The organism is Fibrobacter sp. UWEL, from assembly GCF_900142535.1.
Lineage (GTDB): Bacteria > Fibrobacterota > Fibrobacteria > Fibrobacterales > Fibrobacteraceae > Fibrobacter.
This window is the reverse complement of record NZ_FRBE01000014.1, coordinates 57,672-102,260: the sequence shown is the minus strand read 5'-3', so window position 1 is coordinate 102,260 and position 44,589 is coordinate 57,672. Positions and strand designations below refer to the sequence as shown.

General features: G+C 47.9%; 43 protein-coding genes and 1 tRNA gene (1 of these 44 cut by a window edge). 17 read left to right on the top strand and 27 right to left on the bottom strand.

The annotated features are described in order from the left end of the window. Window positions 1-116: 116 nt before the first annotated feature. The 8 genes from BUB59_RS15825 (at window position 117) to BUB59_RS10155 (ending at window position 3,562) form a co-directional block, all read left to right on the top strand. Window positions 117-323: a type II toxin-antitoxin system HicA family toxin gene (locus BUB59_RS15825; protein WP_073229536.1), complete on the top strand. Its 207-nt coding sequence runs from the start codon at window positions 117-119 to the stop codon at window positions 321-323. Window positions 324-332: 9 nt separating this feature from the next. After that, complete coding sequence (locus BUB59_RS10185) at window positions 333-752, top strand: type II toxin-antitoxin system HicB family antitoxin (RefSeq protein WP_073229533.1); 420 nt, start codon at window positions 333-335, stop codon at window positions 750-752. 186 nt (window positions 753-938) lie between these two features. Beyond that, a complete protein-coding gene (locus BUB59_RS10180) occupies window positions 939-1,238 on the top strand; it encodes a type II toxin-antitoxin system RelE/ParE family toxin (RefSeq protein ID WP_073229531.1) in 300 nt (99 codons plus the stop codon). Beyond that, window positions 1,231-1,578 (top strand): addiction module antidote protein, encoded by a 348-nt coding sequence (locus tag BUB59_RS10175; RefSeq protein ID WP_073229528.1) that lies wholly within the window; start codon window positions 1,231-1,233, stop codon window positions 1,576-1,578. The genes BUB59_RS10180 and BUB59_RS10175 overlap by 8 nt, the downstream gene beginning before the upstream one ends. Window positions 1,579-1,761: 183 nt before the next feature. Beyond that, entirely contained in the window at window positions 1,762-1,926 is a 165-nt protein-coding gene (locus tag BUB59_RS15820) for a DUF4160 domain-containing protein (protein WP_073229525.1), read from the top strand. Continuing rightward, window positions 1,914-2,153, top strand: a complete 240-nt coding sequence (locus BUB59_RS10165; protein ID WP_073229522.1) for a DUF2442 domain-containing protein — start codon at window positions 1,914-1,916, stop codon at window positions 2,151-2,153. The genes BUB59_RS15820 and BUB59_RS10165 overlap by 13 nt, the downstream gene beginning before the upstream one ends. A 4-nt stretch (window positions 2,154-2,157) precedes the next feature. Further along, entirely contained in the window at window positions 2,158-3,090 is a 933-nt protein-coding gene (locus BUB59_RS10160; protein WP_073229519.1) for a UDP-3-O-acyl-N-acetylglucosamine deacetylase, read from the top strand. Continuing rightward, a complete protein-coding gene (locus BUB59_RS10155; protein ID WP_073229516.1) occupies window positions 3,059-3,562 on the top strand; it encodes a 3-hydroxyacyl-ACP dehydratase FabZ family protein in 504 nt (167 codons plus the stop codon). The genes BUB59_RS10160 and BUB59_RS10155 overlap by 32 nt, the downstream gene beginning before the upstream one ends. Window positions 3,563-3,737: 175 nt before the next feature. Here BUB59_RS10155 and BUB59_RS10150 read toward each other — a convergent pair whose 3' ends face one another. Then, complete coding sequence (locus BUB59_RS10150; protein ID WP_073229513.1) at window positions 3,738-4,337, bottom strand: L-threonylcarbamoyladenylate synthase; 600 nt, start codon at window positions 4,335-4,337, stop codon at window positions 3,738-3,740. A gap of 65 nt (window positions 4,338-4,402) precedes the next feature. Here BUB59_RS10150 and BUB59_RS10145 point away from each other — a divergent pair, with 65 nt between their 5' ends. Beyond that, window positions 4,403-5,500 carry a GGDEF domain-containing protein gene (locus BUB59_RS10145; protein ID WP_073229509.1) on the top strand — a complete coding sequence of 366 codons (1,098 nt, stop codon included), beginning with the start codon at window positions 4,403-4,405 and terminating at the stop codon, window positions 5,498-5,500. A 6-nt stretch (window positions 5,501-5,506) separates the two neighbouring features. Here BUB59_RS10145 and BUB59_RS10140 read toward each other — a convergent pair whose 3' ends face one another. The 5 genes from BUB59_RS10140 to BUB59_RS10120 all read right to left on the bottom strand — a co-directional run bounded on the left by BUB59_RS10140 (window position 5,507) and on the right by BUB59_RS10120 (window position 13,370). Continuing rightward, window positions 5,507-5,935 (bottom strand): YraN family protein, encoded by a 429-nt coding sequence (locus tag BUB59_RS10140; protein WP_073229506.1) that lies wholly within the window; start codon window positions 5,933-5,935, stop codon window positions 5,507-5,509. A gap of 194 nt (window positions 5,936-6,129) precedes the next feature. Then, window positions 6,130-7,629 (bottom strand): serine/threonine-protein kinase, encoded by a 1,500-nt coding sequence (locus BUB59_RS10135; protein WP_073229503.1) that lies wholly within the window; start codon window positions 7,627-7,629, stop codon window positions 6,130-6,132. Then, complete coding sequence (locus tag BUB59_RS10130) at window positions 7,626-9,683, bottom strand: ATP-binding cassette domain-containing protein (protein WP_073229498.1); 2,058 nt, start codon at window positions 9,681-9,683, stop codon at window positions 7,626-7,628. The genes BUB59_RS10135 and BUB59_RS10130 overlap by 4 nt, the downstream gene beginning before the upstream one ends. Window positions 9,684-9,778: 95 nt before the next feature. Then, complete coding sequence (locus BUB59_RS10125; RefSeq protein WP_073229492.1) at window positions 9,779-10,972, bottom strand: pyridoxal phosphate-dependent aminotransferase; 1,194 nt, start codon at window positions 10,970-10,972, stop codon at window positions 9,779-9,781. Further along, window positions 10,953-13,370 (bottom strand): MMPL family transporter, encoded by a 2,418-nt coding sequence (locus BUB59_RS10120; RefSeq protein ID WP_073229490.1) that lies wholly within the window; start codon window positions 13,368-13,370, stop codon window positions 10,953-10,955. The genes BUB59_RS10125 and BUB59_RS10120 overlap by 20 nt, the downstream gene beginning before the upstream one ends. A gap of 61 nt (window positions 13,371-13,431) precedes the next feature. On the opposite strand from BUB59_RS10120, the gene BUB59_RS10115 reads away from it, so the two are divergent. Further along, window positions 13,432-14,892 (top strand): BamA/TamA family outer membrane protein, encoded by a 1,461-nt coding sequence (locus tag BUB59_RS10115; protein WP_073229487.1) that lies wholly within the window; start codon window positions 13,432-13,434, stop codon window positions 14,890-14,892. 195 nt (window positions 14,893-15,087) lie between these two features. On the opposite strand, the gene ruvB is transcribed toward BUB59_RS10115, so the two are convergent. From ruvB to BUB59_RS10075, 8 genes are all read right to left on the bottom strand, one after another. Then, window positions 15,088-16,134, bottom strand: coding sequence for a Holliday junction branch migration DNA helicase RuvB (ruvB, locus tag BUB59_RS10110; RefSeq protein ID WP_073229485.1), 1,047 nt, complete (start codon window positions 16,132-16,134; stop codon window positions 15,088-15,090). A gap of 29 nt (window positions 16,135-16,163) precedes the next feature. Next, window positions 16,164-16,781: a Holliday junction branch migration protein RuvA gene (gene ruvA / locus BUB59_RS10105; protein ID WP_073229482.1), complete on the bottom strand. Its 618-nt coding sequence runs from the start codon at window positions 16,779-16,781 to the stop codon at window positions 16,164-16,166. A gap of 140 nt (window positions 16,782-16,921) precedes the next feature. Then, the gene (locus BUB59_RS10100) at window positions 16,922-17,635 is read right to left on the bottom strand and encodes a fibrobacter succinogenes major paralogous domain-containing protein (RefSeq protein WP_073229479.1); all 714 of its coding nucleotides are present in this window, start codon (window positions 17,633-17,635) and stop codon (window positions 16,922-16,924) included. 11 nt (window positions 17,636-17,646) lie between these two features. Next, window positions 17,647-19,284: a hypothetical protein gene (locus tag BUB59_RS10095; RefSeq protein ID WP_143160336.1), complete on the bottom strand. Its 1,638-nt coding sequence runs from the start codon at window positions 19,282-19,284 to the stop codon at window positions 17,647-17,649. Between the two features lie 153 nt (window positions 19,285-19,437). Continuing rightward, a complete protein-coding gene (locus BUB59_RS10090; protein WP_083540276.1) occupies window positions 19,438-21,087 on the bottom strand; it encodes a LamG-like jellyroll fold domain-containing protein in 1,650 nt (549 codons plus the stop codon). A gap of 98 nt (window positions 21,088-21,185) precedes the next feature. After that, entirely contained in the window at window positions 21,186-21,986 is an 801-nt protein-coding gene (locus BUB59_RS10085; protein WP_143160335.1) for a LamG-like jellyroll fold domain-containing protein, read from the bottom strand. Window positions 21,987-22,050: 64 nt separating this feature from the next. After that, window positions 22,051-23,304: a hypothetical protein gene (locus BUB59_RS10080; RefSeq protein WP_073229469.1), complete on the bottom strand. Its 1,254-nt coding sequence runs from the start codon at window positions 23,302-23,304 to the stop codon at window positions 22,051-22,053. Window positions 23,305-23,306: 2 nt separating this feature from the next. Beyond that, complete coding sequence (locus BUB59_RS10075) at window positions 23,307-24,632, bottom strand: tetratricopeptide repeat protein (RefSeq protein WP_073229466.1); 1,326 nt, start codon at window positions 24,630-24,632, stop codon at window positions 23,307-23,309. Between the two features lie 150 nt (window positions 24,633-24,782). Here BUB59_RS10075 and BUB59_RS10070 point away from each other — a divergent pair, with 150 nt between their 5' ends. After that, on the top strand, window positions 24,783-25,595 hold the full coding sequence (locus tag BUB59_RS10070; protein ID WP_073229463.1) for a YkgJ family cysteine cluster protein: 813 nt from the start codon (window positions 24,783-24,785) through the stop codon (window positions 25,593-25,595). Further along, the gene (locus BUB59_RS10065; protein WP_073229461.1) at window positions 25,592-26,386 is read left to right on the top strand and encodes a hypothetical protein; all 795 of its coding nucleotides are present in this window, start codon (window positions 25,592-25,594) and stop codon (window positions 26,384-26,386) included. The genes BUB59_RS10070 and BUB59_RS10065 overlap by 4 nt, the downstream gene beginning before the upstream one ends. A gap of 131 nt (window positions 26,387-26,517) precedes the next feature. On the opposite strand, the gene BUB59_RS10060 is transcribed toward BUB59_RS10065, so the two are convergent. Further along, a tRNA-Asp gene (locus BUB59_RS10060) sits at window positions 26,518-26,593 on the bottom strand. 210 nt (window positions 26,594-26,803) lie between these two features. Beyond that, the gene (nifJ, locus tag BUB59_RS10055) at window positions 26,804-30,373 is read right to left on the bottom strand and encodes a pyruvate:ferredoxin (flavodoxin) oxidoreductase (RefSeq protein ID WP_073229458.1); all 3,570 of its coding nucleotides are present in this window, start codon (window positions 30,371-30,373) and stop codon (window positions 26,804-26,806) included. 359 nt (window positions 30,374-30,732) lie between these two features. Here nifJ and BUB59_RS10050 point away from each other — a divergent pair, with 359 nt between their 5' ends. Further along, window positions 30,733-33,015, top strand: a complete 2,283-nt coding sequence (locus BUB59_RS10050; RefSeq protein ID WP_143160334.1) for a DUF6055 domain-containing protein — start codon at window positions 30,733-30,735, stop codon at window positions 33,013-33,015. Window positions 33,016-33,105: 90 nt separating this feature from the next. On the opposite strand, the gene BUB59_RS10045 is transcribed toward BUB59_RS10050, so the two are convergent. From BUB59_RS10045 to BUB59_RS15715, 4 genes are all read right to left on the bottom strand, one after another. Continuing rightward, entirely contained in the window at window positions 33,106-33,879 is a 774-nt protein-coding gene (locus BUB59_RS10045) for a thioredoxin family protein (protein WP_073229452.1), read from the bottom strand. Between the two features lie 149 nt (window positions 33,880-34,028). Then, complete coding sequence (locus BUB59_RS10040; protein WP_073229450.1) at window positions 34,029-35,420, bottom strand: TrpB-like pyridoxal phosphate-dependent enzyme; 1,392 nt, start codon at window positions 35,418-35,420, stop codon at window positions 34,029-34,031. 169 nt (window positions 35,421-35,589) lie between these two features. Further along, on the bottom strand, window positions 35,590-35,883 hold the full coding sequence (locus BUB59_RS10035; RefSeq protein WP_073229447.1) for a CopG family antitoxin: 294 nt from the start codon (window positions 35,881-35,883) through the stop codon (window positions 35,590-35,592). A gap of 102 nt (window positions 35,884-35,985) precedes the next feature. Continuing rightward, window positions 35,986-36,111: a hypothetical protein gene (locus tag BUB59_RS15715; protein WP_255370641.1), complete on the bottom strand. Its 126-nt coding sequence runs from the start codon at window positions 36,109-36,111 to the stop codon at window positions 35,986-35,988. 250 nt (window positions 36,112-36,361) lie between these two features. On the opposite strand from BUB59_RS15715, the gene BUB59_RS10025 reads away from it, so the two are divergent. From BUB59_RS10025 to BUB59_RS10015, 3 genes are read left to right on the top strand one after another with little or no spacing between them, the layout of a single operon-like run. Further along, window positions 36,362-37,087, top strand: coding sequence for an energy transducer TonB family protein (locus BUB59_RS10025; protein WP_073229441.1), 726 nt, complete (start codon window positions 36,362-36,364; stop codon window positions 37,085-37,087). Between the two features lie 27 nt (window positions 37,088-37,114). Beyond that, window positions 37,115-38,254 (top strand): tRNA guanosine(34) transglycosylase Tgt, encoded by a 1,140-nt coding sequence (gene tgt, locus BUB59_RS10020; protein WP_073229439.1) that lies wholly within the window; start codon window positions 37,115-37,117, stop codon window positions 38,252-38,254. A 40-nt stretch (window positions 38,255-38,294) separates the two neighbouring features. Beyond that, window positions 38,295-38,855 (top strand): hypothetical protein, encoded by a 561-nt coding sequence (locus BUB59_RS10015; protein WP_073229436.1) that lies wholly within the window; start codon window positions 38,295-38,297, stop codon window positions 38,853-38,855. Between the two features lie 57 nt (window positions 38,856-38,912). Here BUB59_RS10015 and BUB59_RS10010 read toward each other — a convergent pair whose 3' ends face one another. From BUB59_RS10010 to BUB59_RS15215, 7 genes are all read right to left on the bottom strand, one after another. Continuing rightward, a complete protein-coding gene (locus BUB59_RS10010) occupies window positions 38,913-39,437 on the bottom strand; it encodes a GNAT family N-acetyltransferase (RefSeq protein WP_073229432.1) in 525 nt (174 codons plus the stop codon). Between the two features lie 29 nt (window positions 39,438-39,466). Next, window positions 39,467-40,048 carry a LiaF domain-containing protein gene (locus BUB59_RS10005; protein WP_073229430.1) on the bottom strand — a complete coding sequence of 194 codons (582 nt, stop codon included), beginning with the start codon at window positions 40,046-40,048 and terminating at the stop codon, window positions 39,467-39,469. A 104-nt stretch (window positions 40,049-40,152) separates the two neighbouring features. Next, a complete protein-coding gene (locus BUB59_RS10000; RefSeq protein ID WP_073229544.1) occupies window positions 40,153-40,494 on the bottom strand; it encodes a DUF3795 domain-containing protein in 342 nt (113 codons plus the stop codon). Between the two features lie 14 nt (window positions 40,495-40,508). Then, the gene (locus tag BUB59_RS09995) at window positions 40,509-40,910 is read right to left on the bottom strand and encodes a GNAT family N-acetyltransferase (RefSeq protein ID WP_073229426.1); all 402 of its coding nucleotides are present in this window, start codon (window positions 40,908-40,910) and stop codon (window positions 40,509-40,511) included. Then, entirely contained in the window at window positions 40,910-41,275 is a 366-nt protein-coding gene (locus tag BUB59_RS09990; RefSeq protein ID WP_073229423.1) for a hypothetical protein, read from the bottom strand. The genes BUB59_RS09995 and BUB59_RS09990 overlap by 1 nt, the downstream gene beginning before the upstream one ends. Before the next feature lie 76 nt (window positions 41,276-41,351). Then, complete coding sequence (locus BUB59_RS09985) at window positions 41,352-41,966, bottom strand: TetR/AcrR family transcriptional regulator (protein ID WP_073229541.1); 615 nt, start codon at window positions 41,964-41,966, stop codon at window positions 41,352-41,354. A gap of 391 nt (window positions 41,967-42,357) precedes the next feature. After that, entirely contained in the window at window positions 42,358-44,175 is a 1,818-nt protein-coding gene (locus tag BUB59_RS15215; RefSeq protein WP_073229418.1) for a glycoside hydrolase family 43 protein, read from the bottom strand. 213 nt (window positions 44,176-44,388) lie between these two features. On the opposite strand from BUB59_RS15215, the gene BUB59_RS09970 reads away from it, so the two are divergent. Next, window positions 44,389-44,589, top strand: the start of a protein-coding gene (locus BUB59_RS09970) for a glycoside hydrolase family 30 protein (protein ID WP_073229415.1). Its footprint extends 1,836 nt past the window's final position; 201 of the gene's 2,037 nt are visible here — the first part of the coding sequence; the start codon lies at window positions 44,389-44,391; its stop codon lies off the right edge, out of view.

Sequence of the window (44,589 nt, the reverse complement as noted above, 5' to 3'; positions counted from 1 at the left end):
TGTAGATGTAAAGATAGCCTACGAATGGGAATCGGAATCGAGAGATTCATCTAGCAAGGCTGCCTAAATGCTTCCACACATGTTGATGATGCCTCATTTATAATAAAATTTATTGAATGCAGAAAAAAGAAAAACTATATTCATGTATGAAGTTTAACGATATCTGTAGGTATGCTATTCAAAGAGGTTGGGTTCTAAAAAGAATCACAGGTTCTCATCATCAGTTCGTGAAGCCTGGACATAGAACCGTTCCCATCCAGAAACATTCTAAAGAGATTGTCGGGGACTATTTGAAACGAATCTTGAAACAGTTGGATCAATAGGGGCATTAAATGATTTACGCTTGTAAAATTGAAAAGGATAAGGATATGGGTTATGTTGCCAGTTTTCCGGACCTTCCCAATGTAAATGCTTTTGGGGCTTCTATAGGTGAAGCCTTGGCTATGGCAAAGGATGCCATGGATGGTGCTTTTGAATGTGATTTGGATTTGGGGTTGACCTTTGTTTATCCAAAGACTGAACCCAATGAAAAGAAGGGCTTGTATGCGGTCGAGTTGTCGCCGAAGATAGAGGTCGCTTACAAAATCTTTGAAGCACGTCGTGGTCAGACCAAGACTCAGGTTGCAAAGAAGGCTGGTATATCTCCTCAAGCTTATCAACGCTTTGAAACGCCGAAAGGATCTCCATCGGTGGAAACGCTTTATAAAATTGCTGCAGCCCTTGGAAAAAGACTGGAAATCAATTTTGTTTAAGATGTCGCCTTTTGACATTTAGACTTTTGTAGTTTTATTCTGACAGACAATGGTTGGGGTCGAAAGACCCAACAAGCCGCTTTTACTTATATCGAATCCGTTAAGGATCCTTATGGGTAATGCGGCTTTTTTGTTTGTCCAGTACTTGACAATTTGTAGCCGATTGGCTACATTAAGGAGGAACATGTGTATCAGGTAAAGAGGACCGAACAGTTCATAAAATGGATGAAAAATCTGAGGGATGTATATGCTAAATCCAGGATTAATAATCGTCTTAAACATGTTGAGTTAGGTAATCTAGGAGATTCCAAATCAGTTGGTGATGGCGTTTTTGAAATGCGGATTGATTATGGTCCTGGATATAGGCTGTACTATATGAATGTAAATGGCGAAGTGATTTTTCTTCTAATCGGAGGAGATAAATCTACGCAACAGAGAGACATTGAAAAAGCAAAGGAAATTAAGAAGGAGTTAAACAATGGGTAAGGTTAAAGTTTCGGATTTGGATGTTGCAGAATTTCTAGAAACTGAGGTAGATGTAAAACTTTTCTTGAAGGAGGCTCTTGCCGAAAACGATCCTGTTTTTTGGCAGCATTGTGTTAGCACTGCGGCAAGGTCTGCAGGCATGGCAAAGATCGCCGAAAAAGCTGGCTTGAACCGTGAGAGTCTTTATAAGGCAATGAAGGAAGGTGCGCATCCTCGTTTTGAAACGATGATGAAAATTCTGAATGCCATGGGCTTGCAGCTTGCCTTGAAGGTTGTTCCCGAAAAGAAAGTCCCTGCAAATGTGGTCGCCGAAAAACGCGCCAAGTACAAGGCGAAGTAAGTTTGTGAATTTTATCGAACGTCTTCTTTTGATATCCGCTTTTTAGAATATTTGTTCTGACAGACAATGGTTGCGGACCAACTTTCGCAACAAGCCGTGTTTTTTATATCCTCAAAAGAGAACTTTAAAACAGTTCTCGGGTTTTTAGAAATACGGCTTTTTTGTTTATAAAAAGGAGTAAAAATGCCTGAATTATGCCGTTTTCTTGGGATTGTTATACAGATGTATTTCAATGATCATGTGCCTCCACACTTCCATGCGTTGTATAATGACTTGGAAGGCGTCTTTGATTTAACTACATTGAATATGACTGAAGATAGACCCGTTGGTATAAAATGCTGCATGTAGTAAAGGCCGAATATATTGCTGATTACAGAATCAAGGTTTCGTTTAACGACGGAGTTACGGCCTTTGCTGATTTCAGGGAAACAATCCAAAAGGATGTAAGACCTATTATTCGCAATCTTTTGGATTTGAATTTATTTCGTGATTTCAAGGTGCAGGCAAATACGATTACCTGGTCCAATGGGGTTGATTTCGCTCCGGAATATATCAAATCCATTTCGATAGAATGATTTTATGACGAACGCTCAGCATTTTGAATTTGAATCTCCGTCCTTGAGCAATAAGAATGCCAAGGTAACGGTGGATGTTCTGGAAAGGGATCCTACCCACAAGCCCCGTGTGGTTTGGAGTGTGGACGGTCGCGAAGTTTACCGCACGGATCTCTGCAAGATTTTTTCTGACCTGAAGTTTGGCGCAGCACGTACGGCTATTTATTCTTACGAGGATGAGGGCCGTGCTCATGCGGTGGGGCTGAATGCTGGCGCTATTGCCAGCCCGGAACATTTGGCTCCCGTATTCTTGATGTGGCCTGGCCGCAGGTTTAACGTGAACATTATGGGTGCGGAAGTGCCTTTGATGGATGGTTCTGCGGCGCCCTTCTTCTATGGCCTGCGTCGAGCAGCGGGGGAGCCGGAAGCCCTTGTGTTTTATGATGCTCCTGTGAAGGCGGAATGGGACCTGACGGCTAAGGCTTCTGACGGTTCTGAACGGACTTTCGGTCATGTTCGTATTTGTCCTGCTGAAACTTTCGAGGTGGAATACGTTCTGGACCGCAGCAAGAGCCGCGGGGATGCTTGCGACCTGCAGTCTGCCGCCGCTGTCAGTATTTATTCGCCGGAAAACCTGTTCCAGATTTTCATGGCCCGCACCTTCATTTCTGCCGAAGAATTTGAACAGGCGAAGGCCGCTGGCATGCTGGGCGGGGTAGATGAATCCTGCGGAATGTTGCTGAATTCCCTGGACGGGGCTGCAACATCCAAGGATTTCCGTGTGGCAAATGAACCTGCCATGCATAAAATACTAGATTTAATTGGCGATATCACATTTATCTGTCCGGCTCTTCCCAGAGTCAGAATCGAAATCACAAATGGTGGGCATGTTTCCCACCGACAAATCATGGAGAGGTTAATTCCCTATGTCTCTGCTGGACTCTTTGAAAAAATCTGATAAAGAAGGCGTTCTCTACGGCGAAGATGTTTGCCACGAAGTTCTTCCCCAGAAGTTCCCCTTTGCTTTCGTTGACGAAATCCTGGAACTGAACGTTGGTGATGGCACTGCCGAAAATCCTCCTTCTCTGGTGGGCCGCATGCACGTCACTGGCGAACAGGACTTCTTCAAGGGTCATTTCCCTGGCAATCCGGTGATGCCCGGCGTCATCCAGATTGAATCCATGGCTCAGGCCGCCACTCTTCTGACCATGATCGCTATGGAAGAAAAGACTGTTGGCAAGCGCCCGGCATTCATGGGTGTGGAAAACTGCCGCTTCCGTAAGGCTGTGATTCCTCCCACCGATATCATTTTGAAGGTTCGCCTCACTGACCTTCGCATGGCTCGCCGCGGCATCTTCAAGTATGCCGGTCAGGTGTTCATCGGTGAAGAACTGGTCACCGAAGCTGAATTCAGCGCCGCAATGGTTTAGTGGGTTGGAGTCGCTCCGATTCAATCACCAAAACACTAATTGAACAGCCTCTTCGTACATCGCGGGGCTGTTTTTTGTTTTCGCTTTCTTTGTCAATCGGATCAGAACATAATCACAAATAGAACAGCCCTGCGGGTTTCGCAGGGCTTTCGTCGTTTTTAGAAATACTGAACGATTATATTTCGGGGTCTAGTTCGCCGCGGATGATTTCTACTTCGTGGTGGTTCACCAGGCTGATGATGTTGGTGGGCTTGATTTCGATAGGGCCGCAGTCAACCATCATGTCGACGGAGTGTTCGAAGGTCTTCCAGAGATCGTCGGGCTCGTAGATGTCCTCTTCGCTGAGCTTTGCTGCGGTGCTGAGGATGGGCTTGTCGAAGTGCTGGAACAGTTCCTTGAAGAAGGGGTGGGTAGGCATTCTGACGCCGATTTCTGGGCGCTTCACGTCCAGGCGGCGGGCGATGTGCGGATCTGCCGGAAGAATGAAGGTGAAGGGACCGGGAACGCGGGGCTTCATGATGTTGAAGGCGAAGTTGTCCACGCGGGCATAGTCGGTTGCGGCTCGAATGTCGGGGATGATCAGAGCCATGAAGAACTTCTTCATAGGCTTTTTGAGGGCGTAAAGCTTGTGGATGGCCTTGGGGGATTCGGCGTTGCAGCCGATGGCGTATCCGGATTCGGTAGGGTAGAGTACAAGACCGTCGTCTTCCAGGGCGGCGGCGGCCAGCTTTACGATGCGGGCCTGAGGATTCAATGGATGTACTTCAAATCGCATGATGTTAATATAGTATTTACAAAAGGATATATTATTATATTTTACTCACTTTTAGTAGGGCTGTTATGGAACACTTGTATAACTTGAGAACTGTTTGCGTCGGAAACTATATCGGTCTGATGCTTCTGGTGATTCTCTTTTTCGAAAATGCCTGGCGTCTTCGCCGTCGTACAAGTGAGAATGTTGCCATTATGATGATGGTGACAACTTGTATAGCTTCCTGCTTCCTGGATCCGATTGCATATTATGTGGATGGTATTCCCGGAAAGTTGTTTCAAATCATTGCATACATCTCCAATGACATTCTGTTTGTTTCCTACGGTGTCATCTGCTTTTTCTGGGTTTATTTTTTGGCGGTACATCTAGAAGGAGGTGTCAGCAGAAGACATCTCACCTTCATGAGAGTTCTCCTTTGCGTCCCATTCAGCTTGATTTTAATCAACCATTTCTATCCTATTGCATTTACCATCGATAACCAGGGTAATTACGTCCGCAGCATTGGCTACTACATCAACCTGTTCACGGATGCAATCTTTGTGCTGGATGGTTTGCTTTTGTATACCCGCTGCCGTAGAAAGGGCGGCTTCATGAAGAGTTTCCCTGTGGCCGGTTATATTGTCCCAATTGCCGTAGCGGTAATCATCCAGTCCAATTTCTATGGCGTATCCGTCATTTCTCCAAGTATCGCGGTAGGTATTACAAGTATTCTTGCGGGACTCAAGAATGAAAATGCTTATCGTGATGAGCAGACCGGCGTATACAAACGTTCCTATATGGATGCCTGCTTCGATAAAATTGTGGCAAAGAATCGAGTAACCGGCTTTTTAATCCATCTGGACACCTTGGATTCCATCTGTGATGAACACGGCTATAAGGAAGTGGATAATTCCATCGTGTGCGCAGCCGCCTTTCTGAACGAGGCTGTTGGTGACATGGGAACTGTAGTCCGCTTCGCCACGGATAAATTCGTGGTGCTTCTGAACACTCAGGCGGATGCGATCATCAAGGTCCTGGATGAAGAAATCAGAAACGACGTCTTGCGTTATAATAGAAACAGCAAGATTCCTCTGTCCATCCATATGAGTTATGTAAAACTCAACAAGGATAATTCCGAACAGTTCCTCATGCTGAACGAGTTGAATCACCAGCTGAGGAACTCCTAGAATCCATTAACAGCGGGGGATGACCTGAGAGCCTTCGAAGGCGTTCCTGATATGACTGAATGTCAGGGGCTTCTGGTACATGCGGGCGCTTAAAACATCAAAACGGCAAGGGGTGTCAAAACCTTTGGGGGCGAATTCCTTTTGTGTGGAAAGGAAATGGCAGGCGGTCTGCCAGATTTTCTTCTGCTTGTCCCGATTGACGCGGGCGGCAGGATTTCCCTGCTGGTTGTTCCATACGGACTTCACTTCTACAAATACGATGGTCTCGTTTTCTTGCGCCACAATGTCCAGTTCTCCACCTCGATAGGCGTAATTGCGAGCCAGGATCTTGAATCCTTGACGCATTAAGAATGCGGAAGCCTGGGTCTCGACGAAGTTTCCCTTGGGCTTGTTGTTTGTCTTACTTGCATTGATATCCTGCGGATTCTTATTCATGGGGATTTCCTTTTTTGAGTGTGAAAAGAATGCACAACAACCGTTGCGCATTTCCCCATTTAAATTCGAGCCTTGTGGCTATCTATTAATTAGAGACTAGAAACTAGAGACTAGAAACTAGAGACTAGAAACTAGAGACTAGAAACTAGGGACTAGAAACTAGGGACTAGAAACTAGGGACTAGAAACTAGGGACTAGGGCAGTTCCATGCCCAGCAGGCGGATTTCGGAAATGGCGAAATCTGCATTCTCCGCTTCGTACACATCTTCCAGGTAGATCTTCAGTTCGGTAGATTCCATGGCCTGGATGTTGGGGTACTGCATGCCCTTCACGTTGTCCAGCTTGACCTTCTGCTTGAATCCGTCCTTGGTTTCAAGAGTGATGGTGCGGGGCTTCTTGAAGATGCGGAAACGGTCTCCGAAGGCATCGTCTACGGACTTCTGGTAACCGATGGCAATACCGAAGTGGGTAATCACTGCGTTGCAATCAAAGTAAAGGGTGAGGACTGGATTCTGAGGCTTTTGGGGCTTGGTATAGAGCCAGGCGGTCTTCAGATCGTTGTCGTTCAGGTTGGAAAGAGGATAGCCGTCGGTTTCGTCCACTTCCAGAGCCTTGGTTTCGTAATTGCCCAGGGCTTCGGTCCATTCCAGTTCTCGCAGGGTGCTTTCCGGCTTGTGGGTGAGCATCAGCAGGATCAGGAGCATGATGATCAGCGGGAAGATAAAGATGGCGAGAGCAGCAAGCTTGCGCTGCAGTTCCTTGGCTTTGGGAGAAATCTTGTTGGCCATGTCCGTGATGGAAACGGTATGGCGGCGTAGGGGAGTGTGACTTCCTGTAAGACGCTGACGGTCCTTATCGCCAAAGACCTGGTCACAGGCATCCAGGAATTCCTGCATGTCGTGGAAGCGTTCGTTCAGCTTTTTCTTGAGGCACTTGAGGATCAAGGCGGAAAGTCCCGGGGGCATATCCTTGCGGAACAGTTCCGGTGCCGGAGGCGGTTCCTGCACATGCTTCAGTGCGATTTCCACGGGGCGGTTTCCTTCGAAGGGGAGGCGTCCGCAAGTCATCTCATAAAGGATGACGCCCATGCTGTAAATGTCAGACTGCAGGGTGACGCTATCGCCGTGACACTGTTCCGGGCTCATGTATTCCGGAGTTCCCATGGTCATGCCGGTGCGGGTCAGGCGTTCCTTTTCCATTTCCTGGACGTAGGAGATGCCAAAGTCCATGATGTAGACGCGGTTGTCGCGAGTCAGCATGATGTTGGATGGCTTCACGTCACGATGGACAATGCCCTTGCCGTGTGCATAAAGAAGGCCGCGGGCAATCTGACGGATGATCACTTCGATGGCGTCGAAAGAAAGCTGTTCCTTGTTGTGAAGGATCTCGGACAGGTTGGTGCCTTCGACGTATGTCATGGAAATGAACAGCTGGCTCTTTTCCTGACCGAAGTCGAATACGTGAACCACGTTCTGGTGGTCCAGCTCCTTCATGGCCTGGGCTTCCAGATAGAAACGCTTGATGGCTTCCGTATCGGAGGATGCGTCAAGAATCTTGAACGCAACTTCGCGATTTAACCTCTTGTCCATGGCCTTGTAGACATTGCCCATGCCACCCCTTCCCAGGGTGCCGATCAGGTCATAGTTTTCGTTAAATGGACGAGGAAAAATTTCAGGTTTCTGCGGTGCGATCATTTTGCTTTCTTGGACGTGTAAAGTTTAATTGCCATCACAATATAACAACCTACGGCGATGGCGATGGCAGCAAGTGCGTTCGAAAGAGGGTCTTCGCGCTCCAAAAGAAGATTCAGGAGACTTCTCTGGTTGTACTTGGACCAGATAATGGTTGAAAGGATTCTGCCTGTGGGTAACATTTGGTCCATGGGAACCAAAGCTCCCGCCAAAGCGACTTGGGGGATAATCAATAAGGGTAGCAATGCGTTTGCCTGGCCAGAATTCTTGGAGAAGGCGCTGACCATTAAGCCTACAGCAACTGCGGGAAGGACCATGGCGAGGAATGCCACCAACATCATGGGCTGCCAATGTACTGAAATCCTGAAGTTCACGAAGGCGAATACAATCAAGGTCTGAATCCAGGCAGCAATCACAGGCAGGAACATCTTGGCGGTAATGGTGGGTAGCACCTTTACGCCTTTACGGAATTCTCCCATGAGGATTTCCTTTTCCGCAACAATCTCGCGAATGGAGAGGGATAGTGCCAGCCAGTTTGCTGACAGGATGACGGCAAACGCAACAATCCAGAGGGAGGACAAACTGGAGAAAATCTGGGAGAACAGGAACCCGATGATCAAGGGCTGAAGTAATATCGCTAGAGCCTTGCCCTTGTCCCTGAACCACTGCTTTGCGGTAAGCCCCACCTTGTACAAGAAAACCGGTGCAAGATGAGTTTTCGGGAAGTAAAGATTCTTGGACGGGATGTAGGGTACGAGGCCGGCTCGGGTTTGCCTGGAGTATTTTTCTTCACGGTCGATGGACTGTTCGTCCTTAAGGCTGGAGAGGATTTCCTCGGCGTCTTCCGTCTGGAAGTGGCCATAGGCCTCCGCGGGGGAACCGTAGAATACCTGATGCCCCTGATGGATGATTAACAGCTTGTTTGCAACCTTCAGCGCCTCGTAGCTGTGGGTGGTAAGTATGACCGTGTGGCCCAGGAATGCCAGCTGTTTCAAGTGGGAACAGAGAATTCTAGAGTTGTAGGGATCAAGACCAGAGAGGGGTTCATCCAGAATAATCAGACCGGGACTTCCCATCAACTCGCGGGCCAGGGCGACGCGGCGAAGCTCGCCGCCGGAGAGCGTCCTAACGCCATTATCCATACGTTGGCTGAGCCCGAAAAGTTCGCAGAACTTTTCCAGTCGCCCCTGAACGTTCTGCTTGAAGTCAAGTTTGTTCATGGATACGCGGCCACCATCAAGAAGCGTCTCCCGTACGGTCAAATCCATACGGAGCTGGGGGTCCTGTTCCAGGAATGCGATGCGCTTGCGGATTTCCGTATTGCGGTAATCCAGACCGCCAATATAAACCTTGGAGTTTTCTCCACTGCGGTTAATGCCCTGGAGCAATTTCAGAAGTGTAGACTTTCCCTGTCCGGAGCGACCGATGATAGCGAGAATTTCACCTGCAGGAAGATCGAAGTTTACATCCTGAAGCAATCGTTTCTTGCCGGCGTAAACATCAAGATTCTGGGCGTGTACGTCATAACCTACGGGAGTTTCCCTGCAGGTGACGTTCCCTGCGCTGCAGGAAATTTCATAACCCGGCATCCGGATGGATTCGCCTTCGTTAAGCTTCTTCTGACTTACACTTTTTCCCTCGGGAGAGATGAACTTCTCCCTAAACTGCAGATGTGCTCCATCTTTTTCCAGACGGGCGGAAACGCCTTCCGGCAATCCAGTTTCTGTACTGGCGGTGGAGTTCACCAACAGAAGCGTCAGATGGTTATCCTTGAAGGAAGCGCGGATCTGCTGGGTTCCGATGAGGATGATATCACCATCTTCTACAGGTAAACCACGGGATTCGTCCGGATTTTCACTGAAGGGAACATCTTCACCATTCAACTGAGTGAGGCTGTTTCCTGTTAAGTTCCGCAGAGTCCATTTTCCAGAGATGCACTCCAACACCGCATGATGTCTGGACACCATCAGGTTATCCAGCACCAGGCTGTTTTCAGACTTGCGGCCTATGGTAAAAGGCTTGGAGTCATCAGGAGTGACAATTTGGAAAGAACGCATAGACTGATAATAATTATGAATTATGAATTATAAATTATGAAATAACTCGTATCTCATATCTCCTAACTCATAATTCGTATCTCGTAACTCGTAACTTAATTCAGTGTTTTTAGTCCTGCAATAAATCTGTCGCAGGCTTTTTCAAGGGTTTCATCGCTAGCTGCGTAAGAGAAACGGACGCAGGTGTCGTCACCGAATGCAGCACCCGGCACGATGGCCAGACCTTGGGACTGCAGCAGGTATTCGCAAAGCTCGATGGAGCCACCGATGGTCTTGCCCTCAGGAGTCTTCTTGCCATAGAAGCTATTCACGGGAGCGAACAGATAGAAGGCTCCTTCCGGTGCATGAGCAGGAACGGGAAGAATTTCGGCGGTACGCTTCAGCATGTAATTACGACGCTTGAGGAATGCTGCCTGCATGGCTTCCACGTTGGACTTGTCCATTTCGAGAGCGCCGAGAGCTGCATACTGAGCCACATTGCTGGGGTGATGAGTTGCCTGCCCCTGGATCTTGCCTATGATCTTTGCGATTTCAGCGGGGGCGGCATCGTAACCAATACGCCAACCCGTCATGCAGTGGGACTTGGAGAAACCGTTAATGACAATGGTGCGTTCTGCCATGCCCGGGAATGCGGCTGCGGAAACAAACTCAGTGTCGTAAACGAAGTATTCATACACTTCGTCGGAAATGCAATAGATGTCCTTTTCAACGATGACCTTAGCCAATTCACCCAGTTCTTCCTTGGTGTAAACTGCGCCAGTGGGGTTGCAGGGATTGTTCAGCAAGATTGCCTTAGTCTTGTCAGTGATGGCTGCGCGGAGTTGTTCCGCGGTAATCTTGAACTTGGCGTCCTTAGTGGCCTGTACAAAAACAGGAGTACCGCCTAACCATTTCACCAATTCTGGATAGGTTACCCAGTAGGGCGCAGGAACAATGACTTCATCGCCCGGATTTACCAGGGCTGCAAGGGAATTGAACACAGCGTGCTTTGCGCCGCTAGTCATGATAATCTGTTCCGGCTTGTAGTCCAGACCGTTCTCGTCCTTCAGCTTTTTTGCCACGGCTTTACGCACTTCCATAATGCCTACGGGAGCGGTGTAACGGGTCTTGCCATCGTTAATTGCCTTGCAGGCTGCTGCGCGGATGGGTTCCGGGGTAGGGAAGTCCGGCTCACCAGCGCCAAGGCTTACGACGTCCTTGCCGTCGGCAATCATCTGCTTTGCTAAAGTATCAATGGCAACCGTCAAGCTGGCGGCAATATTCAAAGTTCTATTGGAGAGTGCTTTCATTTTCAAGCCTTTTTCTTTTGCGGAGTCTGTGTTGATCCAAAGCTCCGGCAATGAGAGGATAAATCGTCAACTGGGCTACAAGAATGCAGACAAGGCCAATAAGGGTCACTTGTCCCATGTTGCGGATACCAGGATGGGAAGAAATAATCATGGCCACAGGGCCGAGAATTGCTGCAATCTGTCCTACAAGAACAGAAGAGAGTTTTGTCTGCATGACCATCGCTGCAGTTGTTCCCGTAGGCTTTTCAAAATAGGATGACCAGAGCTGTAGGGAGCCGTCTACGCTAGACCCGATGACAAGGACAAACGCAAGGGCGCTGTAAAATGAAATGTGGAAGTTCATGCTGTATAGTATGAATGTCATCCAGCTCATTGCGAACATGGAAGGCATCATAATGAAGATGGCTCGATTCAAATTGTTGATGAAGAACAACAGGAGCAACCATAAGATAATGGTTCCCAACACAATACTTTTTCCAACGTTGGGGAGAATGGTGTCCAACACCATTGCACGGAGTACGGGGGTTCCGCAAACTTTAAATTTTTTGTCCTGGACACCTTCAAGATACTGAAGTTGCTTATAGATGTGACGACAGGCAAGTCCGTTGTCAGGATCCTTGGAGGGAACAATAAAGGCGAATACGCCGGGGGTTCCATGCTTGTCGGAGAATTTTCGAGTAATGTTTTGTGACAGTTCAAATTCTCTGAAGTCCGTTTCGTAACTGTTTAGCATGTTTACAATGGCAGTGCTGTCTTCTGCTCCAAGACGCTTCAAAACGTCATCGCTTATCTGATGCTTCAAATATTCAATCTTGCCTTTCTTTCCTTGAGATTCCTTGGGCAGGAACTGGTACTGAGTGTAGATTCGGCCCAAATCAGGAATACGTCCACGTTCTTGCAAGTGGGTGAAATCCTGCAGTAGCTTATCATTGTAGGAGGAATCCGGCATCATAATAATGATGGGATCGTAGGTGGAAAAGCCGGTAGTGCTGACCAGGGAATCTACTTTTACTTGCTGGTGTTTGAATTCTGTTTGACCAAAGTCATACAGGAAATTCAAATTGAAACCGCCACAAATGATTCCGGCAAGACTTGCGATACTGATGGTAATGATGATAATCCAGTTAATTCTTCTGGGAAGCAGAGGAATATCAATGGGCTTGTGGAGATGAGGCCCCACATTGAAGGACTTGTTCCTCTGCATATAGCGGAGGGTGGCTGCCGCGAAGATGGGGCAGATGAAGAGGTTCAGGATAACACCTAATGCTCCCAGATTAGCGAATTCACGAAGACCCGGCAGAGGTATTAGATTCAAGGAAAGGAAGAGTCCCGCCATGATTAAGCTGGAGGCCGCAACTGCTGGTCCAACCCCGAGGAGTGCACTTTCCAAACTGAGGGCAGGACTGAGTTTTTGCTGTCGTTCGTGATAGTAGCGGGTGTGAATATGGACTAGAATTTGGCAGGCATGTCCCGGTAGCAGTAGAATCAGAACCATGGTAAATAAGGTGATTCTACCATACAGGAAATAGGCTGCAGCCAACGTGAATACAAGAGGCAATGCCATGGGTATCGCTGAAATAGGGATCAACTGAGGCTGCTTGTAGAAATGAGCTGCCAGCAAAAGAAGGAAGAATACGACGGCTACGCCCCCAGCAAATTTTGCTTCCGGTAACAAGGTTCGTCCAGTAAGCACAGACTGATAAACCTTACCCGTGAAATACACCTGAATACCTGCCGGTATCATATTCTCCTTCATATAGGTGTGAACCTTATGATAGAGTTCTCTATTGGCGTTGAGATTGGACAAGGACTGGGTAGGGAAGATGTCAATGATACGGACTGTACCATCCTGATTGGAAAAACTTTGCTGCAGATTGCGGAAGTATTTTTCCTCCACCTGACGGATGATTCCGCTTGTCACTTCCTGAATTTCCACGGAGTCCTGATTGACATCAAGATCTACATAGAAGGGATTGTTCTTTAGAGTTTCCTGCTCGCGGAATTTCTCAATGTGGGTAAGAACCTTAAAGAGGTCGTCCTCGCTGGCGTAAAGCAGTCTATTCTTTTCATAGAACTGAACATCCGCAGCATATTCAATAAAGTGAACTAGAGTGTCCCTCTGGAAAGCCTGCGCGAACTTTTCCGCCTGTTTATAGTTTTTCAGGCTGTCATCTGATTGGAGAACTACCGTCAGACTTCCAAGACCGCCAAAAGCGTCTTCAATGGATTCGTAATCCATCTGGAAGTCGTTTCCGTTAAAGGCGTCTTGAAGTTGCAAATCCCAGCGCAGGTGCTTGATGGGGTAGAAGGAAAGAACCGCAATGGCTAACAGAAGGATGGCTACGGCCCTAGGGTAGGCGGCCAAAGCTCTTATTATTTTTGCAATTGCGGAATACATAGACACAATATAATTATATTGGGGGTGTATGTGTTTCGGTCTAAAAGCCCATCGGCCTTATATGGCTATTTTGCTGCTGCTACTTGCTGCGGTTCAGGCTTTTGCGTCTAGCGGGTCCAAGGCTACGACCGGAGCTGAAGCCGCACCTGGTGATTCAGTTGTTGCCGACACTTCGGAACCTTTCTTTTCCTGGACATTCAATCACATTATCCAGCCTGCTTTGAACGGATTGATTTACCCGATTTCCGCCCCCCTTCACTACACTATTAAAAATGGGGTGGTCGAAAAGGGAATAGACTTGATTACCTTTGGAGAGAAAAGGAATGTCATGATCTATCCTAGCTTCAATTTCAAGCCGGGATCCAATACTTTGATTGGTGCCAACTATAGGCATCGTTCCATGTTAATGGAGAAGGATTATTTTGTCACACAAGGTTCCTATTTTGCTAATGGCGACTTTTCCTTGGCGGTTCGATACACGAAGCATGCTCTCTTCGGGTCTCCCTTTTTTGGTGGTATACGCCTAAATATGGACTGGGATAGGGATGGTAGTTTTATTCTTCCGGAAACGAAGTACCGCTTCATCCAGCCAGATTCCAGTGTGGCACTCACTTTCCGCCTGGGAAGGCCCATTTCCGAATCCATGAACTGGAACATTGAATTCTGGAGCACGATCCGTTCCAATGATGCTAGTGTTCCCGATGGATTGGATTCCATTCTGATTGATGATGTGTATCCCATTGAAGACCGTGGACTTTACCAGGACGGAATGCAGTATCCCTTGGGAGTATCCCTCTTCTACGACAATTTGGACTACCCCTATGCACCCTCCAAGGGCTTTCGCATCGGCCTGATGGCATCCTACAATTTCGTCCCCGAATATGATGGCGTCAAGTATGAAGATCTAGAATTGGATCCCCCTAGAAGTGGCGATGGAATACTACATGACGGGGGTAAGAATCATGACTACATCAAGACGGAATTCCTTTTCCAGCGGTATTTCTACCTCGGATCTACAATCAAGCAGTATATTCTTTCCGCATCTGAAGCCCGCAAGAGCCGTCGTTTCTATACGGATTTCAACTGGGATGAGGCGATGCGAATCTGGCGTCCTGAAAACGTCATGAACACCCTTTTGGAACGTCGTGTCATCGCTATCCAATACCGTCTGATAGACATTTGGGAAATGGAAGAAGGCGGCGCTCCCTATAACGCATTCCCGACGCTGAATGCAAGAACTCCTCTTCGAGGTTATGGCAACGCCTGGAGCGCCCATCATATGATGACCTTAAGTTGCGAATATCGCTGGCCTGTGGATCGCTTTATTGATGGAGTTCTTTTCAACGAATATGCGATGCTTGCTCCAACCATTACGGACTGGAGCTTTGACAAGTTCTATAACTCCTGGGGTTTTGGCATTCGCGTACGCCAACCCAACATGTACCTATTCCGACTTCAGTTCGGTTTCCACGGACTTCATGGTATGAATCTGGTCATGACCATCGCCCCCGAATTCAAGTAATCCCGTTTTATTCAAGAGAAAACACCGCCCAGCCATCTGGACGGTGTCCGCATCGCGGTGTGTGTGTAAAACCTTTCTATGCAAGGTAGGGAACAGCCCCACCTTAACATCTTGATAATTGCTAGTAATGAGCAACGCGAATTGCTAGCTGGGGAGGGCGTCCAGAGGGAGGGGAACAGCCCCTCCCTCTGCATCTCATAGATTTAGTTCTTCTTGCAAATTCTCTGCAGCGAATCCTCGGGCAGGAGGTGTCTTGTGGAGCATCTTGTAGGCTAGGGCGGTGACCATTCTCCCTCGGGGTGTCCTGGAGAGCAACCCCTTTTGAATCAGGTAAGGCTCGTACACTTCTTCCAGAGTGTCCGCCTCCTCGCCGATGGCCGCACCGATGGTTCCAAGCCCCACAGGACCGCCGCCAAACTTGTCAATAATGAGGGCGAGAATCTTCCGGTCCATATTATCTAGACCTTCACTATCAATGCCCAGCATATCAAGAGTCTTGCTGGCGGACATCAGGTCGATAATACCGTTCCCGCGGACCTGTGCCACGTCGCGACAACGCCTTAAAACGCGATTTGCGATTCGGGGCGTACCACGACAACGACCGCCCAACAATCGGGCAGCGTCTTCCTCAATTTTCACATTCAGGATATCCGCACTTCGCATAATGATTTTCATCAGGTCTTCTTCGTCGTACAATTCCAGACGATAATGGAGGCCAAAGCGATCGCGAAGAGGCCCTGTCAGCATGCCGCTGCGGGTAGTTGCTCCCACCAGGGTAAAATGCTTCAGGGGTAAGTTTACGCTTCGGGCCGTTGGACCAGAATCCAGCATGATGTCCAGTCTAAAGTCTTCCATAGCGGGGTAGAGGTATTCTTCCACAACGCGACTCAGGCGGTGAATTTCATCGATGAACAAGACATCATTTTCCTGCAGGCTTGTTAAAAGCCCCGCCAGGTCACTAGCCTTTTCAAGAACAGGCCCGCTGGTAATGTGAATATTGACCCCCATCTCTCGGGCGATAATTCCTGCCAAAGTCGTCTTTCCCAAGCCAGGAGGGCCGCAGAACAGGCAATGATCCAGCGAGTCTCCGCGGTGTTTTGCCGCTTCGATTGCAATAGAAAGACTTTCCTTAATGCTCTTCTGTCCGGTAAATTCATTAAGTGAAGGCGGGCGAAGGGAACGTTCCACATCGCTTTCGTCACCAAGACGCTGTTCCGGAGAAATAATGCGCTGATCTTCCATATTAGGGGACAGGGGTTAGGGTATAAAGATTAGAGATATTTCAATGCTTCGGGGATTAGGGTGGCGGCATCTGCGGAATCTCCCAGGACTTCAACAGCCTTAACTACAGCCTTTTCTGCTGCAGGATCCTTGACGCCCAGAGTATGGAGGGCAAGAACCGCTTCCAGCTTGGCTCCCGTAAGGGCGCCCATGCTGGTAACACCGCTGCCTTCAATATTGCCAAGTCCCTGCAGCATGGTGCCTGCCTTATCCTTTAAGGTCAGGACCATCTGTTCGCAAGTTTTCTTGCCTAAACCCTTGATTTTACTCAATGCGGACTTATTATCACTGGCAATCATGTTCAAAAGATCGGCAGGGGAGACTCCACTCAGGATTCGCTGGGCCATTTTGGGGCCAACGCCGTTCACATCCAGAAGCATCAGGAAGGTATCCTTTTCCGTCTTGTCGGCAAAGCCAAAAAGCGTCATGGAATCTTCACGAACCACAAGGTTGGTGTGTATGGTCACTTCGGTATTTCCGTCACCCACTTCGGGCAGTTTTCCTGCAGTGTAGGCGGAAATATTGATTCCATAACCTACACCAGCCACATCCACAACAATAAATGTGGGGGACTTTTCCAGCAAAATTCCACGAATTCTCTCAATCATACATAAAACCTTGTGCACTTATGTTTACTGCACAAATATACACTCCGTTTGATTGTGTGTCAAGAGGTTTTCTACACTTTTGTGCAGTTAACGAAAAAGGCCCCGCTTTCGCGGAGCCTTTTTGAATTTAAGCGCGTAATTTAGTCTTTAATGCAACGGACAGAACGTGCGGTCCTCTTGTCAAAGTAACGACGGATGACAGCATCATCGTTGTTGATATATCGTGCCCAGGCATTAGTAGAACTGCTTCCAGAAATTGTTTCGGTAGAGGTCCAGAAATAAGCATCATAATTGTCGAAATCGCCATCTGTACGTCGATAACCCGTGGGATGTACGTTAAACTGGTAGACGTCTGCGCCAGGATAAGCACCCCACGCGGACTTCGTCTTCAATGCCTTTGCGGCATGATCTACATCTCCAGTAGCCTTAATCAAAGTATCCCATTCTGCATCGCTGGGAACGTGCCAACCTTCGGGGCAAATGCCCTGAACCTTAGGTTGGGAAACGGAATCCGCCAAGTCACAAATGACCTTATTGCCGCAACCAGTTACAGAGGAATCCATGACGTCAGCCCACTTGTAAAGGCGACCATATTCCTCGCAGTTTACTTCAATGCCATGAGCGCAGAAACTGCTGTCAATAGCGTAGTTCAGGTTTTCAGCCATCCAGACCTGATCATTAATCTGAACCGTCTTGTAGGACTTTCCGTCACGAGCATCTTCCAAGGTGCCGACGATGACATTAATTTTTGCGAAGTTTGTTTCACCTTGGGCGTCTGCTTGAGTGGAACCAGTGTCTGTGGAACATGCTGCCAACACGGCGCCCAGAGACAATGCGAGGTAAATTTTATTCATTTTCTTCTCTCCTAGAAAGTTGTGCCGACACTAGCGTAAAAACCCTTGCCTGCATTTGTTATATAAGTATAGCCCAGTTCAACGTTTAAACTTAGTCGATCTGTTAAACTGAATCCGTAGAAAGCCCCTGTGCGAAATTGATGCCAATCGGGACCATCATCGATGTTGATATGGAAAATTGCAGTCTCACGGATACCAAAATTCATAAATCCCAATTCAAATTGCCCCAAAAGTCCTCCGTAGGTTCTCTTTAGTACATCTGTACTTTTGGTAACTAATTTTGGATTCTTTTCATCGGGATAAACTTTCTTCGTTGATTCTGCAAAAGCCATGCCGAACATAGCGCCAGCACCAGCGGTTGCAAAGAAGTTTGCATCGGGACCAAAATTGTATTTGAGACGAATTGCAGCGCCAATATCCGGCATATAGAACGTGAAATTTCTCTTGCCATCTCTGTCGTTACAATAACCAGGACCAAATTTGTTTTCCTGGTTCTCAAGTCCCATATAATTCCAGCAGACGGAAGAGTCAGTATAGGCAATTCTATCGGTGGTAATTCCTACCCAGTAGGATAAGTGCAAACCTTTACGGTTTTCCGTTGCAATCTGTTGTTCCTTGGCTTCTGTAGCCTTTGCCGTAGCAAGAGAATCCTCATCCATTTCCGGTCCAAAATCAACACCTTCGTGCTTTCCGCGGTTTTCCCAGAACCAACGTCCGTCTACCTTGGCGACGTCATCGGCGTATTCCACACGCCCCTTGAACTGCACCGGATTTCCGTCCAGAGTTCTAACTTCCGTTTCGCCATCCGCTACTACACCGTCCTTGTTGAAGGTAATTCTCAGGTTGCTGTTGTCAGCGGCTCTGGAGGCGATTTGCGTATGGAACAGCTTGACACCATTTAGATAGTAGGCGCTACGAATTGATTTGGCAATGTCTACATAAACCGTAAGAGCGTTGGCAGAATCCGTCTTGACTACTGCCAGGGAACCCTTTTCCTTCAATTCCTGGTTTAAAGAATCCAGCTGGGAAATAAAATAAGGTGCAAAGCTGCTACCATCCTGACGGATAACAATATCCTTACAGGTTTCACCCCAGACTTGGGCGATTTCCATGGTACGAGCGCGACGGTTAGGTTCGTACTGAAGGGTAAAATCGTAGTTGGCTTCAAAACCCTTTGCTAAAGGTTCCAGAGATACGCCGCCCTTCAGGAAGAGGTTTTCTTCTCTGGAGGTAACAAAACTCTTGAGGGAGGTGACGCAGGCGTCAATTTGCAACTTACGATCCTGGAGACCGCGGACGGTTTCCATATAACCCAGGCGAACTTCGCCAGTGACTTTCGCGTAATGTTCTTCAAAAGCGGGTAAATCCACTCTGTAGAATGTCCAGCAGGACTCATCCATTACGTCGTTTAAGCTGATGACGGCGCACTGATCGCTCATCTTGGCAATCTTGTCGGCTTCTACCAGCAGGGAATCGAATCCATTGCTGGAAAATTCCATAGAGACCTGCATCATCTGGAGGTCTGCACGACGTTGATGGAAGTATTCCGGATCCTGAACAAAAATATTAGGTGTTTCAGCAGTACTCTCTGCAAATGAGAACGTTGTCAATCCTGACAACAGCACGAAAAATTTGTGCATATAATTCATAAACACCTACAACAATATAAACCCGCGTAAAATATAAGTATTTTGTAGTAAAGTTCAATACAAACTTTTCTTTTCAAAGGTTACTGCAGTAACCAAAAAAGCCCGCTGGATTTATTATCCAACGGGCCATAAAATTAAGAGTATTAGATTACTTTATTTCGTAAAATCTTTAAGATTATATTCCAGATCCATCGTCACCAGGATGTTGTCAAATTCGCCATAAGCATAGACATCATCACCAGTGGTGCAGCAATAATCCTTGTAGCCAACGAGAATTGCATTGCCATAGGGTGCAACGCCCTTGCCTCTTGTAGAAGGAGTATAAACCGTATTGGTCTGCATGGTAGCAATCAGCTTGTCGTTAATGAACAGGGAGATGGACTTCCCGTCCCACTGACCGACAAACTTATTCCAGCCATCTACCAGTTCTGCTTCGCCGCTGACATAAATCTTATTGTCAGGGAGGTTCTTGAAGAAATAGTAACGGTTGCCGGACTTCTGAATGGTTAAGCGACCTTCATCGGAACCGACCAAAGCTGCGTCAGGTGTGTTAAAAAATTCAGCACTGGGCTTGAAGTAGAATAGGAGCATTCCCTGAGAGATTTCTTCATCCAACGCGTCCAAAACCAGCTTGTCACCACGGCCAAAGGAGCCTGCCTTTCCGTCAATACCTTCGGTCAAAGTAATGCTATAGTTAACATCCTTTTTATCGAAGTCTTCATAAAGCAGGATGTGATCTCGGAGGCAACTCCAATCTGTTTTATTGGGGAATTTCTCCAGATCTTCAAGAGAAGGAGGATCCATAGGAACAACAGAAATTTCTTCGCTATCTGCAGGAACTTCGATTTTTATAGTATCCTCAACAATCGGAGTAACGGGTCCAAAGTAGGCGGTGTCGAATACAATGGGGTCAACAACGATAGTCGTATCTTCAGGGACTTCGATTTCCTCAGGAACTTCGTAACGAGGAATGTTGGAAATACGAACTTGATCATAGGATCCGCTGGTGGTCAAGGAACTGTATTGGCCAGGGCCTTCCATACAGCAACGGCTCTTATAGCCAAGAACAAGGAGATTGTCGTAATCACTCAGGTGACGGATAGAAGCTTCGTAGCCAAAGGTATGTTCCTTCTTGCCAACCATCTTGCCGTTCACCCAGATACTCATATTCTTGCCATCCCACTGGCCAGCAATATGGTTCCATTCTTCAGAGAGGGTTACTTCTCCTTCTACGAAGAAATGCTTGTCAGCATGGTTCTTCTGGAAAACGATTCGGTCACCCTGCACAAAGAAGTGGATTCGGGCTTCGTCATTACCCAGGAGAGTTCTTGCGGACTTATCATAAAAGTCTTCATTGGGCTTAAACCAGAATTCTACAGTACCCACTTCCAGAGGGAAAATCATGTTGATGGAAAGGGGAGCCACTTCACCGGACTTCAGGTTGAGCGCATTACCGCAAACACCTTTCACCAGGGAGCCTTCCAGATAAAGACCTTCCATCTCGTCGAAATAGATGGTGTTTCCATCCATCTTGAGACCGTCTTCGCACTTTACCTTATTTGGAGTTGCGATTTCTGTAGGCAAGATGCCATGATCTTCAAAGAAGCCGTTGCCGTCCTCTTCCATATGCTTCCACAGGCTCTTTCCATCGCCCTTAGCATAAGCAATTACCTGGGTTTCTACGTTTTCGGCAATGCCCTGATTTTTTTCGAAAGTAGTCTGAGAATCAGCTACGGCGTCGTTGCTTTCACTACAGGCCATAAGACCGAAAGCAATCATAGACGGAATAAGAAACTTTTTCATCTTGTATCTCCTAACAATGTTGCGATGATACAGTCAATATATAAAAAGAATACTCCATATGGGAGTATTTCTTACAAAAATATGATTTTAATCAAAATTTATTTGTAACGTGTGATGTTGGACACGCGAATTTGATCATAAGAGCCGCTTGTCGTCAGTGCATCTATTTGCCCAGGCGCTTCCATGCAACACTTGCTCTTGTATCCGATGATTAATCGATTTTCATAAGGTTGATTATTACCAGTAGAAAATTCATATCCATACTCATAATCATCCTGGGCAATCATTTTTTCGTTGACCCAGAGACTCACGGTCTTTCCATCCCACTGACCCGCAATATGCGTCCATTCGTTGGTCAAATAATGGATTCCTTTCACATATTGATGTTTGCCGGTAACATTTTTCTGGAAGATGATGGTGCTGTCCTTAACGAAAAAGTGAACTCTTGCCTGATTATTTCCCAAAAGAGTCCTTGCGGTATCTTTGTAGAAATTCGCATTAGGCTTAAACCAGAATTCAACGGTTCCCTTATCCATGTTGCTTACCATATTGATGGATAGGGGAGCGACTTCACCAGATGCAAGATTGATTGCATTACCACAGACTCCCTCTACAAGCGTTCCTTCCTGGTAGATGCTTTCCATCTCATCGAAATAAATGGTGTTTGAATCCCTATGTAGACCGTTTTCGCACACAGTTTCGTTAAGGTCCGGAGAATCGCTGGACATGAGCTTGATGGATGATAAACTGCGGAGACCTTCTTCGTTAAGACGTTTCCAGAGGCCAGAATTCTGATGGGATTCGCTGGTTTCGTCTTGGATGTTTGTAACAGGCGTAGTCGTTTCCGTACAGGCTACGAGCCCGAAGGCGAGCGTACAGAAAACAAACAACTTTGACATATACACAACCTGCAAAAAGATTGCGCATAAAATACAAAAAAAATGCTCCCGAAGGAGCAAATTTTTAGAAACCTAAACTGATCTGAGCCATGTACACGCGCTGTTCATCCTGCCCCGTGTAGTAGCCCATTTCTTCTGCCCAGGTGGCAAGTTCAAACGTAAAGAAACGTAAGACTTCGAGGCCAATACCAGCGGAAGGATATCCTCCTCTGAAACCGCCAGCAAGGCGCAAGGCCAAGGCTCTAATTTCGTTATTGTAACCAGGCCAGGCGAGAATGTTCTGTTCCACTTCCATACCGAAATTTAGATGGGAGAGAGCCTTATAGTTTCTTTCGTTGCTAAGGGCATCTTCAAAGTCACAGGCAAAATTAAGCTTGCGACCATAGCCCGTGTTCTTGTTGAAGAATCTGGGGCTATAATTAAAACCAGCGGTAAGGTTAGGACGGATGCGGTCTCCAGCAAGTTCCTTGAAGTAAACGTCACGGAGAGATATACCTACACGGAATTCTCTAGTCAATTGGTAGAGCATACCAATATCCATACCGACAGAAATGGACTTAAAGTCGAAAAGTTTGTCGGTTGCATCGTGGTAACGGTCTTCAAGAGTGTCCTGGAGGGTGCTGTAGTTCAGCACATCCATGGTCATCATGTCCACTTTCTGACGCTTTGCGATCTTACCGCCGATACCAACAGAGAAATTGTCTGTAAAGCCATATGCCACACCAGCCTGGGCCACAGCGTCCACATAGAAAGTGTCCACAGCCATGTAGGGGAGGATAAGGCCTCCATCCAGGTAGGGAGCAATACTACCATCTACCCAGAGTGCACCGCCGAATCCGTGGAATGCCATTTCTGCATCCATCTTGATTTTCATGTCCAGAGTCTTATGGTCATAAGAATTCAAGGTGTTGAGCAATTCAGGATGCGCGCTAAGAGAGTCCAGCAAAATGTTGGTGCTTCCAACTCCAAGAGCATTTGCGACGTCACGAGCACGCTGGTAAAGCTTCTGCAGCTTTGTAACATCGTTATAGGTGGAGAAGTACTTTTCAAAAGGACCTGCACCGCCCAAGTTCAATCTCATGTCGCCGATCAAGTTTCGAGGGTAGTAGCCCTGTTCCGGACGCTTCTCGAAGTTTCCAAGACGGTTAATTTGGGAGAGGCCTGCATAGTTGTAATAGATGGCTTCTTTATCATCCACAACAGCAACATGGGCGTTACCCATGGATTCTGCACGGAGAGAGTGATGGGTAGGAGCCTTTGCTGCAAAAGAGAGGGTTGCAACGCCCGCCAGTGCGAGAACAGCAAATAAACGTTTCATTCTTACATTCTCCCTTCAAACCACTTCAGGAAGCGTTCCTGATCGTAGTTTACCCAACAACCACCCACATGGGCCTTACGCCAATCCAAATCATACTTGATGTTGTTCACATCCTTGTCGTTACGCACAAGTTCCTTATTGGCGATCCTGTCTTCCGTTGTTTCACCAACCCAAAGAAGGTTGACTGCAAACTGGAACAGGTGATTGCCCGTATCCTTGCGATCATTGGACTTTTCAATCAAGAAGTTGTATTCCTTACCATCGGCTTCACCCATCAGACCATCGCCGTCAATGTCCACCAGCTGGTATTCTTCCGTGGAGGAAACTTTCATCACCTGCATGGGAGAATGGAATCGAATATCGTATTCACGGGTAGTCGTATTGTTGGCGCGCATATCTTCGTCAACTTCGCCATCGCCGTCGTTATCTTCACCATCAAATACTTCTTCATCAACGCAGCCATCGCCGTCGTCATCCATGTGGTTTCCCACCAGCAGATAAACGTCTGCACGGTCAACTTCGGAATCATTCACGACTTCTGCAATGCTGATGATCTGGTCTGCCAAGACTTCAGTTGCGAGAGTGAGTGCCGTATCCGTAAGCATTTCGGAACCAGGGACGTATTCACGAAGAATGGCGTTGGTGGTTTCCGGGTTAGACTTCAGGGTCTGGGCGGTTGCGACCAAAGTCGTAAACGTTTCCTTGGTGGCTTCACCAAGAGCACTGGGGCTTAACTCAGACCAGTTGATGGAAAGAGAACCCGTTGCAAGGTCACTAGAGAAAAGGTTCTGCAAGTCAAGGCTTGCCTTACGGACTGTCAGGGCCAGTTTGGTCATCTGGAGGATGGCATAACTATTTGAAAAGGAGGAAAACTTTACATGGTTATCCATGAGTCCCAAAGTATCACGGGCGATAAAGGGATCCAGATAAGTAAGAACGGAATCGATTCCGGCTGAAATTCCATTGACTTCTTCATCCGGCATGCTCATGAACTTACTTACAGTAGTTTCGCCTTCTTCTTTCTTGGCGTAAGAAATCAGCTGGAACAGATTGAGGCTGGGCTGTTGGTTCAATACGCATTTGGCTCTTCCGTACCAAGCTTCAGAATAGGCGGAATCTGCGGCGATTGCCTTTTCAAAATAGGCACGAGCAACAGTGTATTCGTTCTTCTGGTAGTGGAGGTATGCTTCGTACGTGAGTGCTGCCGCATCACCTGACTTAATATTCACATCTTCAGTGGGATTGAAGATGTTGCATCCGGCTAAGGCGATGGATGCTACAATTGCTGCGGACAGAATTAATTTCGCTTGAAATTTCTTTTTCATCATGGATTTCCCAATTTGGTGAAAAAGATAACATTATTCTTACAAAAAAAATAAAAACTTCCTTTTTTCAGCGTAACTTTCGCAAATTTTTCCTTATTTAAGGGCTTTTTCACCTATAATGGCAAACTCTATAAAAAAAGGTATATTTGCACCATGGATTCTTACCGAGAGTATTTCCCTACGAAAGCATACCGCATTGCGGAGATGCGCCTTGCAGCACTTTTAAGAAAGGAAAGGGACCGCCTTGACCAGTTGGCGGACTCTCTGGGGCGTGAATCTGCCATTGGCCCGGACAACCTGGTTAGTGAACTGCCCAACATTTTGGCATTCACCCAGGAATATCACGACGCTTTTGAAGGCTATTTGAATGCCATCTTGCCCCAGCAGCCTCGCCCCATTCAGTGTAGGCCTGCTTGCGGAAATTGTTGCCATCATTACCCCATGTCCGTGGAACCTTTTGAATTGGTGTTCCTTTACAGTGAGCTTCGCAAGCGTGACGACCTCCTTTCCATTATGGAAGCTTGCCAGGTCCGCTCTACGTTGTTCGAAACCCTTTACGAAAAGAACAAGCTGCTCCATGAACAAGGTCAAGAGATCCCTAAATCCGTAGGGGAGGAAGACGACTTTGACGACAAGGCCGAGGATGACGCGCTTCATCAGTATTTTGCAACTTGGAAGCCTTGCCCCTTCTCCGATTACAAGGGGGACTGCGGCGTTTACAAGCTTCGTCCTGTTTCCTGCAGAATGTATTTCAGCGAGACCGACCCGAAGTTCTGTACACCGGATCATCTACGCACTCCGGAAAATGACAGCTATATCGTGTATCTTCCGGACCATATCGAAGATGCTGTTTATGGAATCTCCGAACACTACGCCCTGCTGGATTTGCCGGAAAGCTATTTCGGCGGTCTGCTGGCTGTGAATGCCTTTGAAGGCGCTCTAGGATCTATCGAGGCGTCTAAGTGAATTTATTTGGAGTCCAGCTAGATTTATTTGGAGCCCAGCCCCAGCCGGAAAACCCAAAGGAAGAGGTGAAGGAAACTCATCTTGATTCCACCGGTGTGGTTCGCTTCAAGTACAATCCACTCCTGAAGAAAAGTATCCGCTGTAAGGCGGGGTTCCTCTTCGGCCATCCCGAAGTTCAGCTGCCCGCCTACATGAAAGGTCCGGAATTTGCAGAAGCCCGCGAGCTTGCCGCAGAATGGGCGGAGCACGCCATACGCCGCAAGACCGCCAAGAATAAGGCCGTCATTAAGGATTTGGTAAGTCGTTTTTGGACTTTAGTAGACCAGATTCTTGTAGATAATGGTGAATCACCAATCTCCAGTAAAGGACGTGTCCCGCCTATTTGCCCACAGGGAAAATACCACAATCTGGATAAGGTTCTGGAAGCAATTAACGAGACTTATTTTGAAAACAAGTTGACCTGCAGAATCACCTGGAGTAATCGAGTAGGAGGTCTCAGCTTTCATTCTATCCGTAAGGATCCCATCACGGGGGAAGACTTCCATCTGATCAGTATCAGCAAGGGTTACGATGCGGCCAACTGCCCGCTGTATGCAATCGCAGGTGTCGTCTATCATGAATGTCTGCACATCGTGATTCCGCCTGTGGAATCTAATGGACGCCGCATTGTTCACGGTTGCAATTTCCGCAAGCAGGAAAAGCTGTACATCTATTTCGAAGAATGGACCAAGTGGCATAAAGAAGTGCTACCCAGGAACATTCGCTGCCTAAGAAAACACAAGCCTATTTAGCCAGTGGATGTAAAGGCCCTTCAAAAACACGACCTCTCGCAGCTGTGGGAGGCTTTCTTGTGAGTGGGATGAGGGAGTGGAGCATTGTGTTTAAATACAAAAAAGGATCTCTTTTCAGAGATCCTTTTTAGCGGGATAGACGAGGCTTGAACTCGCAACCTCCGGCGTGACAGGCCGGTGCTCTAACCAAAATTGAGCTACCACCCCAGTGGTTTTTGTTAGGCTTTTCAACCGAACGACCCATATATAGAAATGTATAGAACACTTGTCAAGGGATATTGGGCAAATTTCTTAAAAAAAGCAAAAATATTAAAAAAAGAACGGCCCCGTTCTTTCGAACGGGAGCCGTTTTTTTGCAGTAATGACATTCCTCGGGCGAAGCCCTAAGGGGTCTAGGGGGTGGAACCCCCTACATCATTACAGGCTGATGAGGCCTTCAGTGTCCTTGGACATTGCTTCGTAGAATGCGAAGCGTGCGTCCACTTCCTTCTGGAGGTCGTCTGCCAGCTTCTTAGCAACTTCCGGGTTGTTACGGGTGAGCTGCTTGTAGCGGTTTTCGGTGTAGATGTATTCTGCAACCGGGATAGTGGGCTTCTTGGAGTCGAGAACAAGGGGAGCCTTGCCTTCGGCGGCGAGAGCCGGGTTGTAGCGGAGCAGAGTCCAGTAACCGGAATCCACAGCCATCTTCTGGTGTTCCAGCTGGCTGTTGAGATCGAAGCCGTGGTTAATGCAGGGGCAGTAGCAGATGATCAGAGACGGACCATTGTGAGCTTCTGCTTCCTGGAGAACCTTCAGAGCCTGAGCGTCGTTTGCGCCGATGGCGATACGGCCAACGTACACATTCTTGTAGCTCATGGCGATGAGGCCCAGGTCCTTCTTGCCAGCACGCTTACCAGCAGCTGCGAAGAGGGCGACGGCGCCACGGTTGGTGGACTTGGAAGCCTGTCCACCGGTGTTGGAGTAAACTTCGGTATCGAGAACGCAGATGTTTACGTTTTCACCGGTTGCCATGACGTGGTCGAGACCACCGTAACCGATGTCGTATGCCCAACCGTCACCACCGAAGATCCAAACGGACTTCTTGACCAGGTAGTCAGCGAATTCATCGCGGAGAGAAACGGATGCATCGTCAGTTGCGCCAGCGAGAGCAGCCTTCAGTTCAGCAACGTTAGCGCGCTGTGCCTGGATGCCTGCTTCGTCGGACTGATCCTGAGAAGTGAGCTTAGCCTTGAGTTCGGCAGGAACGTTTGCAGCTTCGAGGAGGCTTACAGCCTGGGTTGCATGCTTGGTGATAGCCAGGCGCATACCGAGACCGAATTCAGCGTTATCTTCGAACAAGCTGTTTGCCCAAGCCGGACCGCGGCCTTCCTTGTTCTTTGCCCACGGAGTAGTGGGGAGGTTACCACCGTAAATGGAGGAGCAACCGGTAGCGTTAGCGACAACCATACGGTCGCCGAACAGCTGGCTTACCAAGCGGACGTAAGCAGTTTCGCCGCAGCCTGCGCAGGAGCCGGAGAATTCGAACAGCGGTTCCAGGAGCATAGCCTGCTTGACGAGACCCTTGTTGATCTTGGTACGGTCAAATTCGGGGAGGTCAACGAAGAAGTCCCAGCACTTGCCTTCCTGAACCTTGATGGGTTCCTGGGCAACCATGTTGATAGCCTTCTTGCCTTCTTCGGTCTTATCCTTACCGATACAAGCCTGAGTACAAACGCCGCAACCAGTACAGTCGTAGCTGGAAACAGAGATTGCGAATACGGGCTTTTCGGAGCCTTCGAGCTTGAAGCCCTTGGCAGCGGTAAACTTGAAGCCTTCCGGTGCGTTAGCAACGGCAGATTCGTCTACAACCTTCACGCGGATAGCAGCGTGGGGGCAGACCATGGCGCACTTGCCGCACTGTACGCAAGCGTCCGGATTCCAGGACGGGATGTTCAGAGCCAGGTCGCGCTTTTCGTACTTGGTGGTGCCGGTGGGGAACACACCGTCAACAGGCATCTTGGAAACGGGGAGCTTTTCGCCGTTGCCCTTGATGATTTCTGCAGTAACTTCGTTTACGAATGCAGGAGCGTTGCCGTGGATCGGAGCGCGGAATTCCTTAGTGCTGGTAACAGCGGCCGGAACCTTGACTTCGAACAGGTTTGCGAGAGAAGCGTCGATAGCGTCCCAGTTCTTCTGGACCACTTCCATACCCTTCTTGGCGTAGGTCTTTTCGGCATACTTCTTGATGTACTTGATAGCGGTATCGGAATCGAGAACGTTACCCAGCTTGGAGAAGAAGCAGGTCTGCATCACAGTGTTGATGCGGCGGCCCATGCCGGTCTTAGCAGCAACGGCGTAAGCGTCGATAACGTATACCTTGAGTTGCTTCTTAATGATTTCGGCCTGAACCGGGCGGGGGAAGGTATCCCAAACGGTTTCGGCAGAGTGCGGGGTGTTAACCAGGAAGGTTGCGCCCTGCTTTGCATACTTCAGCATGTCCACGGATTCGAGGTGCGGAGTATGGTGGCAAGCAACGAAATCAGCTTCGTTTTCACCGATCAGGTACGGAGCGTCGATGATGCTCTTACCAAAGCGGAGGTGAGAAGTGGTCATAGAACCAGACTTCTTGGAGTCGTAAACGAAGTAACCCTGAGCGTTGTTTTCGGTTTCGTTACCGATAATCTTGATGGAGTTCTTGTTTGCGCCAACGGTACCGTCGGAGCCCAGACCGAAGAACATGGCCTGGAAGAAGTCGGAATCAAGCTTGAAGTTAGGATCGAGGGTAAGGCTGGTGTTGCAGACGTCGTCGTTGATACCAACGGTGAAACGTGCGCGAGGAGCTTCGAGAGCCAGTTCGTCGAAGATAGCCTTGACCATAGCCGGGGTGAATTCCTTAGAGGAAAGACCGTAGCGGCCGCCGATCATCTTGGGCATAGCGATCTTGCCTGCCATGACTGCTTCGGAAACAGCGGTAAGAGCGTCCTGGAAGAGCGGTTCGCCTGCGGAACCCGGTTCCTTGCAGCGGTCGAGGACAGCGATCTTCTTGACGGTCTTGGGGAGAGCAGCAACAACTGCTTCCATGGGGAACGGGCGGTACAAGCGTACGTTAACGAGACCGACCTTTTCGCCCTTGGAGTTCAGGTACTTGACGGTATCACCGATGGTGCAAGTAGAAGAACCCATAGAAATGATTACGCGTTCTGCATCGGGTGCGCCAACGTAGTCAACGATGTGATACTGACGACCGGTGAAGGAAGCAACCTTGTCCATGTACTTCTGGACGATTTCCGGAACCTTGTTGTAGAACGGGTTCACGGTTTCGCGGCCCTGGAAGTAGACGTCCGGGTTCTGAGCGGTACCACGCATGGTGGGACGATCCGGAGTGAGGCAGCGTTCGCGGCAAGCCTTCACATACTTTTCGTCGATGACGCTACGGATAACGCCGTCTTCGAGAGCTTCGATCTTCATCACTTCGTGAGAGGTACGGAAACCGTCGAAGAAGTGGACGAAAGGAACGCGAGATTCGAGAGTAGAAGCGTGAGCCACGAGAGCCATGTCCTGGCATTCCTGAACGGAGGAAGAACCGAGCATTGCAAAACCGGTCTGGCGGCAAGCCATGATATCGGAGTGGTCACCGAAAATAGAAAGGCCCTGCATAGCAAGAGCACGGGCGGTCACATGGAAGACGGTCGGGGTAAGTTCGCCGGCGATCTTGTACATGTTGGGGATCATCAAAAGAAGACCCTGGGAAGCGGTAAAGGTAGTGGTCAGAGCGCCAGTCTGCAAAGCACCGTGAACGGTACCGGCAGCGCCACCTTCGGACTGCATTTCAAAAACGCGGGGAACCTGACCCCAAATATTCTTCTTACCTGCTGCACTCCAGTTGTCGGCGTGTTCAGCCATAGGACTAGACGGTGTAATCGGGTAGATAGCTGCCACTTCGCTAACTGCAAAAGCAACGTTAGCGGTAGCTTCATTACCGTCACACGCAATCATCTTCTTTGCCATGTGTGTCTCCAATTAATGAGTTAATTCAAAAATCTTGTGATTTAAAAAAATCCAACGTAAATTTACCCATTTTTAAAGTCAAAGAGTGAATTATTTTCAAATTTTCCGTAAAAAAGCCACGTTTTTTTAACATTCCGTGTAAAGGGTCTTTAGAAAAGGGGGGCTTTAAGGGGAAAACGACCTTTTTATAAACTTACAAAAAGGTTACTTTTGTAAAAACAAGGGTGTTTTTTAGAAAAAAGCATTCGATCTTGCACAAAATTACACGCAACATTCCTATTTGACCCCGTTAAAAATTGGACAAACAGGTATTCCAACATATATTTATATATAAAAGTTTTTTCGCCAAATGGAGTGTTATGGCTAGGGTAAAAAGGTTCTTGACCACCGCAGGTTTTATTGGGTTTGCTGCATTGTTCGCCCAGAGCGTTCAGGCACAAAATATTACATGGAAGCCCGTTTGTGTATCTGCGGGACATACATTGCTAGCAAGTTCCGATCATTTTGAAATCTGTAAGAAGGCGACCCATGACGATGGCACCGCCAATAACGCCACCTTGGATAATGCCACGGCGCAAACTGCGTTAAAGACTCTGGAACAGATTTTTACGACTTATCATGATTCCGCCCAGTGGATGTATCCGCAGCCCAGCAACGCCAACGAAAAACTGAAGAGCGTCGCTTACCTTTTCGAGGATTCCAAGATGGGAGCCCTCTATGGAGGTGGCAACACAGAAGCTTGCGTAAAAAACGCCGCAGGGAAGGACGAATGTTCTCCGGGTCTGTGGCTTGGCTCAGGAGCCTTTAAGGACTTGTGGGGCTTAGCTCACGAATACGCTCATGGTTTGCAGAGTGTGGCTGGATGGATGGGCAGTAACGCAACCGCCGGCTGGATTTGCGAATCTCACGCCAACTGGATGGCCCATCAGGTGAATCCCACCGATGCTCATTACTGCTCCGAGGCTCTGATTAATTTCCCGTATCTGTATTATGGCAGTTCCCGCGACCGCTATTGCAACTGGCAGTTCATGGAACACCTGAAAGAAGAATTCGGCGGCGGTTGGAAAGGTGTGCAGATGGTCAATCGCATGTGGATGAACAAGATTAACGATGGTGAAACAGGCTACCAGACTCAGACTCCGTTCAGCGCCATGCTTGGGGCTTACGACTGGAAGTACTCCGACATGACGGAACAATTCGGCAAGTTCGCCATGAAGAACGCCACCCTGGAATACCAGGGCGCAAAGAAGGCTCTTTACAAGAAGACCTGGGGCGACTACGAGTTTGCTACCCGCAGAGCTACTGGCTATGGCGATATTTACCGTAGGCACAGCCGCGTGACCATGCTGAACCAAATCGAGATCGCCTCCGACGCAGCCCCCGTCTACGAAGTCCCCAGCTACTGGGCTCCGCAACGCTTTGGCTACAATCTGGTTCGCCTCTATCCTGACGCCGCAGGAAAAGTTACCGTAAAGTTCCGTGGCATTGTTCAGCAGTCTAAACCCGCCAGCGAATATGGCTGCAAGGGTAACGAAAGTTCCTGGGTGTACGAAAACAACAACTGGGTACAAAAAAGTACTTGCAATCTTTCTCCGGGAAAAATGCCTGACCCCAATTCCAGCTGGACTGTGGGCCTCGTTGCCGAAGGTGCTGACGGCACACCCCGTTATAGCGAAATGAAATCCGGCACCGCCTTCAATTTGGAAATCGAAACCAAGGCAAATGACAAGGCTCTGTGGCTTACCGTAACAGCAACTCCCAAGGAACTTTATACCGTTACCTGGGACCAGTTCTACTATACCATTTATCGTTATCCCTATATGATTAAGGTGGAGAATGGCGCACCTGAAGGCTATGAGCCAGGAGCCTGGGAAAGCGATTCATACATTAATCCGGTTGGAGCTGCTGGGGGAGGGCTCATCAACTACAGCACTCACAAAAATGGGGGTGGCCAGGTAGGATATAAAGCCAAGGTAGATTCTACGGTTTACGTGGGTCCCAAAGCTCGAGTTACAGAAGGAACTATTACAGGAAACGTCCGTATCGAAGATTTCGCTGTGGTGAAAGGCGGAACCATATCTGGAAACGCAGTGGTTCGCGGTCGCGCTCTTGTTTCTGGCGGCACCATGAGCGGCGACGCCATTCTTGAAGAAGATGCCTGGCTTGTAAGCGGCTCCATTTCTGGCAAGGCCAAGGTAGGTGCGCTTTCCATTATCGTAAACAGCACCATTACTGATAACGCACAGGTTTATGGCGTTATGTGGGCAGTAGCCAACAAGAAACTTAGTGGAACTGCACAACTCCGCGGCGACTTAGAAAACAACTTTACTAAGGAACTGACCTCTGGTGTATTCTACGGCATGGTGGACGATGGCATGCTCGCTGACGCCACCTACGGCGCAAACCGCACCTCCGCACCCGCAGAAGCGACGGCAGACTATAGCAACGCCACCTGGTACGCCATTGCAGAAGACTCTACCCCTGGGGACATCGTTCCCGCAGATTCATTGCCAGATTTTGTCAAGAAAATTCGTCCCGCAACCGCATTACCACAGGCGAGTAGCGCCAAGTTTGACGCCAAGGGGCGATTGCAAAGTACCTTCGGCAGCAAGCGCAGGAACAAGTTTTACAAATTATTCTAGAAATCTTCTAAAACAGAAATATTTCAAAAATGAAAACAGAGCCGAATAAACGACTCTGTTTTTGCAATTTATTTTGGATGTTTTTTACGACTACTTACACTTGTAGCCCTGCATTTCCAGGCCAGCCTTCATTTCGGCGTAAGAGGAATTGCGCTGCATGTTCATGGCCTTTACAAAGGGGCTTTCGTTTGCGGTGTGGAGCCTGAAGCCAGTCATTGTTTCTTCGACAGTGCCCTTGGAGCTTTGTTCAAAACGAGACTTGATGCTAGCGCGGCGGCTTTCCATATCCGGCGTGATAAACACGTCTGTAACAATATCTACGTTATCAATATGATCGTTGCTAAAAACGAAAGAAATGGTTACGTGATTCTTGAGGCCACCAAATTCCCCATTGACGGAGCAAGAGAGGTTCTTGGGACTGTTCTTCTTGGATTTCTTCGCGGGCTTTGCTGTGGGCTGTGCCTTAGGAGTGTACTGGAGAGCTGCCAACAGCTGTTCTTCGCTGGCGGCACCCTGAATACGATTGATAATCTTGCCGTCCTTAATAAAGAAGAAAGTGGGGAAGGCCTGAATAGGTAAGGTATTCTTGATTTTCTGAACATTGTCGCTTTCCATAACAACGGAGGCCACCTTGATGTCGGGATACTTCTTGGCCACATCAATGAGCGTGGGAATCATGATCAAGCAAGGTGGGCAGCTGGTGGATGTAATATCCAGAATAGTTGGCTTGTCCGTATACATAATTTCTTTTTCGAAATTGCTGTCGTTGACATGCACGATCTTGATGGCTTCTTCAGCCTGGGCAGCAATGCCAATAGATGCGACCAGAGCTACAGCTCTTGCGAAATATTTAAATACTCTCATTATATATTCCTTGTTTTTCTAGAAGTAAAATAGAAAAAAACTATAAAAAGACCCCGCAAGAGTTCTCTTGCAGGGTTTCTAAATACTTGCGTAAGCGATGATTTAGATTGTTAGATTCCCCTTCAAGTGGAGAATGACAAGATGGCGGACTAGCAGCCTACATTGGGAAGCTTAGCGAGGCTCTTGGCGATGTCATCATCTGTCGGGATGTAGTCATTCATGACGCCGTCATTGAACTTTTCGTAAGCAACCATGTCGAAGTAACCGGTACCGGTAAGGCCGAAGAGAATGGTCTTCTGTTCGCCAGATTCCTTGCACTTGAGAGCTTCGTCGATGGTAGCGCGAATTGCGTGGCTGGATTCAGGAGCGGGCAAGATACCTTCGGTCTGAGCAAAGAGCTTTGCAGCTTCGAACACCTTGGTCTGTTCCACGGAAGCAGCGCGCATCAGGCCCTGATCGTAGAGTTCAGAAAGGATAGAGCTCATGCCGTGATAGCGCAGGCCACCAGCGTGGTTTGCAGACGGAATGAAGCTGGAACCCAGAGTGTACATCTTAGCAAGCGGGCACACCATGCCGGTATCGCAGAAGTCGTAAGCATACTTACCGCGAGTAAAGCTGGGGCAGCTAGCAGGTTCAATAGCCAGGAAGTCGTAGTCGGCTTCGCCACGGAGCTTTTCGCCCATGAACGGAGAAATCAAACCACCAAGGTTAGAACCACCGCCTGCGCAACCGATGATCAGGTCCGGCTTAACGCCAAGCTTCTTGAGGGCGGCGTGAGCTTCAAGACCAATCACGGACTGGTGCAAAAGAACCTGGTTCAGCACGGAACCGAGAACGTAGCGGTAGCCTTCCTGAGAAACAGCAGCTTCAACTGCTTCAGAAATTGCGCAACCCAGAGAACCGGTGGTGCCCGGGAAGTCTGCGTTGATCTTGCGGCCGATGTTGGTGTTCATGGAAGGAGACGGAGTAACGGAAGCACCGTAGGTGCGCATCACTTCGCGGCGGAAGGGCTTCTGTTCGTAGGAGCACTTCACCATGTAAACCTGGCAGTCGATGCCAAAGAAGGCGGAAGCCATGGAAAGAGCGGTACCCCACTGGCCTGCACCAGTTTCGGTGGTCACACCCTTAAGGCCCTGCTGCTTTGCGTAGTAGGCCTGGGCTATAGCGGAGTTCAGCTTGTGAGAACCGCTGGTGTTGTTGCCTTCAAACTTATAATAGATGTGTGCCGGAGTTCCGAGAGCCTGTTCCAGGAAGTAGGCGCGAACCAGCGGAGACGGGCGGTACATCTTGTAGAAAGTCTGGATGTCCTTAGGAATATCGATATAAGCAGTATCGTTATCCAGTTCCTGCTTGATCAATTCATCGCAGAAAACGGGGCGCAGGTCTTCAAACCCCATGGGCTTGCCGGTACCCGGATTTACCAGGGGTGCGGGCTTCTTCTTCATGTCGGCACGGACGTTGTACCACTGGGTCGGGAGTTCAGATTCATCAAGATAGGTCTTGCAGGGACCGTCAATCTTCAGGGAAGAGCAGTTGCGCATAATATTCCTTTTATGTTGTTGTTTTTTAAACGCTATTTTGAAATGCCGAAAAGAATGGAAAGCGGATTTTATCAAGAAATCTTTAATTTTTCCGGAATATCAAATAATTTCAAATACAATTTAAACAAAATACACTGGCTTAGACGTTAAAGTTTGCAAAAAATGCAAATTATACAGCCTCAGCCACCTCTTTTTCTAAGAGAGCGTTAATGTAAGTCTGATAGGGGACCCCTGCGGCAGCTGCTTTCGCCTTGATTTTCTCCACCACACGGACCTTAAGGCGCAAAGAATACATTTTGCGTAGTTCTTCGGCCTGGCGACGGGCTCGTGCTTTTTTAAAAAACTCTTCGACCGTTTCCCCATGGCTAACATAGAGTCGACCTTCTTTATCAGCTCGCTCCATCTCGTCGCCAAAATCCATTTTTTGATAATATTCAATATCATAATCTGAATTTTTGTTCATACAGTTTTATCTCCTTGCCATGAGCACGTCTTGCCGTTATAATTTTCTCGGTTTCAATGTTCACGATGACGGTCCACAATTTGCCATCTTGCTTTCCAACGATCAGACCTGCAGATGGATCTTGTTCAGACGGTAAAAGACATAATCCCCAGACACGATTTTCACCAACATCTCTGGATAAATATCTCTTTCACCGCTGCGCTTCAGAAAGTGCTGCGTTAACTTCATAAATTTAAATTGTATATACACAAATGTCAATACATTGTTGTCAATACATTTGCGTATAAACATGTCGCTTAATTAAGCGAGCTCAATCCTTTTGGAACGCATTTTCCCATAATGCGTAAAAAAGCACGCATCAAGCCGGGCACCTGTCGGGTGATATAATAAAGATCGGGATTTCCGATTGAATAGGAATTTAGAAAAAAGCGAATGTCAAAAAATGACTATTGCATAAAATATCTAAATCGAATTTCAAATGATTTACTATCTTAATGCCATGGCATTCTCGGCAACAGATTTTATCAAAAGAATTACCTTGGCTCTGGCAGCTGTATTTTGGTCCAGCTGTAGCGATGTGGAAAAAGCAGAACCGAAACAAACTGAAATTAAAAAATCTGAATCCGCAGATTCTACAAAGAGAGAATCTTTTAAACTTGGTGACAAGAAAATAGATAGGGTTTTAAAGACTGTTGAAGGATTGAATACTACCGGTACAACACTCTTATATGGCGTACCTAGACCCAGACCTGAAATGGATTCTCTACTCAAATTTTGCTTTGAAAATCCCAGAGATTCGATTTGTATTAGCAAATTCAAACAGCAGGCAAAAGGCATCGTAAAGATTCCATCAAAAGATGATGTTAAAATGACTGAGGGTAAATCTCAGGATTTGGTAACCCTCGGGAAGACAATTTTCCAAAGAGCACCTGGACTCCGCCATATCTACAATAAGCATTTAAGAAGGGCTGAACAGAACGGAGAAAACCATGATTTTGAGGCCACACTGGTCATGCAGATCACTGTCGTTCCCGGTGGTCAAGTAACAAATGTAGAAGTTCTGCAATCATCCTCTGGGCACGCTGATTTTGATGAAGAAATCAAGAAAGCTCTTTCAAGATGGAAATTTGATTCGCAAATTAAGGATACTCTTGAATTCTCCATCCCTTTAGAGTTTTTGATTCGTAATCCTGACGAAAAATAGACGAGTTATTTTCTACCTTTCGCCTTAATGAACGCAAATCCCTTTGAACTGAAGAAGACGTCCAAGAAGTCCAAGGCTCGCCTTGGGGTGATTCACACTGCTCATGGCGATGTAACGACGCCGATCTTTATGCCGGTGGGCACAAACGCCACGGTGAAGGGGATTACCTCCCGCGACATCAAGGAGATGGAAGCGGAAATCATTCTGGCCAATACCTACCACTTGTATCTGCGTCCGGGCACCAAGACGGTGGCCAAGGCCGGTGGCGTCCAGAAGTTTATGGGCTTTAACGGTCCCATGCTTACGGACAGCGGCGGATTCCAGGTGTGGAGTCTCAAGCAGTTCCGCAAGATTACGGAAGAAGGCGTTCGCTTCAAGAGCCTGCTAGACGGTTCCATGCACATGTTTACGCCGGCTAGCGTCATGCAAGCACAGCGTGAAATTGGCGCGGACATCATCATGGCTTTTGATGAATGCACGCCTTACCCCAGCACCGTTGAAGAAGCAGACGAATCCTTGCGTTTGACTCTCAAATGGACTCGCGAGGCCAAGGAATGGCTGGAGGCGAATCCGCCTATTCACGGTTATCCCCAGTACTTCTTCGGCATTGTTCAGGGCGGCATGCACAAGGATTTGCGCCTGAAGTCCATCGAGGCGCTTAAGGAAGTTGGCCCTGACGGTTACGCTATGGGCGGCCTTTCTGTGGGGGAGCCTGTAGAAACCATGTACGAAATTGCGGACTTCTGCACAGATCATCTGCCCACAGATCGTGCCCGCTATGTGATGGGCGTTGGCACTCCTTGGAACCTGCTGGAATTGATTAAACGTGGGGTAGACATGTGCGACTGCATCCTGCCTGCAAAAAATGCCCAGGATGGTCTCGTTTATACAAGTCAGGGTGTGCTCCGCTACAAGAATCAAAAGTTCGCCCACGATTTTGACACCCCGCTGGACCCCAACTGCGATTGCTATTGCTGTCGCAATTACAGCCGCGGCTACATGCGTCACCTGCACAAGGCCAAGGAACCTCTGGGTTGGACCCTTTCCGTGATCCACAACCTGCATTTCTACATCCATTTGATGCAGCAGGCCAAGCAGCACATCGCCGACGACACCTTCGAGGAATGGGCCGACGAACAAGTAAAACTCTTGCAGACCAATCTTTAAGACCTTTTAATTATATTTGCAGACGCAAATAGGAACGAATATGGCAAAAGAATTTAAAATGCAAATGAACCTGGCTTCTCGCCTGGATAAATACTCCCTGAAGTTGCACCAGCTCATGGTCAAGTCTAAGTTTACCTTGAAGGCTATGGAATATGGCGCAACTCATATCATGCTTCGCGATTTGATGAAGTACGGTGTGGAACTGGACGGCGTTTTCAATAGTGTAGGTGATTTCTGCTTCTCCAGAACCACCCTTCCTCTGGAAGAATACGCCCTGGATATGATTGTTCAGTTTGACGCAGTGTCTCTTCCCGCTCGTCTGGTTAGCGTCAGCATTTCCAGCAAGAAGGTCAAGGACGGCAATACTGAAACGGAATACTCCTTCAACTTTGAAAAGGATGCTGACAAGGAAGACTTTGATCTGGTGATTCCTTACTTCAAGGTGAAGGAACCGGACGAAGACGGCGATGATCCCAACAAGATTGACATGGGCGGTATCCAGGATCTGGTTTCCGAACTGGAAGGCGGTGGAAAGGGCAAGTTCAAGAAAAAGAAGAAGCGCCCCTTCATCTACTACGATACCTACTTCACCATCGAGTAATTAGAGAAAACGACCGCACTCAAGTGCGGCCGTTTCGTTTTGGTTATATGGTAATTTCTACTTGTTCTCTAATCTCAAAACTCGCATGGGACGGTCTTTACCAGTATAAAGCCCCGCATCATAAAATAAGCCAGGGATTAATTTAAAACCGCACTTGGTTAGAACTCGACCGGAAGCAGGATTGTCAATGAAGTGACTACTGACCAGAGCGTTCAAATGTTTTTCTTCGAAAGCATGATGGATAACCCGCAGTAAAGACTCCGTACAATAGCCTTGATTCCAATAGGGTTTACCGATCCAATAACCTGCGATTCTCTCGTTCATACCACAGGGAATGTCCACCGAGGCCGCGGGCATATAACCAGTACATCCTATGATTTGTCCATCAGATTTTTGTACGACGGCCCACACCGTTTCGCTATCGAAAGCCACACGAATTACTTTCTCACTTTCTTCTACACTCTTGTGGGGTGGCCAACCCGCACGTTCTCCAATTATAGGATCGCAGGCAAGTTCAAATAGACGTGGGGCATCCTCAATGCTCCAGCGCCTTAAAATCAATCGTTCAGTTTCAAGATTCATAGAACGGAATCTACAATATTTGCCGACAATCAGTACTTAATGTCTACGCCGCCGAAAAGGCATTCTGCATGAATTCGCAAAACCTTTTCACCGACTTCACTTAAGGGCTTCACGTTCTTAACACCGCCACAAATGCAGGAGGAAGAAACTTCCACCTTGACGTCCTTAGGAACAAAAATGTCGGCACCACCCATAAAAGTACTTACCTTGATTTCACTTTCAGCGGGGAAATTTGCGCCACGTAAATCTAGAGAGACTCCGCCCAGCATAGCACTGATTTTTGCGCCAGAAAAATTTTCTCCATTCAGATTGTACTTCTGGCCCGAAAGCAGAGTTTCAATTTTCAAGAATCCGCTATCATCCATGGAGTCAGCGGCTTTCTTTTCACACATATTATCGCTGTGGCAGTGGTGATCACAATGACCGTTGCTGCAGCCACATTTGCAACCGCCAAATACAATCCGTAGACCAACAAGAATGACGATTGCAGGAACGATGTACATTCTCCATTCAAGATTGTTCATCCATTCTAGATCAATAATTCCCAAGGCACGAAGCAACATCACGATGCCAATAGCCAAGACAATCAATCCAAAAAACACACGTTTCATATTTTCTCCTTGATAAACTTTGGGCTGGGTTTCGCCCTTTACTCTTTGAAACACTGGTATGCAGCGAATCTGTCACTTGCATTTACTTTTTTCGCAGAATCAAATCATTTCAATCCGCAAAGATTGTTCTTGGCGTCGGGATTGTTGCCGTGAATCATCTTTACGGTTTCGCAGTTTTCCATGTTCGGACACAAGCCGCAATGATCGAAGCCTTTTTCTACAGCGCATTTGCGGATGGGGCAGAGGTGGCTGCAGAAATAGAACTTGACGCCAGTGCCGCGGCAACCGGTGCAGTTGATGGTTTCTGCAGTGATTTCCGGAGCGTTGTTCATCTCGGCCCACTTCTTCGCTGTCTTTTCGCGAAGCTCGTTATCGTTGTTCTTGGTTGCGATATAGGCGTCGCATTTTTCGCAATTCAAGCCACATACAGCGATGTTCTTACACATATTGTTTTCCTTATTTAAGTCCATAGACTAGTGATGAACATGGGACTATCATCCTTGCCTTTTTCAAATCCGCAATGTTCGTAAAAACCGATTTCCTTGTCGTAAGCAACTAGGACAATCCGCAGATAGTCCTTGTACTTTTCCTTGATGTATTCCAGAAGCTTTTTGCCTATGCCCTGGTGTTGATACTCCGGTCGAATCAGCATGTAATGAACATATGCAGTCATGATGCTGTCGTCCATGGCACAGACGAGCCCAACCAACTTGTCTCCATCCCATGCAGTATACACGGTTTCAAAATGTTGCATGGCCACAACAAGTTTTTCTGGGTAATGCCCCGAGGACCATTCCACCGAAAGGAACAAGTCCTGCAGTTGTTCCGCAGTAAATTCGTGAGTGTCCGAATAGGCAATCATTACGACCTCTTGATATTTATCGCAAGCAACGGAAGTGTCAAAACAAGAACCGCCCAAGCGCAAGGATTTTTAGGCATAGCGTATGCAGCCATCACGCCGTCTATGGCCAGAATAATCAGCGTAAAAAGGAAAGGCTTGCGCAAAAAAGAGTATTCAGCCATTTTTCCAGCAAGCATCACGGATAGCGCTCCGCCCAAAATCAGCAATGCGCCGCACATCAAGCTCATGTAGAGAAACGCAGTCTGTGCTCCTGCATCAAGAGTTGCAAGCTTACCTGCAATTACCGGAGTGAAAGTGGCTGCGCAGTGAACTACGCCCATGGCGATAACGCCTATCGATAATACTTTCGTTATTTTCGTTTTCATAAAAACCTCTTTACCTATAACACCTTAACTTACGCGAATTAGCACACTACAATGAATTCCTGACTACACAGCATAACTAAACCTTCTTCCCGTAAGTGTCCGCAAAGTGCTTCATGTGGGCCTTCACCAACTTCTGGATTTCCTTGTCCTTAGACGGGTCACGATCGTACATTTGAATCAGCAAGGAAACTGGCGCAGCAAACTCCATAGCCAAAATTGCGGGGTCATCGTTCTTCATTGAGCCTGCTTTCATCATGGCTGCAAACATTTTTTGGAACATAGTCTGGATGGCGGTAATTCCATGAAGGGTAGCCAATTCACTTAAGCGAGGATTGCGGAACTGCCCCAGCGTCAGCAGGCGACGAGTCTTTTGAATCATTTCGTCATGCATGGTGAAGTTGACCTTGGCAAAAGCCATACGAGTCAGCTGTTCCATAGACTCCGGCAGTTGTCCCTGATTACCGGCAGCGTTGAAATTCGCGGCATAGTATTCGTCCACCTTGGTAATCAAGGCGTCTAGAATCTGGTCCTTGCCCTTGAAATGCTTGTACAGGGAAGGACCCTTGATTCCTGCAGCGGCGGCAATCATATCCACAGACGCACCTTCGTAACCCTTTTCTGCAAAAAGGTCCAAGGCAGCATTCAGAATTCGATCCTTTGTGGAATGTATTGTAGATTGCTCTTCTTTCATTTCAACCGCCATAAGCTAACGTTCGTTAGCCTTAATCTAGCTAACGTTCGTTAGCCCGTCAAGAGATTACGCCCAGAATTCTGGAAAAATGTGAATTTTTATGAAATTTGGACTCCAAATCAAGCAACCCAAGGCATCTGAAAGTTGACAAATAAAAAACTTTTAGTATCTTGAATAGTATGGCAATGAACCACCACCTATTTACCGGTCAATGCGAATCCGTGGGTGAAGCCCACGTCACGAACACTCTCTCGGCAAAGGCGAATGCGATGCCAACCCATGCAGGGAACGGTCCCGTCAGGCGACACAATGTTCCCAAACGAAAGCATGTAGCATCAGCGTCTCTCGCACACGCAAAAGACGCCGCAGCAGTAAAGTAGATTCGTTAGGACTATTTGACTCTGGTCCTTGTGACTTTCACAAGGCCGTTATTTTGGTATTCCCTGCGGAGGTAAACGCCGGGTTGTCTGGGTACGCCACGAAGCAAGTTGCCGTTCATGTCGAAATACTGAACGCGAATGGGAGCAGGGTCAAAACGAAGGTCGCGGGCAGCACCAATTGCATCTGGTATAGAATCTTCATGCGTTGTGTTAGGTTCTACGTAGGGATGTTCCGGATCGTTCACCACCAGCTTGATTTTTTCGTAGGACTTGCAGCCCGTTTCGTTGGTATATTCGATGGTGTAAATACCGCTATTTTGCCACTGCAAATCCTTCAGGACCACTTCTCGTGTGGTTGCATCAAAATCAGCCGGGCCGCTCCAGCTCCAAATCTTGCCATCCCAGGGATGAGGGCCAAAAGTTACACTTGCGCCTGGTTCCACTAGCAGGTCCAAAGATTCATTCCAGCTACCGCCACCTACCTTGGAGTAGGGGATAATCTTGGTGCCGGAGCAAGGTTCCACGGCAGTCTTGCCACCGTCCAACTTTGCAACGGTGGCAGGAATATCAATCACGCGAGGCTCAAAATCAGAAGTGGGGAAGGCCTTCATGAGGGCTGCCGTTTCCTCCGCAGAAATAGGAATGACAGTGCCGTGGCGAGGAGTGAACGCTCCCGCCATTTTGGTGTCCTGGACGAAGGTAAAGTTGGTCAGGTCCGGGCTGCTGGTGAATTGATAATGGCCGTTCATATAGCAGTCGTACATCAAGATCCAGGAATCCTGATTGATGAGCTTGAATACGCCAGCCCCTTCCACAGCCTCGGTAGTCTGCTGGAGGTTTGCCGAAGGTTCGCTCCACTGGGAGCCTTCCTTGCCCGCCGGCGCCGTCAGCTTACGTGCGGTGACCTTGCCGATACCGCCCAGCTTTTCGTTCTTGAAGAAACCGTGATAGAGGCTGTCCTTCTCGTTATAGACAATGTCCATGTCGATGGTGGCGGAACCTCGATCGAAGAAGTAGGTGGGCGTGCCTAGCACGTCGGTAAAGTCATCGTTGGCGTACTGGTAGTAAACTTTGTCGTAGGGAATGGTTCCGTCATTGGTCAGCAGGGAGTAGTAAATCATCAGGCGGCCCTTGCTACCGTCAGTATTCACGTAATCCTTGTCCCAGATGGTTTCGGGAGCCCAGACGCGTGTGACGTTGGCGAAGTTTGTGCCCTTGTATTTGTCCGGAAAATGAACCGTACTATGGGTCCAGCTAATCAAATCCTTGGAACGCATCAAAACCATGCCGCGGTTACTTGCCCAGCCTTCAGCACTCTTCATGTCGGTATTGACCATGTAGAAGTAGCCGTCGGGAGCGCGCAAAATATGAGGATCTCGCAAGCCCTTCTTAAGACTTACCGTATCCGCAGCCACCACCCGCTTTCCGCCGTTCATTGCAGTAAAGCTGTAGCCGTCATTACTGATGGCGTAGTAAATATTCTCGTTGTCGTTGGCCGGAAAGTAAATGAAAAGGTAATTGGAGTAGGGCTCGTAACCATGGATGGAAATGTCAAACTTCTTGGTCACCATCTGGTTGCCGTCAGTCAAGTCCACAGACAGCTGTACCGAATGATTCTCGTTAATGAGGCGGGCGGCAATGGTTCCGTCATTTTTCAAGAAGGTCGTATCAGTGGATTTCCAGTAAAAACGCACCCCTTCGCATCCTGAAATACTTTCGCCATTGGCAGGGAGAGTCAAATCCTTATAGAGATTACTCAAAGGTGCGTCCAGAGTCAGCTTGTTGGCACAATCGGAGAGATTTGCGGCATTGGCCATAGCGGTAAACACGCCGAAACTTAAAATTACGGACGGAAAGCCCCTTGAAAACCCTTTCAAACTCATAAAAACCCAACCTTTTAACGCGGAAATAACAACGCTTTTATGAATATACGTTATGTAAGACAATCCAGTATTGAAAAAGAACATTTTGAAAGGACGATTTATCCATATTCCAGAGAGAAAATATGTCCGCTTTCCCCTAAAATAATTGATTTTTAGGGTATGGAATTGGGTAAGAAGTTTATTGGGGCGGCCGTGGGTGTAGCATTTTTATTTGGTGCCGCCGACGCACAGACAAAAGTAACCGTAGATCCAGGCAAAAAGTACCAGGTTTTCGAGGGCTGGGGAACCAGTCTTTGCTGGTGGGCGGAGCTTGCCGGCGCTTGGAGCGAATCCAACTATACAAAACTCTTGGGAGCCATC

Bases quoted from the DNA above. Each gene is read 5' to 3' on its own strand.
- BUB59_RS10125 (WP_073229492.1), bottom strand. From the start codon at position 10,972: ATGAAAGCACTCTCCAATAGAACTTTGAATATTGCCGCCAGCTTGACG.
- BUB59_RS10090 (WP_083540276.1), bottom strand. From the start codon at position 21,087: ATGAAAAAGTTTCTTATTCCGTCTATGATTGCTTTCGGTCTTATGGCC.
- BUB59_RS10040 (WP_073229450.1), bottom strand. From the start codon at position 35,420: ATGCGCAACTGCTCTTCCCTGAAGATTGACGGTCCCTGCAAGACCTAT.
- ruvA (WP_073229482.1), bottom strand. From the start codon at position 16,781: ATGATTGAGAGAATTCGTGGAATTTTGCTGGAAAAGTCCCCCACATTT.
- BUB59_RS15820 (WP_073229525.1), top strand. From the start codon at position 1,762: ATGCCTGAATTATGCCGTTTTCTTGGGATTGTTATACAGATGTATTTC.
- BUB59_RS10145 (WP_073229509.1), top strand. From the start codon at position 4,403: ATGGAACACTTGTATAACTTGAGAACTGTTTGCGTCGGAAACTATATC.
- BUB59_RS09985 (WP_073229541.1), bottom strand. From the start codon at position 41,966: ATGAAAGAAGAGCAATCTACAATACATTCCACAAAGGATCGAATTCTG.
- BUB59_RS10185 (WP_073229533.1), top strand. From the start codon at position 333: ATGATTTACGCTTGTAAAATTGAAAAGGATAAGGATATGGGTTATGTT.
- BUB59_RS10035 (WP_073229447.1), bottom strand. From the start codon at position 35,883: ATGAACAAAAATTCAGATTATGATATTGAATATTATCAAAAAATGGAT.
- BUB59_RS10070 (WP_073229463.1), top strand. From the start codon at position 24,783: ATGGATTCTTACCGAGAGTATTTCCCTACGAAAGCATACCGCATTGCG.
- BUB59_RS15715 (WP_255370641.1), bottom strand. From the start codon at position 36,111: ATGAAGTTAACGCAGCACTTTCTGAAGCGCAGCGGTGAAAGAGATATT.
- BUB59_RS10025 (WP_073229441.1), top strand. From the start codon at position 36,362: ATGATTTACTATCTTAATGCCATGGCATTCTCGGCAACAGATTTTATC.
- BUB59_RS10115 (WP_073229487.1), top strand. From the start codon at position 13,432: ATGGCTATTTTGCTGCTGCTACTTGCTGCGGTTCAGGCTTTTGCGTCT.
- BUB59_RS10050 (WP_143160334.1), top strand. From the start codon at position 30,733: ATGGCTAGGGTAAAAAGGTTCTTGACCACCGCAGGTTTTATTGGGTTT.
- BUB59_RS10005 (WP_073229430.1), bottom strand. From the start codon at position 40,048: ATGAAACGTGTGTTTTTTGGATTGATTGTCTTGGCTATTGGCATCGTG.
- BUB59_RS09990 (WP_073229423.1), bottom strand. From the start codon at position 41,275: ATGAAAACGAAAATAACGAAAGTATTATCGATAGGCGTTATCGCCATG.
- ruvB (WP_073229485.1), bottom strand. From the start codon at position 16,134: ATGGAAGATCAGCGCATTATTTCTCCGGAACAGCGTCTTGGTGACGAA.
- BUB59_RS10175 (WP_073229528.1), top strand. From the start codon at position 1,231: ATGGGTAAGGTTAAAGTTTCGGATTTGGATGTTGCAGAATTTCTAGAA.
- BUB59_RS10150 (WP_073229513.1), bottom strand. From the start codon at position 4,337: ATGCGATTTGAAGTACATCCATTGAATCCTCAGGCCCGCATCGTAAAG.
- tgt (WP_073229439.1), top strand. From the start codon at position 37,115: ATGAACGCAAATCCCTTTGAACTGAAGAAGACGTCCAAGAAGTCCAAG.
- nifJ (WP_073229458.1), bottom strand. From the start codon at position 30,373: ATGGCAAAGAAGATGATTGCGTGTGACGGTAATGAAGCTACCGCTAAC.
- BUB59_RS10160 (WP_073229519.1), top strand. From the start codon at position 2,158: ATGACGAACGCTCAGCATTTTGAATTTGAATCTCCGTCCTTGAGCAAT.
- BUB59_RS10130 (WP_073229498.1), bottom strand. From the start codon at position 9,683: ATGCGTTCTTTCCAAATTGTCACTCCTGATGACTCCAAGCCTTTTACC.
- BUB59_RS10140 (WP_073229506.1), bottom strand. From the start codon at position 5,935: ATGAATAAGAATCCGCAGGATATCAATGCAAGTAAGACAAACAACAAG.
- BUB59_RS10015 (WP_073229436.1), top strand. From the start codon at position 38,295: ATGGCAAAAGAATTTAAAATGCAAATGAACCTGGCTTCTCGCCTGGAT.
- BUB59_RS10075 (WP_073229466.1), bottom strand. From the start codon at position 24,632: ATGATGAAAAAGAAATTTCAAGCGAAATTAATTCTGTCCGCAGCAATT.
- BUB59_RS10095 (WP_143160336.1), bottom strand. From the start codon at position 19,284: ATGAATTATATGCACAAATTTTTCGTGCTGTTGTCAGGATTGACAACG.
- BUB59_RS10100 (WP_073229479.1), bottom strand. From the start codon at position 17,635: ATGAATAAAATTTACCTCGCATTGTCTCTGGGCGCCGTGTTGGCAGCA.
- BUB59_RS10120 (WP_073229490.1), bottom strand. From the start codon at position 13,370: ATGTATTCCGCAATTGCAAAAATAATAAGAGCTTTGGCCGCCTACCCT.
- BUB59_RS15825 (WP_073229536.1), top strand. From the start codon at position 117: ATGCAGAAAAAAGAAAAACTATATTCATGTATGAAGTTTAACGATATC.
- BUB59_RS10010 (WP_073229432.1), bottom strand. From the start codon at position 39,437: ATGAATCTTGAAACTGAACGATTGATTTTAAGGCGCTGGAGCATTGAG.
- BUB59_RS10165 (WP_073229522.1), top strand. From the start codon at position 1,914: ATGCTGCATGTAGTAAAGGCCGAATATATTGCTGATTACAGAATCAAG.
- BUB59_RS10080 (WP_073229469.1), bottom strand. From the start codon at position 23,304: ATGAAACGTTTATTTGCTGTTCTCGCACTGGCGGGCGTTGCAACCCTC.
- BUB59_RS10045 (WP_073229452.1), bottom strand. From the start codon at position 33,879: ATGAGAGTATTTAAATATTTCGCAAGAGCTGTAGCTCTGGTCGCATCT.
- BUB59_RS09995 (WP_073229426.1), bottom strand. From the start codon at position 40,910: ATGATTGCCTATTCGGACACTCACGAATTTACTGCGGAACAACTGCAG.
- BUB59_RS10000 (WP_073229544.1), bottom strand. From the start codon at position 40,494: ATGTGTAAGAACATCGCTGTATGTGGCTTGAATTGCGAAAAATGCGAC.
- BUB59_RS10135 (WP_073229503.1), bottom strand. From the start codon at position 7,629: ATGATCGCACCGCAGAAACCTGAAATTTTTCCTCGTCCATTTAACGAA.
- BUB59_RS10155 (WP_073229516.1), top strand. From the start codon at position 3,059: ATGTCTCTGCTGGACTCTTTGAAAAAATCTGATAAAGAAGGCGTTCTC.
- BUB59_RS10085 (WP_143160335.1), bottom strand. From the start codon at position 21,986: ATGTCAAAGTTGTTTGTTTTCTGTACGCTCGCCTTCGGGCTCGTAGCC.